This window comes from Serratia sp. 14-2641 (assembly GCF_001692375.1).
GTDB lineage: Bacteria > Pseudomonadota > Gammaproteobacteria > Enterobacterales > Enterobacteriaceae > Chania > Chania fonticola_C.
In genome coordinates this window covers 114,851-172,521 of the sequence record NZ_LXKR01000101.1, presented here as the reverse complement: position 1 = coordinate 172,521, position 57,671 = coordinate 114,851, and the positions used below count along the sequence as shown (strand labels likewise).

52 protein-coding genes (1 of these 52 cut by a window edge) are annotated in these 57,671 nt (G+C 53.9%); 40 read left to right on the top strand and 12 right to left on the bottom strand.

Going from position 1 to position 57,671, the window contains the following annotated elements:
* From A6U95_RS29070 to A6U95_RS29045, 6 genes are all read left to right on the top strand, one after another.
* Positions 1-2,326 carry the 3' portion of a fimbria/pilus outer membrane usher protein gene (locus tag A6U95_RS29070; protein WP_083196491.1) on the top strand. The gene continues 239 nt to the left of window position 1, outside the view, so only the last 2,326 of its 2,565 coding nucleotides appear in the window; the start codon falls outside the window, past its left edge; it ends in the stop codon at positions 2,324-2,326.
* Positions 2,327-2,379: 53 nt separating this feature from the next.
* Entirely contained in the window at positions 2,380-3,693 is a 1,314-nt protein-coding gene (locus A6U95_RS29065; RefSeq protein ID WP_024529812.1) for a fimbrial protein, read from the top strand.
* A 4-nt stretch (positions 3,694-3,697) separates the two neighbouring features.
* Positions 3,698-4,441 carry a molecular chaperone gene (locus tag A6U95_RS29060; protein ID WP_065687044.1) on the top strand — a complete coding sequence of 248 codons (744 nt, stop codon included), beginning with the start codon at positions 3,698-3,700 and terminating at the stop codon, positions 4,439-4,441.
* 33 nt (positions 4,442-4,474) lie between these two features.
* Positions 4,475-5,329, top strand: coding sequence for a hypothetical protein (locus tag A6U95_RS29055; RefSeq protein WP_065687043.1), 855 nt, complete (start codon positions 4,475-4,477; stop codon positions 5,327-5,329).
* A 294-nt stretch (positions 5,330-5,623) separates the two neighbouring features.
* A complete protein-coding gene (locus tag A6U95_RS29050) occupies positions 5,624-6,814 on the top strand; it encodes an FAD/NAD(P)-binding oxidoreductase (RefSeq protein WP_065687042.1) in 1,191 nt (396 codons plus the stop codon).
* Positions 6,815-6,825: 11 nt separating this feature from the next.
* Complete coding sequence (locus A6U95_RS29045; protein ID WP_024529816.1) at positions 6,826-7,197, top strand: hypothetical protein; 372 nt, start codon at positions 6,826-6,828, stop codon at positions 7,195-7,197.
* Positions 7,198-7,269: 72 nt separating this feature from the next.
* Here A6U95_RS29045 and A6U95_RS29040 read toward each other — a convergent pair whose 3' ends face one another.
* The 4 genes from A6U95_RS29040 to A6U95_RS29025 form a co-directional block, all read right to left on the bottom strand.
* Entirely contained in the window at positions 7,270-8,664 is a 1,395-nt protein-coding gene (locus A6U95_RS29040; RefSeq protein ID WP_065687041.1) for an amino acid permease, read from the bottom strand.
* Between the two features lie 140 nt (positions 8,665-8,804).
* Positions 8,805-10,340, bottom strand: a complete 1,536-nt coding sequence (gene hutH, locus A6U95_RS29035; protein WP_065687040.1) for a histidine ammonia-lyase — start codon at positions 10,338-10,340, stop codon at positions 8,805-8,807.
* The gene (gene hutU / locus A6U95_RS29030) at positions 10,337-12,028 is read right to left on the bottom strand and encodes a urocanate hydratase (RefSeq protein WP_065687039.1); all 1,692 of its coding nucleotides are present in this window, start codon (positions 12,026-12,028) and stop codon (positions 10,337-10,339) included. Before hutU ends, hutH begins: the two co-directional genes overlap by 4 nt.
* Positions 12,029-12,426: 398 nt before the next feature.
* Positions 12,427-13,764 (bottom strand): aromatic acid/H+ symport family MFS transporter, encoded by a 1,338-nt coding sequence (locus A6U95_RS29025; protein ID WP_065687038.1) that lies wholly within the window; start codon positions 13,762-13,764, stop codon positions 12,427-12,429.
* Between the two features lie 319 nt (positions 13,765-14,083).
* Here A6U95_RS29025 and queE point away from each other — a divergent pair, with 319 nt between their 5' ends.
* A complete protein-coding gene (gene queE / locus A6U95_RS29020) occupies positions 14,084-14,755 on the top strand; it encodes a 7-carboxy-7-deazaguanine synthase QueE (RefSeq protein ID WP_065687037.1) in 672 nt (223 codons plus the stop codon).
* A 232-nt stretch (positions 14,756-14,987) separates the two neighbouring features.
* Here queE and queD read toward each other — a convergent pair whose 3' ends face one another.
* A complete protein-coding gene (gene queD, locus A6U95_RS29015) occupies positions 14,988-15,347 on the bottom strand; it encodes a 6-carboxytetrahydropterin synthase QueD (protein WP_021179400.1) in 360 nt (119 codons plus the stop codon).
* A 420-nt stretch (positions 15,348-15,767) separates the two neighbouring features.
* Between queD and cysJ the strand changes: the two genes are divergently transcribed.
* From cysJ to cysH, 3 genes are all read left to right on the top strand, one after another.
* The gene (gene cysJ, locus A6U95_RS29010; RefSeq protein ID WP_065687036.1) at positions 15,768-17,570 is read left to right on the top strand and encodes an NADPH-dependent assimilatory sulfite reductase flavoprotein subunit; all 1,803 of its coding nucleotides are present in this window, start codon (positions 15,768-15,770) and stop codon (positions 17,568-17,570) included.
* Complete coding sequence (gene cysI / locus A6U95_RS29005) at positions 17,570-19,285, top strand: assimilatory sulfite reductase (NADPH) hemoprotein subunit (protein WP_065687035.1); 1,716 nt, start codon at positions 17,570-17,572, stop codon at positions 19,283-19,285. The genes cysJ and cysI overlap by 1 nt, the downstream gene beginning before the upstream one ends.
* Positions 19,286-19,403: 118 nt before the next feature.
* Positions 19,404-20,138, top strand: coding sequence for a phosphoadenosine phosphosulfate reductase (cysH, locus tag A6U95_RS29000; protein ID WP_065687034.1), 735 nt, complete (start codon positions 19,404-19,406; stop codon positions 20,136-20,138).
* A gap of 179 nt (positions 20,139-20,317) precedes the next feature.
* On the opposite strand, the gene A6U95_RS28995 is transcribed toward cysH, so the two are convergent.
* Positions 20,318-21,400 carry an aminopeptidase gene (locus A6U95_RS28995; RefSeq protein WP_065687033.1) on the bottom strand — a complete coding sequence of 361 codons (1,083 nt, stop codon included), beginning with the start codon at positions 21,398-21,400 and terminating at the stop codon, positions 20,318-20,320.
* 319 nt (positions 21,401-21,719) lie between these two features.
* Between A6U95_RS28995 and A6U95_RS30265 the strand changes: the two genes are divergently transcribed.
* The 8 genes from A6U95_RS30265 to A6U95_RS28960 all read left to right on the top strand — a co-directional run bounded on the left by A6U95_RS30265 (position 21,720) and on the right by A6U95_RS28960 (position 28,199).
* On the top strand, positions 21,720-22,181 hold the full coding sequence (locus A6U95_RS30265) for an Hcp family type VI secretion system effector (protein WP_343227265.1): 462 nt from the start codon (positions 21,720-21,722) through the stop codon (positions 22,179-22,181).
* Between the two features lie 2 nt (positions 22,182-22,183).
* On the top strand, positions 22,184-22,846 hold the full coding sequence (locus tag A6U95_RS28990) for a hypothetical protein (protein WP_065687032.1): 663 nt from the start codon (positions 22,184-22,186) through the stop codon (positions 22,844-22,846).
* Positions 22,847-23,107, top strand: coding sequence for a hypothetical protein (locus A6U95_RS28985; RefSeq protein ID WP_065687031.1), 261 nt, complete (start codon positions 22,847-22,849; stop codon positions 23,105-23,107).
* Positions 23,108-23,381: 274 nt separating this feature from the next.
* Positions 23,382-24,812 carry a siroheme synthase CysG gene (cysG, locus tag A6U95_RS28980; RefSeq protein ID WP_065687030.1) on the top strand — a complete coding sequence of 477 codons (1,431 nt, stop codon included), beginning with the start codon at positions 23,382-23,384 and terminating at the stop codon, positions 24,810-24,812.
* A 10-nt stretch (positions 24,813-24,822) separates the two neighbouring features.
* On the top strand, positions 24,823-25,731 hold the full coding sequence (gene cysD, locus A6U95_RS28975) for a sulfate adenylyltransferase subunit CysD (protein WP_024485711.1): 909 nt from the start codon (positions 24,823-24,825) through the stop codon (positions 25,729-25,731).
* A 12-nt stretch (positions 25,732-25,743) separates the two neighbouring features.
* The gene (gene cysN / locus A6U95_RS28970; RefSeq protein ID WP_065687029.1) at positions 25,744-27,174 is read left to right on the top strand and encodes a sulfate adenylyltransferase subunit CysN; all 1,431 of its coding nucleotides are present in this window, start codon (positions 25,744-25,746) and stop codon (positions 27,172-27,174) included.
* Position 27,175: 1 nt separating this feature from the next.
* Positions 27,176-27,793 carry an adenylyl-sulfate kinase gene (gene cysC / locus A6U95_RS28965; RefSeq protein WP_226906629.1) on the top strand — a complete coding sequence of 206 codons (618 nt, stop codon included), beginning with the start codon at positions 27,176-27,178 and terminating at the stop codon, positions 27,791-27,793.
* 88 nt (positions 27,794-27,881) lie between these two features.
* Complete coding sequence (locus tag A6U95_RS28960) at positions 27,882-28,199, top strand: DUF3561 family protein (protein ID WP_065687027.1); 318 nt, start codon at positions 27,882-27,884, stop codon at positions 28,197-28,199.
* A 198-nt stretch (positions 28,200-28,397) separates the two neighbouring features.
* On the opposite strand, the gene A6U95_RS28955 is transcribed toward A6U95_RS28960, so the two are convergent.
* The 3 genes from A6U95_RS28955 to A6U95_RS28945 form a co-directional block, all read right to left on the bottom strand.
* Complete coding sequence (locus A6U95_RS28955; protein WP_065687026.1) at positions 28,398-29,120, bottom strand: amino acid ABC transporter ATP-binding protein; 723 nt, start codon at positions 29,118-29,120, stop codon at positions 28,398-28,400.
* Entirely contained in the window at positions 29,104-29,871 is a 768-nt protein-coding gene (locus A6U95_RS28950) for an amino acid ABC transporter permease (RefSeq protein WP_024485716.1), read from the bottom strand. Before A6U95_RS28950 ends, A6U95_RS28955 begins: the two co-directional genes overlap by 17 nt.
* A gap of 85 nt (positions 29,872-29,956) precedes the next feature.
* Entirely contained in the window at positions 29,957-30,727 is a 771-nt protein-coding gene (locus A6U95_RS28945; RefSeq protein WP_065687025.1) for a basic amino acid ABC transporter substrate-binding protein, read from the bottom strand.
* Positions 30,728-31,170: 443 nt separating this feature from the next.
* Here A6U95_RS28945 and ftsB point away from each other — a divergent pair, with 443 nt between their 5' ends.
* The 12 genes from ftsB to rpoS all read left to right on the top strand — a co-directional run bounded on the left by ftsB (position 31,171) and on the right by rpoS (position 43,373).
* Entirely contained in the window at positions 31,171-31,491 is a 321-nt protein-coding gene (ftsB, locus tag A6U95_RS28940; protein WP_024531004.1) for a cell division protein FtsB, read from the top strand.
* Positions 31,492-31,494: 3 nt separating this feature from the next.
* A complete protein-coding gene (gene ispD, locus A6U95_RS28935) occupies positions 31,495-32,202 on the top strand; it encodes a 2-C-methyl-D-erythritol 4-phosphate cytidylyltransferase (protein WP_065687024.1) in 708 nt (235 codons plus the stop codon).
* 11 nt (positions 32,203-32,213) lie between these two features.
* The gene (ispF, locus tag A6U95_RS28930; protein ID WP_021179414.1) at positions 32,214-32,687 is read left to right on the top strand and encodes a 2-C-methyl-D-erythritol 2,4-cyclodiphosphate synthase; all 474 of its coding nucleotides are present in this window, start codon (positions 32,214-32,216) and stop codon (positions 32,685-32,687) included.
* 3 nt (positions 32,688-32,690) lie between these two features.
* The gene (gene truD, locus A6U95_RS28925; RefSeq protein WP_065687023.1) at positions 32,691-33,737 is read left to right on the top strand and encodes a tRNA pseudouridine(13) synthase TruD; all 1,047 of its coding nucleotides are present in this window, start codon (positions 32,691-32,693) and stop codon (positions 33,735-33,737) included.
* Between the two features lie 390 nt (positions 33,738-34,127).
* Positions 34,128-34,853, top strand: a complete 726-nt coding sequence (locus A6U95_RS28920) for a fimbrial protein TcfA (RefSeq protein WP_074423421.1) — start codon at positions 34,128-34,130, stop codon at positions 34,851-34,853.
* A gap of 82 nt (positions 34,854-34,935) precedes the next feature.
* The gene (locus A6U95_RS28915) at positions 34,936-35,433 is read left to right on the top strand and encodes a CS1 type fimbrial major subunit (protein WP_065687022.1); all 498 of its coding nucleotides are present in this window, start codon (positions 34,936-34,938) and stop codon (positions 35,431-35,433) included.
* Positions 35,434-35,549: 116 nt separating this feature from the next.
* Positions 35,550-38,213, top strand: a complete 2,664-nt coding sequence (locus tag A6U95_RS28910) for a TcfC E-set like domain-containing protein (RefSeq protein WP_206744304.1) — start codon at positions 35,550-35,552, stop codon at positions 38,211-38,213.
* A 10-nt stretch (positions 38,214-38,223) separates the two neighbouring features.
* On the top strand, positions 38,224-39,381 hold the full coding sequence (locus A6U95_RS28905) for a CfaE/CblD family pilus tip adhesin (RefSeq protein ID WP_065687020.1): 1,158 nt from the start codon (positions 38,224-38,226) through the stop codon (positions 39,379-39,381).
* A gap of 309 nt (positions 39,382-39,690) precedes the next feature.
* Entirely contained in the window at positions 39,691-40,452 is a 762-nt protein-coding gene (gene surE, locus A6U95_RS28900) for a 5'/3'-nucleotidase SurE (protein WP_065687019.1), read from the top strand.
* Positions 40,446-41,072 carry a protein-L-isoaspartate(D-aspartate) O-methyltransferase gene (locus A6U95_RS28895; protein ID WP_065687018.1) on the top strand — a complete coding sequence of 209 codons (627 nt, stop codon included), beginning with the start codon at positions 40,446-40,448 and terminating at the stop codon, positions 41,070-41,072. Before surE ends, A6U95_RS28895 begins: the two co-directional genes overlap by 7 nt.
* A gap of 267 nt (positions 41,073-41,339) precedes the next feature.
* Positions 41,340-42,320 carry a murein hydrolase activator NlpD gene (gene nlpD / locus A6U95_RS28890; RefSeq protein WP_065687017.1) on the top strand — a complete coding sequence of 327 codons (981 nt, stop codon included), beginning with the start codon at positions 41,340-41,342 and terminating at the stop codon, positions 42,318-42,320.
* A 54-nt stretch (positions 42,321-42,374) separates the two neighbouring features.
* The gene (gene rpoS, locus A6U95_RS28885) at positions 42,375-43,373 is read left to right on the top strand and encodes an RNA polymerase sigma factor RpoS (protein ID WP_024484093.1); all 999 of its coding nucleotides are present in this window, start codon (positions 42,375-42,377) and stop codon (positions 43,371-43,373) included.
* Positions 43,374-43,609: 236 nt separating this feature from the next.
* Here rpoS and mutS read toward each other — a convergent pair whose 3' ends face one another.
* Positions 43,610-46,165, bottom strand: a complete 2,556-nt coding sequence (gene mutS, locus A6U95_RS28880) for a DNA mismatch repair protein MutS (protein WP_065687101.1) — start codon at positions 46,163-46,165, stop codon at positions 43,610-43,612.
* A gap of 1,312 nt (positions 46,166-47,477) precedes the next feature.
* Between mutS and A6U95_RS28875 the strand changes: the two genes are divergently transcribed.
* Positions 47,478-48,044 (top strand): LuxR C-terminal-related transcriptional regulator, encoded by a 567-nt coding sequence (locus A6U95_RS28875; RefSeq protein ID WP_065687016.1) that lies wholly within the window; start codon positions 47,478-47,480, stop codon positions 48,042-48,044.
* Between the two features lie 406 nt (positions 48,045-48,450).
* Positions 48,451-49,023 (top strand): LuxR C-terminal-related transcriptional regulator, encoded by a 573-nt coding sequence (locus A6U95_RS28870; protein WP_065687015.1) that lies wholly within the window; start codon positions 48,451-48,453, stop codon positions 49,021-49,023.
* Positions 49,024-49,126: 103 nt separating this feature from the next.
* On the opposite strand, the gene A6U95_RS28865 is transcribed toward A6U95_RS28870, so the two are convergent.
* Both A6U95_RS28865 and A6U95_RS28860 read right to left on the bottom strand, forming a co-directional pair.
* Positions 49,127-49,621: a hypothetical protein gene (locus A6U95_RS28865; RefSeq protein ID WP_065687014.1), complete on the bottom strand. Its 495-nt coding sequence runs from the start codon at positions 49,619-49,621 to the stop codon at positions 49,127-49,129.
* Positions 49,605-50,387 (bottom strand): helix-turn-helix domain-containing protein, encoded by a 783-nt coding sequence (locus A6U95_RS28860; RefSeq protein WP_065687013.1) that lies wholly within the window; start codon positions 50,385-50,387, stop codon positions 49,605-49,607. Before A6U95_RS28860 ends, A6U95_RS28865 begins: the two co-directional genes overlap by 17 nt.
* A gap of 534 nt (positions 50,388-50,921) precedes the next feature.
* On the opposite strand from A6U95_RS28860, the gene A6U95_RS28855 reads away from it, so the two are divergent.
* From A6U95_RS28855 to A6U95_RS28820, 8 genes are all read left to right on the top strand, one after another.
* A complete protein-coding gene (locus tag A6U95_RS28855; protein WP_065687012.1) occupies positions 50,922-51,464 on the top strand; it encodes a hypothetical protein in 543 nt (180 codons plus the stop codon).
* Positions 51,465-51,537: 73 nt separating this feature from the next.
* Entirely contained in the window at positions 51,538-52,092 is a 555-nt protein-coding gene (locus A6U95_RS28850) for a fimbrial protein (protein WP_065687011.1), read from the top strand.
* A 13-nt stretch (positions 52,093-52,105) separates the two neighbouring features.
* On the top strand, positions 52,106-54,616 hold the full coding sequence (locus A6U95_RS28845) for an outer membrane usher protein (RefSeq protein WP_065687010.1): 2,511 nt from the start codon (positions 52,106-52,108) through the stop codon (positions 54,614-54,616).
* A gap of 101 nt (positions 54,617-54,717) precedes the next feature.
* The gene (locus tag A6U95_RS28840) at positions 54,718-55,479 is read left to right on the top strand and encodes a fimbria/pilus periplasmic chaperone (RefSeq protein ID WP_065687100.1); all 762 of its coding nucleotides are present in this window, start codon (positions 54,718-54,720) and stop codon (positions 55,477-55,479) included.
* 75 nt (positions 55,480-55,554) lie between these two features.
* Positions 55,555-56,157, top strand: a complete 603-nt coding sequence (locus A6U95_RS28835; RefSeq protein WP_083196489.1) for a fimbrial protein — start codon at positions 55,555-55,557, stop codon at positions 56,155-56,157.
* Positions 56,158-56,200: 43 nt separating this feature from the next.
* Positions 56,201-56,686, top strand: coding sequence for a fimbrial protein (locus A6U95_RS28830; protein WP_065687008.1), 486 nt, complete (start codon positions 56,201-56,203; stop codon positions 56,684-56,686).
* Positions 56,683-57,171 (top strand): fimbrial protein, encoded by a 489-nt coding sequence (locus A6U95_RS28825; protein WP_065687007.1) that lies wholly within the window; start codon positions 56,683-56,685, stop codon positions 57,169-57,171. Before A6U95_RS28830 ends, A6U95_RS28825 begins: the two co-directional genes overlap by 4 nt.
* 10 nt (positions 57,172-57,181) lie before the next feature.
* Positions 57,182-57,661, top strand: coding sequence for a fimbrial protein (locus tag A6U95_RS28820; RefSeq protein WP_065687006.1), 480 nt, complete (start codon positions 57,182-57,184; stop codon positions 57,659-57,661).
* Positions 57,662-57,671: the final 10 nt, after the last annotated feature.

The following is a 57,671-nucleotide window of genomic DNA, read 5'->3' as shown; positions in this document are numbered from 1 at the left end:
TGTTGAACGCAGCCAAATCCGCTTTGTTCTGGGCGACGATCGCCGCGTATTGCCGTGTTTTGAGCAGCAACAGCTGGAGCGCCTTGGCCTAAAGGAAGTGCCGGCGGTGCCTGCAGAAGGCTGCCTGCAACCTGGACGCGATCTTAAAGACATTCAGGTTCAGGCCGATATGTCACAACTAAGATTGGATCTCAGCATTCCACAGAGTTTGCTGAACCATAAACCCCGTGGCAGCGTCAGCCCTGGCAGCCTGAGCAGCGGTGAATCGATGGCGTTTTTCAACTACAACGTTAACCAATATCACGTCAACTACCGCCAGGGGCAGACCAAGGACCTCAACTCCACCTTCGCCAACCTGAATGGGGGTTTTAACCTGGGGCTATGGCGTTACCGTCAGCAATCCAGCTTCCGCTTTGATAATGAGTTTGGCAGCCATTGGGACACCAGCCGCCGCTATGTCCAGAGGGCGGTACTGCCGTTACGCAGTGAGGTTTTGCTGGGGGAAGGTTTTACCGACGGCCATTTCTTCGCTGGGCTGGGGTTTCGCGGCGTCCGGATGACGTCGGACGATCGTATGCTGCCGGACTCGCTGCGAGGTTATGCTCCCGTGGTGCGCGGTATTGCCAACAGTAACGCCAGAGTGACCGTATTTCAGGGTAAAAGCCAACTGTATGAAACCACGGTGGCCCCTGGTCCCTTTGCGATTGACGATCTGTTTGCCACTAACTTCTCCGGTGACCTGACGGTGGTGGTGACAGAGGCCGATGGTAGCGTCAGCACCTTCACCGTGCCATTCTCTGCCGTTCCCCAATCCATGCGCCCCGGATCCTCACGCTATTCGGCGACTCTGGGGAGATCGCGCTTTATCGGCGACAACGACCTGTTCAGTGAGCTGACCTGGCAGTATGGATTGAGTAACTCGGTGACGTTTAACGCGGGTAACCAGTTGGCTGATGGCTATCAGGCCTTGATGCTGGGTGGGGTCTACAGTAACTCACTGGGGGCTTTTGGCCTGGATAGCACTTTTTCCCATGCCAGCCTGCCGGAAGGCACAACCTCGGGTTGGATGCTGCACCTCTCCTATAGCAAAAGCTTTACCCCAACGGATACTACGCTTTCCATCGCCGGGTATCGTTACTCCACCGAAGGATTTCGTGATTTGAGCGATGTGCTCGGCGTACGTCAGGCAGACAGCAGTGGACAAAGCTGGCAATCCGATTCCTATCGCCAGCAGTCGCGCTTTGAAGTTGCCGTCAATCAGGGGATCGGCTCATTGGGTAACCTGACGCTGTCAGGCTCTACCCAGGATTACCGCGATGGGCGCGGCCGGGATAATCAGCTACAGTTGGGGTGGGGCAAGGTGTTTGGCAACGGCGTCGCGTTGAACCTTTCGGTGACGCGTACCCGTAGCCTGAACGGCAACAACAGCGCCTATTACGACGGCAGCCAACCCTATGTGAATACCAATGATTTCGCGAGTACCAATACCTCGCAAACCGTTAGTTCGCTCTCGGTTTCCTTTCCTCTTGGTCGCTCTTCTTCTGCACCAACGGCATCGTTGTTCTCTAACCATAGTCAGGGGCAGGGAGGGAGCTATCAAGCGGCGATCTCGGGCAACGTGGGGGAGACACAGCAGGTCGGTTATGGGCTTAATTTCACTACCGACGATAATAACCATAACAGCATCTGGGGGGGGAACCTGCAAACCCGTCTGCCTTATGCCAGTGCTACCGGCTCGGTTTCAGCATCCAGCCAATATTGGCAGGGATCGGCTGCGCTGCAGGGGGCTGTGGTTGCCCATCGCGGTGGGGTCACGCTCGGGCCTTATGTTGGGGATACCTTTGCCCTGATTGATGCCCCTGGTGCTCGTGGTGCGCAAGTGATGGATGGGCAGGGCGCCCGTGTCGATCGTTTCGGCTATGCGCTGGTTCCTTCGCTGGTGCCCTATCATTTCAATACTGTGGCTCTGAATCCGCAGGGGATGAGCAGCAAGGCAGAATTGGAAGATGGGCAACAGCGCGTGGCACCTTTCGCAGGAGCCACGGTGCGAGTGCACTTCAAGACGATACGGGGTCAGGCTGTGCTGATCAAAGTTCAGCGGCCGGATGGCAGTATAATCCCGATGGGTACCTCGGTCTTTGATGAGAACAATAACGATGTCGGCATGGTTGGCCAGGCTAATCAGATCTATCTGCGCAGTGATAAACCGCAAGGGAAATTGACCTTACGCTGGGGAGAGGGGGCGAATGAACGATGCAGTCTGCCCTATAAATTACCCCCGGAAAGCGATGAGCCGCTCCTGCTGCTGAAGGCGACATGCCGCTGATTCACCGATTATTCACCGGAGGTTATTCCATGAAGTTATTTTCACTGCTACGGTTGGCGCTGTTGGGGAGCCTACTTGCTGGGATCAGCTTACCAGCGGCGGCCAGATGTACCCGTGTTTCGCCAGCCATCGATTCCGGTTGCGACGCCTGTGGCGTCGGTGTCGGCCTGGGGCGTATCAACCTGACCAGCACTTACCTGCAGCCCGTAGGCACGCCGCTGGGCAGTAGCGTGTTTGATTTCACCTCCGGCGTCCGTTACCCGGATCCGAACAAAGTCTTGTATCAGTGCGATACCAGTGACGTCGGGCAGATTTTTGAAGTGTTTGCCACCAACGGTGATGACCGGGTAGGGGGCTATTATGATTTAGGGGCGGTGGACGGCAACCCCAATTATTATGCCACCTACTTTCCCTATGTCGGCATTCGGCTAACCCATCTGGATTCGGGCAAGGTATTTACCCGTTACTGGCAGGCAACGCCGATCACCCGCTACGCCACGGTGGGTGACAAGATCCAGATCCGGGTCAAGGATTTCAGCCCCATCCGGGCAGATCTGATCCGCATCAGTTCGCTCCCTGGCCGTGGTGCCAGTAACTACTGTGGTTACAGTGCGTCTAATCCGCTGAGTGGCATGGCTTCAACCACCGGTAATTCGAACTATACTTGCATCCAGCCTAATGGCTATGTGACCTTCCAAGGGCCCGGTATTGCGTCTGATCCTATCGGTAGCGATTCTGCCACCAACTATTCGACCTGGGGAACTGGGCGTTGGAACGCGATGGGGATGGGAACGTCGCCGATTTCTTCCCTTTCTTATACCGCCACCTGTGTGGCACGCAACGTCACGCCGCTGGTGATCTTGCCAACGCTTTCCGTCGGCCAATTAACCGCAGGGCGAACTTCTCAGGCCCAGTTCACCATCAATATTGAATGTGATAATGCAGCCGTTTCGGGGATTAGCACCAATCGTACCGCCCTGGGCCTGCAAGTCCCTTATGCCAGCTTTGCTCTGGCGCAACAGCTTGGCCTGGTCAACGCCAGCGGTGGTGTAAGCTATCTGCTCTCAGACGGTTATGGCACGGACAGCAGTGTAGCGACCGGCGTGGGAATTGCGCTTTCCAACAGTAGCAACGGTACGCCAATGAACTTTGTCGGCTGGGCTCGCTGTAGTGCTGGCCAGTGCCCGCAGGGTAACAATGCGGGTTGGTACCCTGTTCTCGATGGTGCAAGCAACGGGGGCAGCACCGCGACGGGGTATACCCATTACACCACCCAGTTGACAGCCACATTATCACGCTTGCCGGGCCAGACCGTTACGGCGGGTAAGGTTGATGCCAAGGCTTACGTTTGGGTTAAGGTACAATAAGACCATGAAGAAAATCGTCTGTACGTTACTGCTGCTCGGTGGTTTGTTACCCGCAATGCTGGCTCAGGCCGGTATTATTGCCTCCGCGACGCGAGTGATTTTTCGCGAGGGCGATAATGAAAAAAGCTTGATGCTCCTCAATACCAACGAATACCCGATCGTGGTGCAAACCTGGGTAGACGATGGGGATGTCAATGCGGCACCCGAACAATCAACAGCGCCTTTTGTCAGCCTGCCTGCGGTATTTAGCATGCAGCCCAAGACCATGAAAGGGCTGAGGCTGATTTATAACCAGCAGTCTCTGCCAACGGATAGGGAATCGGTCTTCTGGATTAATCTGTACGAAATCCCACCGACGCGCCCGGTGATCCCCCCGCTACAGCCTAGCGTGACCATGGCGATGAACACCCAGATGAAGATATTCTATCGGCCCAAGGCGGTGGTCGCGGCCGAGAAGGATGCGCCTAAGCCGGTGTTCACCCTGAAAAAGGAAGATAATCATTACGTCTTGCAGTGCGATAACCCGTCGCCGGTTTATCTCTCTTTTTCCCGTCTTGCGCTGCGCATTGGCCAGCAGGATTATCCGGTGCAACAAGAGAGCGATATGATGACACCGCCTTACGGCAGTAAGAAGTATCGGATTAATGATATTGTTCAATCAGGGGCTATCTCTTCAGCGATGGTCAACGCCGCCATTATCGACGATCAGGGTAATGCAGTCGATCAGCAATATGCCGTACGGAAATAACAGACCGCACTTTGCGTCCAAATAGAGAATAAGATGATACCCAATAAATATCAGGTCGAACTTGAATTGGAAGAACGAGCCACCAAGATAAGAAGCTCTGGGCAGTTCCATCAGGCGATAATTAAACATGGCGTGATGATAGATGAAACCTATCGGAATCATCCCATGTTCTACAAAATCATCTTTCGTAACAGCCGCTTTATTATCTGTTCGACTCTGCTAGCCATTTATTACAACCAAAGCGAGGCAGCCCTGAAGGATGTTAAAGCCTTTTTTAAAGGCAAAGATATTATCAGCGAGAACGCGTTGGATTCGTTTCTGTTCTTCCTGCGCGTTGGGCGCTGGCTAGAGGTCAAGAAGGACGATCAAGACCGGCGCACGCTGTTGTTTAGGCCTACCCCGAATGCCCTGCGCCAAACCCATGAGCTGGTTTCCTCGATGGCATTGCCCTATCAAACGTTAGCCCCCGAGATCCCGGTTGCCGACCTGCTGGATCAGAGCTGGTTTTTACCTGCATTCTTCAAGGTTTACGGCCAACTGATGATACAGGAGATCTATCTGAACGATCTGGTACCACAGGCCGCATTATTTATTACTAAAGATGCGGGCCATATGGTGTTGCTGATGCTATTTATGGAAAGTATCCGCCACAATTCCCACATGCTGTTTTTGTCCTCGGCGGAGATCGCCAAGTTTAGCTCGGTGTCCCGTACGCATATCAATCGGATCCTGCTGGCGGCGGAAAAATCGGGCCTGCTCACCACCAAAAATAACGTGCTGATTGAGTTAAATAGTTCGTTTATTGAGATGGCAGAGCGCTACTTTAGCCTATATATGGCGATGGTGGGTTATAGCCTTGATGGAGCATGTCAGCAGCATAATATCTAGGTCTGCCAGGAAAGCCACCGTAGTGATATAGCTGCAATATGAAATTTATAGCATTTAACTAATTAGCATGGTATTTGTTTTGTTTTCAACTTTTATAACGCCATGATTTTATTGGTGTAATAAAAATCCTATTTTTATATTCCTTTTTGCTATGTCTTATAGCTGTTAGCTACTAGACTCTTAATTCTATCAGGGAATTATCTGTTTTCCCCCTCGATTAAATACCTTAAATAGAGCCTATGGAATAATGCCATTGGCTATCGTACTTTATTGCATACAGACTGAGAGGTTGGAATGCGAAGTAGGATAATTATCGTAGGTGGTGGTACGGGAGGTACCATACTGGCCAATCTTTTGGCCGCCAAGTTACATCGGGAGGTTATCAATAATCAGGTTGAAATCATGATGATTTCTGACTCACCGGTGCATTATTACAAGCCCGCGTTTATGTATGTCGCCTTTAATGCTTTTTTCAAACAAGAACTGACCAGGCCACAGCAAAGCCTATTACGGCCAGAGATACAGTTTATTGTTGATAAGGTTGAACAATTCGATTTATCCCAGCGTTGTATTTATACCCGCAGTGGCAATAAATATCACTACGACTTTTTAGTCTTTGCCACCGGCTGCGTACCCTGGCCTGAACAAATTGAAGGATTGGCCCAGGCAGGCGATCACTTTTACCAATATCAGGCGGCTCGCCAGTTGGCGCAAAAGTTGGCCACTATTGAGAAAGGGCGCATTTTTATCACGGTGTCGTTCCCGCAAACGCCCAACGTACCGCACCAATGTGGTATAGCCCCGATAGAAACCACCCTGATGCTGGATGACTACCTGCGGCGGCGCGGGGTGCGTAACAACGTTGAAATTGTTTATACCTACCCGACCATTTCACAGCTCCTGCGTAACTGCCTGTTCCTGCAACGCCCCACCGGCGAGGCTCTGCCCAGCATATTTGCGGCCCGCGATATCAAACATCAGCGCGGTTTTACCCTAAGCAAAGTGGATAGCGAACGGCGCATTGCCTATTCCACCGAGGGCGACGAACAACCCTTCGACATCCTGATGGCTACCCCGCCGATCCGTGCGGTGGAAGCGGTGCGCAACACCGGGTTGAGCGATATCGATAACGGCGAAGGCTGGCTGCCCACCGATCACCAGACGCTGCAGGTTTATGGGCAGCCGGGCGTTTATGTGATTGGCGATACCGTCGATCTGCCGGTCAGCAAGGCGGGCGGTTCCTGCCATAACCAGGCCCCGGTGATTGCTGACAATATCGTCGCGGAACTGCGCTTAGGCCAGCCCCATACCCATTACGACGGAAAGGTACAGGCCATCGCCCAAATGGGACTACAGGCCGGTATGCCGTTGGTTTACGACTATCGCCATGACGTGATCCCCACACCTGCCACTAAGCTGGGCGGCATGCTGCGCAACGGGTTTAACCGTGGCCTGTACTGGGCCACCGTACGCGGACTGATTTGAACGGAGGAAATATGGACTCATCGCAAGCACAGCCGTTAGATGCCCTGTTGGCCAAGCTCGATCCGCTTCTGGCGACCGGCAGGCTGGATAACGTGGTCGATCTGCTGTCGTTGCTGTCTGACATAACGGATATTGCGGACAACGCGCTGGTGGAAAAACTGGCCGGGGTTTTCGAAGGCGTGGTCGCTGCGGGTTGGGAGGGGGGCATGGCGCTGAAGATGGCGCATAGCGAGCTGCAATTGAACACCTCGCCCGCCAACTACCGTTCGGTTTATGCGCTGCTGCGCCAGCCGGACACGCTATTGGGATTGATGCTGGTGTTGCGCACGTTGCAAATCATCGGCCAGCGTTTGCGAACCTCCGCGTTGCCAGCAGAAAGCTGACGGCAACTCTTGGGCGAGTAAACCTGCCACAGCAGCCACCAGCCTCATGAATCGAGGCTGGTGGGCTGGGTTTTAGTGGCTTTCTGTTGAGACTACGGCAGGGGTTTCCCCACCTTTTTTGCGTACCCACAGCGTATAAGCCAGCGTCAGGAAGGCTACCCAGACTAGCCCGACATACAGCGCGATACGGCTTTCCTCGAAGTAACCGAGCAGGCCGATCACGAACACCATAAACGCCGTTGCCAATGCAGGAGCTACTGGCCACCAAGGTACTGGGAAGCTCAGCTTGGCCACTTCATCTTTAGTGAGCGTGCGGCGCATGGCGATCTGCGACAGCAGGATCATCAGCCACACCCACACCGTGGCAAAGGTGGCGATGGAGGCAATGATGATAAAGATCTGTTTGGGGATCAGATAGTTGAGCACTACGGCCAGCAGCAGGGCAATGGACATCACCAACACCGTCATCCAAGGTACGCCGTTACCGGTCAGCTTGGTGAAGGCCTTAGGTGCTTGCCCATCTTGCGCCATGCCGTACATCATGCGGCCAGCGCCGAAGATGTCGCTGTTGATAGCGGAGATGGCGGCGGTGATCACCACTACGTTCAACACGTTAGCTGCCGAGCTGATGCCCATATGGCTGAAAATCTCGACAAACGGGCTACCGTTCTGGCCGATGCTGTTCCACGGATAGATAGACATCAATACCAGCAGGGTCAGCACGTAGAACAACAGGATACGGACCGGCACGGCGTTGATCGCTTTAGGCAGCACCTTGGCGGGATCTTTGGCTTCGCTGGCGGTGATACCGATAATTTCAATCCCGCCGAAGGCAAACATCACCACCGCCAGGGAGGCAATAACGCCACCGATGCCGTTAGGCATAAAGCCACCGTTTTGCCACAGATTACTGAAGCCGGTAGCTTCCTGCGTGACACCGAAGCCGAACAACATCACGGCAGCCCCACCAACGATCATCGCCACGATGGCGGCAACCTTGACCAGTGACAGCCAGAACTCCATCTCGCCAAACACTTTGACGCTGCACAGGTTAAGCGCGCCGATAAACAGAATGATGCTCAGCACCCAGACCCATTGCGCGACATCCGGGAACCATAGCCCCATATAGATGCCGAAGGCCGTTACGTCGGCCAGGGCCACGATCACCATTTCAAAGGTATAAGTCCAACCGGTGAGGAAGCCCGCCAACGGGCCTAGGTAATGGCTGGCATAGTGGCCGAACGAGCCGGAGACGGGCTGATGCACGGCCATCTCCCCCAAGGCTCGCATTACCATAAATACCGCCGCGCCACCCACCAGATAGGCAAGCAGCACGGCCGGGCCAGCCAGTTGAATAGCGCCAGCGGAACCATAGAACAGACCGGTACCGATGGCCGAACCCAGGGCCATAAAGCGGATATGTCGCGCGTTCAGGCCACGCCGGAGCTGGGGTTTCTCATTACGCATGTTGCTTCTCCGTTTTAATCATATTGTTGTCGGACAGGCAGCGCTATCCGCACAGGGGGAACGAACCCCGGCGGGATAGAGGACGAATTGTGCAGGGTAATAGGCCGTGCCCCAGACTGACGGAGCACGGCCTAAAGGCGTTACGCCTGGCTAGGTAACAAGGTGGCTGGGATCAGCGCGGTCAAATGGCCTGCTGCCAACAGTTGGCTGGCAGCTTCGATATCGGGGGCGAAGAACCGATCCTTATCGTAGTAGGCGACATGCTCGCGCAGCAGATGCCGAGCCTGCTCCAGTCCTGCGGTGGTTTGCAGACCTTTACGCAGATCCAGCCCCTGACAGGCCGCTAGCCATTCTACAGCCAGAATACCGCGGACGTTATCCGCCATTTCCCACAGGCGGCGGCCCGCTGCCGGTGCCATCGAGACATGGTCTTCCTGGTTGGCCGAGGTTGGGATACTGTCAACGCTGGCCGGGTGTGCCAGTGCCTTGTTCTCGCTGGTCAGCGCGGCGGCGGTGACCTGGGCAATCATAAAGCCGGAGTTCACCCCGCCGTTATCCACCAGGAACGGTGGCAGCTGCGACATGTGTTTATCCATCATCAGTGAAATACGGCGCTCGGAGAGTGAACCGATTTCGGCAAACGCCAGCGCCAGGTTATCGGCCGCCATGGCTACCGGTTCGGCGTGGAAGTTGCCACCGGACAGCACATCGCCCTGTTCGGCAAACACCAGCGGGTTATCGGAAACGGCATTGGCCTCAATCTCCAGCACTTCTGCGGCCTGGCGGATCTGCGTCAGGCAGGCCCCCATCACCTGCGGTTGGCAGCGCAGGGAGTAAGGATCCTGCACTTTTTCGCAGTTGGCGTGTGAGTCTGACACGGCGCTACGTGCGCCAAGCAGGTGGCGATAAGCGGCGGCGGCGTCGATCTGCCCACGCTGGCCACGTACTTCGTGAATGCGTGGATCGAACGGGCTACGAGATCCCAGTGCGGCTTCCACGGTCAGGCTGCCGGTTACGGTGGCGGCAGCAAACAGATCTTCAGCATCAAACAGGCCACGCAGCGCAAAGGCGGCGGAAACCTGGGTGCCGTTCAGCAGTGCCAAGCCTTCTTTGGCTGCCAGCGTTAACGGTTTCAGACCCGCTTTGGCCAGCGCCTCGGTAGCCGGTAACCACTCGCCCTGATAGCGGGCTTTACCTTCACCCAACAACACCAGACTCATGTGCGCCAGTGGGGCCAGATCGCCTGAAGCACCAACGGAGCCTTTCAGCGGGATATGCGGATACACTTCGGCATTCACCAGCGCCATCAGCGCCTGGATCACCTCCAGACGGATGCCGGAGAAACCACGCGACAGGCTGTTGATTTTGAGCACCATAATCAGGCGTACCAGGCTGTCATCCGTAGGCGCACCTACACCGGCCGCATGTGACAGCACGATGGAACGTTGCAGGTTCTCCAAATCTTCGCGGGCGATACGGGTGGAGGCCAGCAGGCCAAACCCGGTATTGATGCCGTAAGTGGTACGGTTCTCTTCCACAATACGTTCCACGCAGGCCACGCTTTGCTGGATCGCGCCGTAGGCGTTGTCGTCCAGCGTCAGGGTGACCGGGTGCTGATAAACCTGGCGCAGTTCGGCAAGCGTCAGCTTACCTGGGCGGATAGTCAGAGCGTTCATGCTTTTTCTCCCTGAGTAGCGGCAACCATTGGCAGGTTCAGACCTTGCTCGCGGGCGCAGTCGATGGCGATCTCGTAACCCGCATCGGCATGACGCATGACGCCGGTGGCCGGATCGTTATGCAGCACGCGGGCGATACGCTCGGCGGCTTCATCGGTGCCGTCACAGACGATCACCATGCCAGAGTGTTGGGAGAAGCCCATGCCGACGCCGCCGCCGTGGTGCAGAGACACCCAGGTGGCACCGCTGGCAGTGTTGAGCAGGGCGTTCAGCAGCGGCCAGTCGGATACGGCATCAGAGCCGTCTTTCATTGATTCGGTTTCACGGTTCGGGCTGGCGACTGAGCCGGAATCCAGGTGGTCACGGCCAATGACGATTGGAGCAGAAAGTTCGCCGCGGCGTACCATCTCGTTAAACGCCAGGCCCAACTTGGCACGCTGGCCCAGGCCAACCCAGCAGATACGGGCTGGCAGACCCTGGAAGCTGATGCGCTCACGCGCCATATCCAACCAGCGGTGCAGGTGCTCATCGTCTGGGATCAGCTCTTTGACCATGGCGTCGGTTTTGTAGATATCCTGCGGATCGCCAGACAGCGCAGCCCAACGGAACGGACCGACGCCACGGCAGAACAGCGGGCGAATATAGGCAGGCACAAAGCCCGGGAAGTCAAAGGCGTTAACAACGCCCATCTCTTTGGCCATCTGGCGGATGTTGTTGCCGTAGTCGAAGGTAGGTACGCCCATTTTCTGGAACGCCAGCATGGCTTCTACGTGTTCGGCCATCGACTGTTTGGCAGCCTTCACCACCACGGCAGGTTCTGTTTGTGCACGGCGGCGATACTCTTCCCAGCTCCAGCCTTTTGGCAGGTAACCGTTGAGTGGATCGTGGGCGCTGGTCTGGTCGGTGACCATGTCTGGGCGCACGCCGCGCTTGACCAACTCCGGCAGGATTTCTGCCGCGTTGCCACACAGGGCAATCGAGATGGCTTTGCCTTCGGCGCAGTATTTTTTCAGGCGCGCCAGTGCGTCATCCAGATCGGTGGCCTGCTCATCGACATAACGGGTTTTCAGGCGGAAATCGATGCGGCTCTGCTGACATTCGATATTAAGTGAACTGGCTCCAGCCAAAGTGGCGGCCAGTGGTTGTGCGCCACCCATACCACCCAGACCGGCGGTCAGCACCCAGCGGCCTTTCAGGCTGCCGTCGTAATGCTGGCGGCCAGCTTCGACGAAGGTCTCGTAAGTGCCTTGCACGATGCCCTGGCTACCGATGTAGATCCAGCTGCCAGCGGTCATCTGGCCATACATCGCCAGGCCCTTGGCATCCAGTTCGTTAAAGTGTTCCCAGGTTGCCCAGTGAGGCACCAGGTTGGAGTTGGCAATCAGCACGCGCGGGGCGTTACTGTGCGTTTTGAATACGCCGACCGGCTTGCCGGACTGCACCAGCAAGGTTTCGTCGTCTTCCAAAGTCTTGAGGGTGGCAACAATCTTGTCGTAACAGTCCCAATCACGGGCTGCGCGGCCGATACCGCCATAAACGACCAGTTCGTGTGGATTTTCAGCCACTTCAGGATCGAGGTTGTTCATCAGCATGCGCAGCGGCGCTTCGGTCAGCCAGCTTTTGGCGTTTAATTGTGTGCCGCGGGGCGCGCGAATATCAACATGGCGAACTTTGTTATTTGCAGTCACAGCTAGTTCCTCAAACAGTATCGGTACAAATCTCATCTTATGACGGCAACTCACAGGCCATAACAATGAGCGGGGTTTATTAACATATACTTGTATGTACAAGCATATGCAACAGCGGCGAAAATTTGAGGAAAATGGCATAAGCAAAGGTTATTTGTTATTTAAATCATGTTGTTATGCTTTGTTTTTGGATTGTGGCTATGAGCTGGATATGGCAAAACAGTGAGCTGCTCTACAAAAATGAATTAAAATAGTGTCATTTTTGAGCGACAAATCACAATAATTTTACATATGGATTACAACTAAGCGGGAGCGATAAAAAAAACGTATTACAGGGGGGTTGGGAGACAAGGATACATAGGGCGCCGCATACAGCGCCCATTAATATAATCAATAGGTTAGATGGCCGGTTGCAATGCGCTTGAACGCGTCATCTTGAATACCGTGGCCAGGCTGGCTAGCAGCGCCGGGATCGCCAGGAACAGTAAAATACTCTGCACTTGCCACTCCATCGCCAGAAGCTGAGCCGCCATCATGGTACCAGCCACGCCGCCAAAGCGGCCAATGCCCTGCATCCAGGCAATACCGGTAGCGCGGCTGTGCGTTGGGTAGTAGGTGGCAGCCAGGGTTTGCAGGCCGGATTGCGCGCCGTTCATGGTGATGCCCATCAGGAAGATAAAGGCGCCGAGCAGCACGATCTGGCTATCCTCGGTGGCCATCGCCACAATCAGCAGGGCGCTGATGGCAAAGCCGGTGGAAACCACCTTGTGGGCATTCCAGCGGTCCATCAACCAGCCAGCCATCAGGATCCCCAGCGTTCCGCCGAAGGTGAACAGCGACGTCAGGATCGCAGACTGCTCAAGCTGATACCCCAGCCCTTGCATCAACAGCGGCATCCAGCTCAACAATACGTAGTAGATCACCAACCCCATAAAGTAGGTGAGCCACAGCATCAGTGTCCCCACCAGGTAGGGGCGGCTGAACAGCAGGCCGACACTGGTCTTCGACAGGGCCAGCTTGTCTTCATACAGGTAGAAACGGGTGATATGGCTGATGTTGTGGTTGATAAAGCGTTGGGCAATCTGTTTGATTTTAGCGGCATCCTGACCACGGTTAACCATGTATTTCACCGATTCCGGCAGCAGCAGGATCAACAGCACGGTGAGCAATAGCGGGGCAATGGCCCCCAGCAGCAACACGCTGTGCCAGCCGTAAGCAGGGATCAGCCAGGAAGAGATGGCGCCACCGCCTGCCGCTCCCAGCGGAAAGCCGCAGTACATGGTGTTAATGGCCAGCGATCGGCAGCGCTGCGGAGCATATTCGGAGATCAGCGTAATGGCGTTTGGCATGGCGGCACCCAGCCCAAGCCCGGTGAGGAAGCGCCACAGCGTCAGGCTATTGAGTGAACCCGCGTAGGCGGTGGCCAGGCTGGAAAGGCCAAAGAACAGGCAGGAGAACACCAGCACCCGTTTGCGGCCAACGCGGTCAGAAATCGGCCCGGCAACCAGGGCTCCCAACGAAAGGCCAAGCAGCGCCGCGCTTAATACCGGCCCCAGATCCTGTTTCACGATCCCCCAGTCTTTGGCCACCGAAGGGGCGATATAGCCCATCGCCGCCGTATCGTAACCGTCAATTGCCAGGATCAGGAAACCCAGGATGATCAGGGTCCAGTGAAACAGCGAAAATTTGCTGTCGTCGATAGCCTGCTGAATATTCAACTCGGTGGAATGGGCCATAGTTTCCTTAAACGCAGATAGGATGTTGATGGATCGTCGGAACTGCGCCCGACTTGTGCCTGCCTGTCTATACATCTGCGTCACAGGCGCTTTTATGTCAAATATTTTCGTTTTAAATGTTAATTTTATGTTTGTTTTGAGCGGTGGATAACATCGGTGGTTGGTGTTAAGTCTGCAATAAACGTCACCCATTAGAGGGTTAACCGGAGAAAGCTGCTGGGCACCGCCGAACGGACAAAATTTAATACACTTTTCCAGGTTTGGTCGCCCGGTCGGGATCTGCGATAATGCGTCTTTACCTAGACAGATTGAGAAAGCGATGCAGTACCCGATTAATGAGATGTTCCAGACTTTGCAGGGCGAAGGCTATTTCACCGGCGTTCCGGCCATTTTTATTCGCCTACAGGGTTGCCCGGTGGGATGCAGCTGGTGCGATACCAAACACACCTGGGAAAAGGACGCCGATCGGGAAGTGGATATGCAACGCATCCTGGTGAAAACTGCCGAGAGTGATGCTTGGGGGAGCGCCAGTGCAGAACAGTTGCTGGAGGTAGTCGAACAGCAGGGCTATACCGCACGCCATATCGTGATCACCGGCGGTGAGCCGTGCATCTACGATCTGATCCCGTTGACCAAGCTGTTCGAGAACGCAGGCTTCGGCTGCCAGATCGAAACCAGCGGCACCCATGAAGTCCTCTGTTCCCCCAATACCTGGGTGACCGTTTCACCCAAAGTGAATATGCGCGGTGGTTTGAAGGTGGTAGAGCAGGCGCTGATGCGGGCCGATGAGATCAAGCATCCGGTGGGGCGTGAACGTGATATTGAGGCATTGGATGAGCTGCTGGCAACGTTGCACGACGAAAAACATCGCATTATCGCTTTGCAGCCGATCAGCCAGAAAGAAGAGGCGACGCGGTTGTGTATTGAAACCTGTATTGCCCGCAATTGGCGGCTTTCAATGCAGACGCATAAGTATTTGAATATCGCTTAAGACCGGCCCCTCACCCCAACCCTCTCCCACAGGGAGAGGGAGCTGATAGCCCCTGCTCTGTTGTGAGAAGAGAGATAATCTCAGCAACCTGGATCATTCCTTCAACCGCTGGTGCTTATGATGCATCACTGTACTTTCAGCTTAACTCGATCGGTTCCCTCTCCTTGGGGAGAGGGTTAGGGTGAGGGAGATCGCACCGGAACCAATCGCCTCACCCCCGAGCCTTGCTCTGTTAACCTTTATATACGCAGCCTGCAGTACAGGTCTCTTTGACCATCACCGCCGACAACTCTGGCAACTGCGGTTTCAACTGCTGCCAGATCCAGGCGGCGAGCACTTCGCTGGTCGGGTTCTCCAAGCCAGGAATATCGTTCAGATTATAGTGATCCAGGCGCTGCCAAATCGGCTTGAAAGCGGCCTTCAGCTCGGCAAAGTCCATCACCCAACCGGTGTGGGCGTCCACTTCCCCGGTCACTTCAATGCGCACCATAAACGAATGCCCGTGCAGGCGGCCGCATTTATGGCCCTCCGGTACGTTTGGCAGATGGTGTGCGGCTTCAAACTGAAAATCTTTAAATAGCGTGGTTGCCATTATTACGGCCTCATTGACTCAAAAACCGCCGAATACTAACGGAAAGCGGCCCTGGTTACTATCTTTTGGGCTGCTTCAGGGGAGATCCAGGGGGGCAGCATGTAGCGCTGCTGGCATTTTTTTATTTGGGCGGGATTGAGCCCATCGGAGGCGGTTATCAACCTCAAATGCGATTCATTCAAACTTTAAAAAAATAAATCATTAGATATCAATTTATTAAAAATAAATATCTAACGATTTAGCCACTATCCCTTACCAGGAAAACTGCTTAGTCGTTTTGGTTATTAATTATTGCTATCCCTTATTTAATCGTTGCAATTACGCTCGGTAACCTTACAAACTCTCCTGGTCTTTTCAGGACATTACACAACAAACATTACAGCGACTGACACTGGCTAAGCATAGGATATCCGTACCGCGATGACGACTCAGGTTCCTCCAACATCTTTGCTCCCGCTGACCCCCGAACAGCTCTCGAGTTTGCAGGCCGTCATTGGCGGGTACTCCCCAACGCAGCTGGCGTGGCTCTCTGGTTACTTCTGGGGCAGGGTTAATCAGCAGCCGGAAATCGTGGCTTCAGCACCGGTTGCCGCGGCCCCTGCGGCCAGCATCACCCTGATTTCTGCTTCCCAGACCGGTAACGCACGCCGTCTGGCCGAACAGCTACGCGACGATCTGCTGGCGGCTAAGCTGAGCGTCACCCTGGTGAATGCCGGTGACTATAAGTTCAAGCAAATCGCCCAGGAGCGCCTGTTGGTGGTGATCGCCTCCACCCAAGGGGAAGGGGAGCCAGCGGAAGAAGCGGTGGCGCTGCACAAATTCCTCCATTCGAAAAAAGCCCCCAAACTCAATGAAACTGCCTTTGCGGTGTTTGGCCTGGGGGATAGCTCTTATGAGAATTTCTGCCAGTCCGGCAAAGACTTTGATGGCAAGCTGGCCGAGCTGGGGGCCGAGCGCCTGGTGGAGCGCATTGATGCGGACGTGGATTATCAGGAACTGGCTATCGCCTGGCGTAAGCAGGTGGTGGAAGTCCTGAAGGCTCGAGCGCCAGCGGAAAACAGCTCTCCGGCGGCATTGGCCAGCGGTGCGGTCGATCAACTGGACAGCAGCCCCTACAGTAAAGAACAGCCGCTGACCGCGCAATTGGCGGCCAAGCAAAAGATCACTGGCCGTGCTTCCGATAAAGACGTGCGCCATATCGAAATCGATTTAGGCGATTCCGGCCTGCGTTATCAACCGGGCGATGCGCTGGGCGTATGGTTTGATAACGATCCGGCGCTGGTGGATGAGCTGGTACAACTGCTGTGGCTGAAAGGTGACGAACCGGTCGAGGTTGAGGGGCAATCCCTGCCACTGCGTGAAGCTTTGCGTAGCCACTTTGAACTGACGCAGAACACCACGCCGATCGTGGAAAAATATGCCGGGCTGTCGCGGGACGAAAAGCTGATTGGCCTGCTGGCTGACAAGCCTAAACTGCAACACTACGCCCATAACACCCCAATTGTGGACATGGTACGCCAGGCTCCGGCCGACCTGAACGCAGAGCAGTTACTCAGCCTGCTGCGCCCGCTGACGCCGCGCCTGTACTCCATCGCCTCCTCTCAGGCAGAGAATGAAAACGAAGTGCACATCACCGTTGGCGTGGTGCGCTACGACATTGATGGCCGCAACCGTGCCGGTGGGGCTTCCAGCTTCCTGGCCGATCGTCTGGAAGAAGAAGGCGAACTGCGGGTGTTTATCGAACATAACGACAACTTCCGTTTGCCTGCCAACCCGGAAACGCCGGTGATCATGATCGGTCCTGGTACCGGTATTGCCCCGTTCCGCGCCTTTATGCAGCAACGTGAAGCTGAAGGTGCCGGGGGCAAGAACTGGCTGTTCTTTGGCAACCCGCACTTTACCGAAGACTTCCTGTACCAGGTTGAATGGCAGCGCTATGTGAAAGAGGGCCTGTTGACCCGTATCGATCTGGCCTGGTCACGGGATCAACAACATAAAGTTTATGTGCAGGACAAGCTGCGTGAGCAAGGTGCGGAAATCTGGAACTGGATCCAGCAGGGCGCGCACATCTATGTCTGTGGCGATGCCAACCGCATGGCGAAAGACGTTGAAAACACATTGTTAGCACTGGTGGCCGAGCACGGTGGTATGGATACCGAGCTGGCAGACGAATTCTTAAGCGAGCTGCGCCTTGAGCGCCGTTATCAGCGAGACGTTTACTAATGAGTGATAAACACCCTGGGCCTCTGGTGGTTGAAGGCAAATTGGCCGATGCCGAGCGTCTGAAGAAAGAGAGTAACTTCCTGCGCGGAACCATTGCCGAAGATTTACAAGACGGTCTGACCGGCGGCTTTTCCGGCGATAACTTCTTGCTGATCCGTTTCCACGGCATGTACCAGCAGGACGATCGCGATATTCGCGCCGAACGTGCCGAACAAAAACTCGAGCCGCGCCACGCCATGATGCTGCGCTGCCGCCTGCCGGGCGGGATTATTTCACCACAACAGTGGTTGGGGATCGACAAATTTGCCGCGGAAAGCACGCTCTACGGCAGCATCCGTATCACCAACCGGCAGACGTTCCAGTTCCATGGCATCGTCAAAGGTAACGTGAAACCGGTGCACCAGTTGCTGAACCGCTTGGGGCTGGATGCGTTGGCGACGGCTAACGACGTGAACCGTAACGTACTTTGCACCTCGAATCCGGTGGAGTCGGAGCTGCATCAGGAAGCGTACGAATGGGCGAAGAAAATCTCCGAACACCTGCTGCCGCGTACCCGTGCCTATGCTGAAGTGTGGCTGGATAAAGAAAAAGTCGCGACTACGGACGAAGAGCCGATCCTGGGCGCTACTTACCTGCCGCGCAAGTTTAAAACCACGGTGGTGATCCCGCCGCAGAACGATGTGGATCTGCATGCCAACGACATGAACTTTGTGGCGATTGCCGAACACGGCAAGCTGGTGGGCTTTAACCTGCTGGTGGGCGGCGGGCTGTCTATCGAGCATGGTAACAAGAAAACCTATGCGCGTACGGCGAGTGAGTTTGGCTATATTCCGCTGGAACACACGCTGGCCGTCGCCGAAGCGGTGGTGACCACCCAGCGCGACTGGGGCAACCGCACCGACCGTAAGAACGCCAAAACCAAATATACGCTGGAGCGGGTGGGGGTTGATACCTTCCGCGCCGAAGTAGAAAAGCGGGCTGGCATCACCTTTGCGCCGGTGCGTCCGTACGAGTTTACCGGCCGTGGCGATCGCATCGGTTGGGTCAAAGGGGTTGATAATCACTGGCACCTGACGCTGTTTATTGAAAACGGTCGCCTGCTGGATTATCCAGGCCGTCCGCTGAAAACCGGCGTGGCCGAGATCGCCAAGATCCATCGGGGCGATTTCCGACTGACAGCCAACCAGAACCTGATCGTGGCCGGCGTACCGGAAAGCGAAAAGGCGAAGATCGAAGCCCTGGCGCGCCAGCATGGCCTGATCGACGACGGCATCAGCGAGCAGCGCAAGAACTCGATGGCCTGTGTGTCCTATCCAACCTGCCCACTGGCGATGGCGGAGGCCGAGCGCTTCCTGCCGGAGTTTGTGACCAAGGTAGAAGGCATCATGCATCGGCATGGTGTGGGCGATGAGCACGTGGTACTGCGTATCACCGGCTGCCCGAACGGCTGTGGCCGAGCGCTGCTGGCGGAGATTGGGCTGGTCGGTAAAGCGATTGGCCGTTACAACCTGCATCTGGGCGGTAACCGTGAAGGGACGCGTATTCCGCGCATGTATCGGGAAAATATTAACGAAGAAGAGATTTTGCAGACCATCGACCAACTGGTAGGGCGTTGGGCAACAGAGCGCACCGCTGGCGAAGGCTTTGGCGATTTCACCGTGCGTACCGGGATTATCCGGCCGGTGGTGGATCCCGCGCAGGATTTCTGGGAATAACCTTGCTGGCTTTCCTCACTCTTTGTGCAGCAGCTAAGTTTGTGCACCTTACTGTCCCCTTTCCCTGTGGGAGGGGGTAGGGTGAGGGGCCACATCAACACTTTCAGGAGATCGCATCATGGCTGAATTGGATCTGGCGGCACTGAACGCGCTACCGAAGTCCGGTCAAGCGCTGGCACTGGCGGTCGTTAACGGCCAGTTGGAACAGCTTTCGGCACAGGAGAGGGTTGCCTGGGCGCTGGAACATCTGCCGGGGGAGTTTGTGCTTTCCTCCAGCTTTGGTATTCAGGCGGCGGTGTGCCTGCATCTGGTCACGCGCATCAAGCCGGATATCCCGGTGATCCTGACCGATACCGGCTACCTGTTCCCAGAAACTTACCAGTTTATCGACCAACTGGCCGACAAGCTGAACCTGAACCTGCAAGTGTTCCGCGCCGAGCATTCACCAGCCTGGCAAGAGGCGCGCTACGGCAAGCTGTGGGAGCAGGGCGTTGAGGGCATTGAGCGGTACAACCAAATCAACAAAGTTGAGCCGATGAACCGCGCGCTGGAAACGCTAGGTGCGCAAACCTGGTTTGCCGGCCTGCGCCGTGAGCAATCGGGCAGCCGAGCCAATCTGCCGGTGCTGGCGGTGCAACGAGGGGTGTTCAAGATCCTGCCGATCATCGACTGGGATAACCGCCAGATTTACCACTATCTCACCGAGCATGGCCTGAGCTACCACCCGCTGTGGGATCAGGGCTACCTGTCGGTGGGTGATACCCACACCACCCGTAAATGGGAGGAAGGCATGAGCGAGGAAGAGACCCGCTTCTTCGGCCTGAAGCGCGAGTGTGGTCTGCACGAAGGTTGATGTCCCTAACCCTCTCCCACAGGGAGAGGGAGCTGAAAGTCACTGTTCTGTTGGGAGAAAGAAGTTCACTCTTAGCCGAGGCGAGTTACTCGGTGTTGATGATGAATCACTCACTTTCAGCCTGACTCGATCGGTCACTCTCCTTGTGGGAGAGGATTAGGGTGAGGGGCTGTAAGGTACTACTTCTTCTTTTTCTTCTTCTGCTCTGGAGCAGGATGCGCCTGCACCCATTCTTTTACCAACGGTAACAGGATCCGCACGCTGTCGCGGCTGCGTTTGTCGATCCGCCCTGGCAGGTGAGTTTCCAGATATTGCAGATTGTCGTATTGCGGGCGATGCCAGGTAATGCCCTGCGGGAAGCTGGGGCTGACAGCACGCTGCTGGTAACCGTTCTCATCCCCCAGCGACCAGTTGGTGGCTTCTACCGCCATCACCGGAATTTTGGCGTTATCAAAGACAATCTGATCGGAACAGCAACCGGTGCCGGTTGGAAAACCTTTGCTGCCTGGGTTGATGGCCGCTTCAATGCCGTAACGGTGGGCGATGCTCAGCGCACGATCGCGGGATCTGGCCACCACTTCCGGCTCGGTGTTACGCCCGGAATGGAAATAGAGGCGATCGCCGGTGATCAGGCTATCGAGGTTAATCACCAGCAGCGTGTTGTTACGCTCTTCCGGCGTCATACGGGCGAGGTAGTTCTTAGCCCCTATCGACTTGAGCTCTTCACCGCTCGTGGCCACAAAGCGCAGGCTATAGGTGGTGGGGATGTTTTTCAGCCTGTTGGCCAACTCCAGCATCACGCCCACGCCGGAGGCATTGTCATCGACCCCCTGTAGCGTCAGGCCACCAAGATTATTGTCCACCTCATCGTCGCTAAGCGGGGTGTAGGTATCGAAGTGCGCCATGATGATGACCTGTTGGGGCCGCTCACCCTTTTTGGTGGCAATCACCGAGGTGACGCTGATCTTGCGCCAGTTTTCACTGGTGTCTTTATTGGTGTAGAGATAACGGGCGTCAAAGGTGCGGGTATCAGCCGGGTAGCCCATCTCGGTAAACTGCTGTTTCAGGTAATCTGCGGCCAGTAATTCTGCCGGGCTGCCCGCCATGCGGCCGGGGAAGTAGGTAGCGATATGGCGGATCTGTTTAGCGGCGAACTGGCCCATCGGGGCTTCTTTTACGGGTTTGGTAGCGGCCGAAACGCTTACAGCACTGCCGAGAGCGACTAGCAACAGCCCTGCTCTCAGACACAAGCGGGAAAACATACCGAAAAATCCTTCTTTGACAGCGGTGATGCCGATTATTTTTGCGATGTTCAGTATGGGACGCTACGGGCGATAAGACAATTTCTTCGCGTCCTATTTTTGCTTCAGACCCGACCCAAATTGATCACACTCTTGTAGCTTAAGTGTTAACCTAATCGCTTTCAATGGAAGATGGTGGCAAAGCCTACTCTATCATCACCTTATTGATCGGGGGACATTGCAATAAAAAACTACTAGACATAAGTAATTCTTCAGGATAGTGTTAAAAATCATACAATTTAGATTATGAAAAGGGATTTTTATATCAAGTATCATCTATATGAGTATTAAAGGGAAAAAGCAAGGATTGATATCTGCTGGGTGTGGGACGTTTGATTCGATAGGAAATCGGTATCAGGTGGGACACGAAGATGATATCTTTGTTCTATCTTATCAGCACTTGGCCACTCGCTCTCAGCATGTCAATCATCAACCTGTTATTATTCTCAAACTTATAGATAAATCGTCCCCGTTAATAGCAGCATGTATGGATAATAATGAAGAAATAGAATGTAATATTCAGTTCCTTAGGACTAGTGTGAACGGTGGCTTGGAACGCTATTACTCAATCCGTCTGGGGGGCGCAACTATTGTAGCAATTAAGTGTGATTACCCCCACTCAATTAATGATAATGGAATGATCCCACAAGAGGCAATATCTATAAAATATAGAGATATAACGCGAAATCACGAATCATGCTCGACAGGTTCGTATAGTTTCTGGGATGACAGGGTGTATTGAGTATGAATTCTTCATTAGTTGCTTCGACTATAGCAGAGGAGATGTCTGAGTCTATTTCAGCACTAGGAGACTCTGATCTGGCAGATGTATCTTACTCTCTATTGAGTGGTACATGGGAGACTCTTGGTGATTATGGTTATCTCGCCTATGATTTTATAGATACAGATTCGAGATATCAAAAAAACAATGACAAGCATAGACTTGCCAAACTGGTGAAAGATGGAATCAACTCAGAAAAAGTCAATAGGACTCTACATATTGTCTATGAGGATTACTATAAAAATTTGACAGAAGAGCAACGACAGTTATTGAGCCGGAGGCAGACAGCGGGTATTGCGGGAGGAGCGATAGCTAATAACTATCTTTTTAAAAATGTGACTGGCACGCTGTTGACTGGTTTTTTCCCGCGTTTCGTTACTGGTTTAACGATAACAACTACATATACGTTAGGTGGAAAAATAGCTCGTTCAACGTATGGATCTCGACAATTGATGAATGATGCTCCTGATTTATATTGGAAGTTAAGATCGGAAGGGGATTTGGATTTACTTTATTTTTTAATTGAAAAATACGCGGAGCCTTTTGTTAGAGCATCTAAAATAAAAAACACCAACCCGGAACTATTTGAAGATATAAATAATAAATTTTTATCGATGGAGTTATAAATGAAAGGTAAAATAATCAAATTTATTATTTTTATCACTGATTTTATACTTGGTTATTTTGTTGTGTTAGGTGCTGTATCTATAATTTTATCAATTTTTTTGTTTAAGCATGATATACGTAATCTGATCTGTTTTAATGTAATGATGATTACGGTTGGTCTATTAAGTTGGTATCTTCAACGTAAATTAAAGGCGTATCGAGAACGCTTGATAAAGGAAGGAATTATTCCTCCCAAGAAAGAAAATCACAGACCTTATTGAATTTGGGGTATATGACGGAGAGGGTGACCTTTAATAACCCGCCTATGTGTACCCGGCCTACGTTACCAAGGCAGACATATGTTACCTGAAACTTCAGGGTTGTGGAGCCATCTGGATCAGTACCTCACCTTCGTTTCTTGCCCTTCCTTCCGTTTTGGCCTTGGTACAGCCTGCCTTATTCCTTTTAAGAACATCTCATGCCTTTTCGTCATTTCAGGGGGCAAATCGCACGCCGTATAGTCACCCTATCAATCTGTTATATGAAAAGGCCGTTGTGGACTATCTACCAATATTTGCCGACCTGAAACAACGCCCAGTGTTGGTGGTTGGCGGCGGCGAAGTGGCTGCACGCAAAGTTGACCTCCTGCTACGCGCAGGGGCCGAAGTGAGGATCGTGGCGCAGGCGCTCTTAGCGGAGCTGGAGCACCAACACCTGCAAGGGCGCGTTGAGTGGCTGGGGCAGAACTTTGTGCCGCAGCAGTTAGACGACGTCTTTCTGGTAATTGCCGCTACCGACGATAGCGCGCTGAACGCCGAGGTGTATGCCGAAGCGGATAAGCGCCGCGTGTTGGCCAACGTGGTGGATGACCAACCGCGCTGCTCCTTTATCTTCCCGTCGATTATCGATCGTTCACCGTTGGTGGTGGCCGTGTCATCTAGCGGCCAGGCACCGGTATTGGCGCGGATGTTACGTGAGAAGCTGGAGGCGTTGTTGCCCGCCAGCCTGGGGCAGATGGCGGAAATGGCCGGAGGGTTACGTGGCAAAGTGAAGCAACGGCTGGCTTCCATCGGGGCCAGGCGCCGTTTCTGGGAGAAAACCTTCAACGGCCGTTTCGCGACTTTGGTGGCGAATGGCCAGACGGAGCAGGCGCAGCAGCAGTTGGAACAGGATTTAACGGCTTTTGCGCAGGGTAATGAGGGGGCACAAGGTGAGATCGCACTGGTCGGGGCAGGCCCGGGCGATGTCGGTTTGTTAACCCTACGCGGGCTGCAGGTGATGCAGCAGGCCGACGTGGTGCTTTACGATCATCTGGTGAGCGAAGAGACGCTGGATTTGGTGCGTCGCGACGCCGAACGTATCTGCGTGGGCAAACGCGCCGGTGCGCATTCGGTGATCCAAGAAGAGACCAATCGGCTGCTGGTGGAACTGGCGCAGCAAGGGAAGCGGGTAGTGCGGTTAAAAGGCGGCGATCCCTTTATCTTTGGCCGGGGTGGCGAAGAGTTACAGGTGGCCGCTGCTGCCGGGATCCCCTTCCAGGTGGTGCCGGGCGTAACCGCTGCCGCAGGGGCTACGGCCTATGCTGGTATTCCGCTAACGCATCGCGATCACGCCCAAAGCGTGACCTTTATTACCGGCCATTGCCGTGACGATGACGACGGCTTGGATTGGCCCGCTTTGGCGCGGGCGCGGCAGACGTTGGCGATCTACATGGGCACCATGAAGGCGGCGGATATCAGCCGCAACCTGATCGCCCATGGCCGTGATGCGGATACGCCAGTCGCCGTGATCAGCCGGGGTACACGGGCCGATCAACAGGTGCAGACTGGCACCTTGCAACAGCTGGAACAATTAACTCGGCAGGCCCCGTTACCGGCGCTGCTGGTGATCGGTGAAGTGGTGGAGCTACACCATCAAATCGCCTGGTTTGGGCATCAATCGCAGACGGCAGTGGCAGCGCGCCCGGCCGTCGTGAATTTGGCTTAAAGGATCTGTTATGGACCAAAAACGACTCACTCATTTGCGGCAATTGGAGGCGGAGAGCATCCATATCATCCGTGAAGTGGCCGCCGAATTCGGCAATCCGGTGATGCTCTATTCCATCGGTAAAGACTCCTCGGTGATGCTGCATCTGGCACGCAAGGCGTTCTACCCGGGCACGCTGCCGTTCCCACTGCTGCATGTGGATACCGGCTGGAAATTCAACGAAATGTACCAATTCCGCGATCGTACTGCCAAAGAGTACGGTTTCGAGCTGCTGATCCATAAAAACCCGGAAGGGGTGGCGATGGGGATTAACCCGTTTGTCCACGGCAGCGCCAAGCACACTGATATCATGAAAACTGAAGGCCTCAAGCAGGCGCTTAACAAGTACGGCTTTGATGCTGCTTTCGGTGGCGCACGCCGTGATGAAGAGAAATCCCGCGCCAAAGAGCGAATCTACTCTTTCCGCGATCGCTTCCACCGTTGGGATCCGAAAAACCAGCGTCCAGAGCTGTGGCACAACTATAACGGCCAGATCAACAAGGGCGAGAGTATCCGCGTGTTCCCGCTGTCGAACTGGACCGAGCTGGATATCTGGCAATACATCTTCCTGGAGAAGATCGACATCGTTCCGCTCTACCTGGCCAAACCACGTCCGGTGGTGGAACGCGACGGCATGCTGATGATGGTGGATGACGATCGTATCGATCTGCAACCGGGTGAAGTGATCAGCCAGCGTATGGTGCGGTTCCGTACCCTCGGCTGCTGGCCGTTGACCGGCGCGGTGGATTCTTCAGCGCAGACGCTGCCGGAGATCATCGAGGAAATGCTGGTTTCCACCACCAGCGAACGTCAGGGCCGCATGATCGACCGCGATCAGTCCGGTTCGATGGAGCTGAAAAAGCGCCAAGGGTATTTCTAAGGAGCCGCCGGAATGAACAACGTTATTGCACAACAAATCGCCGAACAGGGCGGGGTAGAAGCCTACCTGCACGCGCAGCAGCACAAGAGCCTGCTACGCTTCCTGACCTGCGGCAGCGTGGACGACGGCAAAAGCACCCTGATTGGCCGCTTGCTGCACGATACCCGCCAGATCTACGAAGATCAGCTCTCAACCTTGCATACCGACAGCAAACGCATCGGCACCCAAGGGGAGAAGCTCGATCTGGCCTTGCTGGTGGATGGCCTGCAGGCAGAACGTGAGCAGGGCATTACCATCGACGTGGCCTACCGCTATTTCTCGACCGAAAAGCGCAAATTTATTATCGCCGATACGCCAGGGCACGAGCAGTACACCCGCAATATGGCTACCGGTGCTTCGACCTGTGACTTGGCGATCCTGCTGATCGATGCGCGCAAGGGCGTGCTGGATCAGACCCGTCGCCACAGCTTTATTGCCACGTTGCTTGGCATTCGCCATTTGGTGGTGGCGGTGAACAAAATGGACCTGGTGGATTACAGCCAGGCGGTGTTTGAACAGTTCAAACAGGACTACCTGACCTTCGCCGAGCAGTTGCCCAACGACCTGGAGATTAAATTCGTCCCGTTGTCGGCACTGGACGGGGACAACGTCGCTACCCAGAGCACACAGATGCCTTGGTACAGCGGCCCGACGCTGCTGGAAGTGCTGGAAAGCGTGGATGTCATCAGCGAGCGTGAACATCAGCCGCTGCGTTTCCCGGTACAATACGTCAACCGCCCTAACCTCGATTTCCGCGGTTATGCCGGTACGTTGTCTGCCGGTGTGGTCCGCGTGGGCCAGCGCATCAAGGTGCTGCCGTCTGGCGTTGAATCCACCGTGGCACGTATCGTGACCTTTGATGGCGATCTGCAGGAGGCGGGGCCGGGTGAAGCGATCACGCTGGTGCTGAAAGACGAAGTCGATATCAGCCGGGGCGACCTGCTGGTGGATGCCAGCGAAACCCTACAGGCCACGCAAAGTGCCTTGGCAGACGTAGTATGGATGGCAGAACAGCCGCTGTTGCCGGGCCAAAGCTACGACATCAAGGTAGCCGGGAAGAAAACCCGCGCCCGCGTTGAGAGCATTCGCCATCAGGTGGAGATTAACTCGCTGTCACAGCATAAGGCCGATGTGTTGCCTTTGAACGGCATTGGGCTGGTGGAGCTTACCTTCGACGAACCGCTGGTGCTGGACAGCTATCAACAGAATCATGATACCGGCGGCCTGATCTTTATCGATCGTTTGACTAACGTCACGGTTGGCGCGGGGTTGATCCGCGAAGCCTTGCAGCAGGATAATCCGGCAGCGGCGGGGAACTTCAGCGCCTTTGAACTGGAGCTGAACGCCTTGGTACGCAAGCATTTCCCACACTGGGGTGCGCGTGACCTGCTGAAGGGGAATTAACGTGGCCGAGGCTGAGTTAGCGAAAGACGAAAACGTCGTGTGGCACCCGCATGCGGTAACGCGTGCGGAGCGTGAAGCCGCGAACGATCATCAGGGTGTGGTGCTGTGGTTTACCGGCCTGTCTGGTTCAGGGAAATCGACCGTGGCCGGGGCATTGGAACAGGCGTTGCACCAGTTGGGGGTCAGCACCTATCTGCTGGATGGCGACAATGTGCGCCACGGCCTGTGCCGCGACTTGGGGTTCTCTGACGACGATCGGCGTGAGAATATCCGCCGGGTGGGTGAAGTGGCCAAACTGATGGTGGATGCCGGGCTGGTGGTGTTGACGGCGTTTATCTCACCGCACCGTGCCGAACGGCAGATGGTGCGGGAAATGTTGGCAGAGGGGCAGTTTATCGAAGTGTTTGTCGACACTCCGCTGGCAATTTGTGAGGCTCGCGATCCGAAAGGATTGTACAAAAAGGCCCGCGCTGGTGAACTGCGTAATTTCACCGGTATCGACTCGGTGTATGAAGCGCCGGAACGACCGGATATCCGGCTTAATGGTGAACAATTGGTAACAAATTTGACCGCGCAATTGTTAGACCTGCTGCGTGGTCAGGCTATTATCAAACCCTGAATTCGCAAAAGGCGCATGGCGTGATCCAGCCACGCGCTTTTTACTCTAGTAAGTCGCCGCAGAGCGAGCCAATAGACCAGGGAACGCTATGCAAAATGCCACGCCACTATTGATTGATAGCCAACTCGAGCCAGAGGAACCCTCATACTCCTTTTTGGGCGGTACTAGCGGCTTTGTCTTCTATTGGTTGGCGTTTACCGTGCCTTTTCTGGTTTACGGCTCTAACACCTTGTTTTTCCTTCTCTATACCTGGCCGTTTTTCCTGGCTTTGATGCCGGCCTCCGTGCTGCTGGGTATCGTCTTCAGCGTGGTGCTGCGCGGGCGTTTGTTCCTCACGCTGCTGCTGACCGGTATCACCGTCATTTGTCTGTTCTGGCTGGTGTTCAGCTTTCTGAGCGGTTGGTAATCCAGACGCCCTCACCCCCAGGAGAGGGGACAGCATGTGCCACAGATTGAGTTTGTGCCTATCTAGACCCCGAATCAGCTCAAAGCGAAAGATTGGCTTCGGTTCCTGCCGCTAGCACTGGGCCGACTCCCTCTCCCTGTGGGAGAGGGTTGGGGTGAGGGGACATGCGTCCAAGAGATGTCAAAGCGGTGCCGAAGGTTACAAAACTTTGCTTAAAAATGCCTGGGTGCGTGGATTGGTCGGGTTACCGAAGATGTGCTCCGGTGTGCCTTCTTCCTGAATAATCCCCTGATCGATAAACAGCACCCGATCAGCCACTTCACGGGCGAAGCCCATTTCGTGGGTTACCACCACCATTGTCATGCCTTCAAGGGCCAGCGCTTTCATCACCGCCAGCACTTCACCGACCAACTCCGGATCCAGCGCTGAGGTAGGCTCATCAAACAGCATGATTTGCGGTTCCATCGCCAATGCGCGGGCGATGGCGACACGCTGTTGCTGCCCGCCGGACAGGCTGCTGGGATAGGCATCGATCTTGTCCAGCAGGCCTACTTTATTCAGTAGCACTTCGGCACGTTCAATGGCCTCGCTGCGGGACAGTTTTTTCACCTCCATCGGCGCCATGATGATGTTTTCCAACACCGTCATGTGTGGGAACAGGTTAAAGCGTTGGAATACCATGCCCACGCTTTCACGCATCTTGTTCAGATCGGTCTTCTGGTCGTGAATGGCAAAGCCGTTAACGTCAATCTCACCGCCAGAAAGCGTTTCCAGCGCGTTGATACAGCGCAGAAAGGTACTTTTACCGGAGCCGGATGGGCCGATAATACACACCACTTCTTTCGGCGCGATCTGGCAGGAGATCCCGCGCAGCACGTGGGCTTCGCCAAATTGTTTTTGCAGGTTATGTACGCGAATCACTTTTACCGAACCTTTTTTCCATGTGTTGCACCATCAGCGAGAGCAGGAAGGTGATGATCCAATAGATCACTGAAATAGTCAGATAGGGCTCCCAGTAGGTGGCGTACGCGCCGGAAACGGTACGCGCGGCATAAGCCAGATCCGCCAGACCAATCGCGGAGGCCAGGGACGAATCCTTGACGATGGCGATGGCGTTGTTGCCGAGCGGTGGCAGCATGCGGCGGAAGGCCTGCGGCAGGATCACCTTACGCATGGTTTTGCCGTAGCCCATTCCCAACGAGCGCGATGCCTCCATCTGGCCGCGATCGATCGACTGGATCCCGGCACGGAAGATCTCCGAGACGTAGGCACCGGCGTTCAACGTGATGGCGACTACGCAAGACAGGAAGGCACCGTAATCGGAACGTAATGCGCGCGCGAAGTCGACGCTCATCAAACCGTTGCTGACCAGCAGGCCGTCACGCGGATTGATAAACAGCGGCACCAACGCGAAGTGGACCACCATGATTTGCACAAACAGCGGCGTGCCCCGGAAGGCGCTAATGTAGATGCGCACCGGCCATTGCACGCAATAGTGCAGGATCGGTTTCCAGATGCCGTGCGGAGCCTGCGCCAGGCGGCCTAAGCCGAGGAGTAGCCCCCAAGTGGTGCCCAGGATCACGCAGATGATGGTACATTTGATGGTCATCCAGGCACCCTCCATAAACAGCGGAGCGTATTCCTCAATGATCTCCCAACGGAATGCTGACAAAATAGAATCCTTACGGTGGTAGTGCGAACTTGCAGGTCATTGATACGTAGGGGCACAGTCAATTGCGCCCCTATTTACAGCTGGTTTATTCTGCTGGCAGCGTAGGGACGTTGCTGTCGAACCAGGTCTGGTAGATTTTGGCGTAGGTGCCATCGGCGATGATTTTCTTCAGGCCGCTGTTAATCTTGTTGCGCAGCTCATCGTTGCCCTTGGCCACCGCAATGCCGAAATACTGGCGCTCAAACTTGGCGTCTGACACCAGCTTGAACTCTTTCTCCGGGTGGGTCTTGATATAGAACTTGGCCACGCCAACGTCACCCACGGCCGCGCCAATACCATCTTCATACAGCTCTTGCAGCAGCAGCGGGGTATTATCAAAACGCTTAATGGAGGTGCTGTTCTTACCCAAGACGTCGGAAACCACGATGTCGCCGGTGCTGGAGTTAACCACGCCCACCTTCAGGGTTTTCAGCGCGTCGATGGAGTCTACCGTAGACTCTTTAGGGACTACGATAGCCTGCTCTGCCGGGAAGTACGGCGTAGAGAAGTCGACCATCTGCTTGCGCTTGTCGGTAATGGTGATGCCGGAAATGATGATGTCGCGGTCACCAGAGTTCAGGGTGGCAAAGATGCCTTCCCACGGCGTATTTACCAGCTTCACCTGGAAACCTTCCGCTTTGGCGACGGCCTTGATCACATCGATATCAAAACCTTCCAGCTCTTTTTTGCTGTTTTCGTATTCGAACGGACGATAGGTACCGCCGGAGCCGACAACATACGTCGGTTCTGCGGCAAAGGAAGCGGCGGAAAAAGTGGCCGCCAGGCAGGCACTAATCAGCACTAAACGTTTTAACATGAGCAATCCCCGAATAAGTTGAGTCGTTAAGTAAAGGTTATACATTGGATTTATTTATGCACTTTAGATGCATAAAAATAAACTTACATGAATAAAAACACAACCCCTACCTGATGATGAAAATGCTAACAGTGTTAAATATGAATAATTATTTAAAAACTGGCTTAAATGTCGGTAAAAATACCCTCAGCCCAGTTATTCTTACTGCATACTGATGTGGGGTGACGATGTGTGCATGATGTCGATGTATGCAGCAGCATGCGGTGCCCGTCGATCCATGCTGCCTGCGGCCACCTGGATTTAATGCCGCTTTCAGGCGACAATCAGGCGCTAAACTCAGGAAATTCTGATTACGCTTGATGGCTACAGGTGAAAAGCCGCTGCTGCTGTGGAGTCAAACGGCAAGTTGTGGGATGATTAAGCGCTTTTTTTAGGGGGCGGAGATGGGAAAACTGACGCTGCTATTGCTGGCGCTGCTTGGCTGGTTACAGTATTCGCTGTGGCTGGGGAAGAATGGTATTCACGATTATGTACGGGTCAATGATGACGTTGTGGCTCAGCAGAGCAACAATGCCAAATTGAAAGCGCGTAACGATCAGCTGTTTGCCGAGATCGACGACCTGAACGGCGGTCAGGAAGCGATAGAAGAACGCGCACGTAATGAACTGGGCATGATCAAGCCCGGCGAGACTTTCTATCGTCTGGTTCCTGAACCTTCCGGGCGCAACGCGGCGTCTGCCACACAGAACAACCCACCGAAGTAACGCATGAATCCATTCGTAGGCTCCTCCCCTCAGGTGATCGCCGTCCTGCCCGCTGCCGGTATTGGCAGCCGTATGCAGGCCGAGTGCCCGAAGCAATATTTAACCATCGGCCATCAAACCATTCTTGAGCACGCGATCCACGCTTTGCTGCGCCATCCGCGTATTACCCAGGTGATCGTGGCCATCAGCCCCGAAGACCAACAATTCAAGACATTATCGATCGCCAGCGATCCGCGGGTCCTGGTCACTGAGGGTGGGCAGCAGCGCGCCGATTCGGTACTGGCCGGGCTGCAATTGGCAGGCAACGCACACTGGGTTTTGGTACACGATGCTGCTCGCCCTTGCCTGCACCCCGACGATCTGGAGCGATTGCTCGCGATCACGGCACACAGTAAGGTCGGCGGCATTCTTGCCGCACCGGTGCGTGATACCATGAAGCGTGCGCAGGTGGGCCAAAGCATCATCTCGCACACCGTTGAGCGTCAGGATTTGTGGCATGCACTGACGCCGCAGCTATTCCCGCTGGAATTGCTTAAACTCTGCCTGCAACGCGCCCTGGATGAAGGGGCGACGGTAACCGATGAAGCCTCGGCGCTGGAGCATTGCGGCTATCATCCGCTGCTGGTGGCGGGGCGTGCGGACAATATTAAAGTGACGCGGCCAGAGGATTTGGCGCTGGCGGCGTTCTATTTGACTCAGTTGAACAACTAAAGGAGCGCATCATGCGTATCGGTCACGGTTTTGATGTCCATAAATTTGGCGGCGAAGGGCCGTTGGTGATCGGCGGTGTTCGCATTCCTTATGAAAAAGGACTGCTGGCTCACTCCGATGGTGACGTGGCGCTGCATGCGGCCACCGACGCCCTGCTGGGGGCGGCGGCGTTGGGGGATATCGGCAAGCTGTTCCCGGATACCGATCCGGCTTTCAAAGGGGCAGACAGCCGCGAGCTGCTGCGCGAAGCTTGGAAACGCATTCGTGCCAAGGGCTATCGTCTGGGTAATCTGGATGTCACCATCATTGCGCAGGCACCGAAGATGGCACCACACATTCCTCAGATGCGCATCTTCCTGGCGGAAGATCTGCAATGCCATATGGACGACGTTAACGTCAAAGCGACCACCACCGAGCAACTGGGCTTTACTGGCCGTGGCGAAGGCATTGCCTGCGAAGCGGTTGCCTTGTTGATCAAGGAATAACGCATGGACATGGCTAATCTGACCTGGTTGCACGGCAAGCCAGCGGCTACCGGCGTGCTGAAAGCCAACCCGGAAGACTTTGTGGTGGTTGAGGATCTGGGCTTTACGCCGGACGGCGAAGGTGAGCACCTGCTGGTGAATATCCGCAAGAACGGCTGCAACACCCAGTTTGTGGCGGACTATCTGGCGAAGTTTGCCGGCATTCATGCCCGTTCGGTCAGCTATGCCGGTTTGAAAGATCGCCATGCGGTCACCGAGCAGTGGTTCTGTCTGCATCTGCCGGGGAAAGAATCTCCCGATCTCCGCCAGTTTGCGTTGGAAGGCTGCGAAGTGCTACAGGCCGCTCGCCACCTACGTAAGCTGCGCATCGGTACGTTGAAGGGTAACGAATTTACCTTGGTGCTGCGCCAGATCAGCGATCGCCAAGAAGTAGAGCAGCGTTTGCAGGCCATCGCGGCGGGCGGCGTGCCGAACTACTTTGGCAGCCAGCGCTTTGGCCGTGGTGGCAACAACCTGACGATGGCACGTCGCTGGGCCAACGATGAGATCCGGGTCAAGGAACGCAGCAAACGTAGCTTCTACCTGTCTGCCAGCCGCAGTGCGTTGTTCAACCTCATTACCAGCCAGCGTTTGGCTAACCAACAGCAGCAAACGGTGCTGGAAGGGGATGCGTTACAGCTGACTGGCCGCGGGAGCTGGTTCGTGGCCAAAGCGGAAGAGCTAGCCACCCTGCAACAACGGTTAGACGCAGGTGAACTGATGATCACCGCTCCGTTGCCGGGGGATGGTGAGCCGGGAACTGCCGCAGAGGTACTGGAGTTTGAACAAAGTTGCCTGGCGCAACAGCCGGAATTGCTGAGTCTGTTAAAGCGTGAGCGCGTAGAGCCTGCACGACGGGCCTTGCTGCTACAGCCGCAGAAAATGCAGTGGAACTGGTGGGATGATTTCACCGTGGAATTACGTTTCTGGTTACCGGCAGGCAGTTTCGCTACTAGCGTAGTGCGCGAAATAATGCAATTGGCTAGCGGTGACGCGGATATTGCCGAGTAGCCGTTAACTTAATCCTCAGCTATCAATTCTTGCTTTCTCGTTCAGGCGGAGAGGAACTCTGCCTGAACTGAATAAGACAGCGAAAATGCTGTCACCGGCCTGGCTTGCCAGGCTAATTTTCCCCGTATTGCGCCATTGATTAAAACCTCATCTTGTAATTCATCTTAAATATTATAATTTGTTTATTTCTGTTTGTTATAATTAAAAATTATCTTGTTTTTTATCATGAGCTTACTGAAGGTGTTGTTCTTGTTTTTTTTATTATAATTATTATGTTGATCTGCGTGCTCATTGGTTTTTATACTTGCTGCGAATTTTACGAGACTAAGCGTGGCTGGAGTTGGCTGTGTTTTAAAGTTTGATATAAAAGACTCTCATTACGGATTAATCATGAAGCTCAATATTATTAAACGCCTGAGTGGTGTTGCTATTTTTTGTTTTTTACCAGGTTATGTATTGGCTAATATGAGCGTTTATCCTATGGAAGTCGGGATCGGCGAAACTGGAGCCGCTCAAATAAGGGTTATATCCCAAAGCGACGCGGTGCAATTCGTCAAGGTAACAGAAAAACAAATACTAAATCCCGGCACTAAACAAGAACAAGAAGCGGACGTTGAACAATTTGGACAAAGCTCGCTGGTGATAACGCCGCAAAAATTGGCTATCTCGGCAGGTAGCCAACGCCTTGTACGGTTGGTCGCGCTGGAGTTACCGGAAAAAGAAACCACCTGGCGAGTTTATTTTGAAGGCGTGCCGGAATTAGAAGATAACGTCGCTGCTGCCAGCCCACAGATGACCACGACCAAGGTAGGTATCAACCTGGTATGGGGAGCATTGGTCCACGTTGCGCCTAAAAAGGCCGTTGCCAGCCTGACGCTGGATGCACAGCGCGGCCAGGTTATCAATGATGGTACGTTGCGTATTCCGCTACGAGAGGTGGGGGTTTGTGACCAGGGCGGTGTTTGCAACTGGAAAAAAGAAACCACCACGATATATCCCGGTACCGAGCTTAAAATTGCCTCGCTAATGGTAATGCCAGGGAAGAAATATAAAGCGCGTTATTTTAACTGGCTTAAGAAGCGCGTTGAAGAAATTGATTTGTCTGTAAAGCTTTAAGTGTGGAGTCAAATCATGTATAGCCCCGATCTTATGGGGTGAGTAAAGTTGGATGTTATTTATAAAATAAAATGGAGATTTTATGAAAAAGTTTATTAAACCACTGCTGATCGTTTCAACCATGGCTGCCGTATTTTCAGTTCAGGCAGTGCAGAAAGATATTACTGTGAATGCCAACGTGGATGCGACGATTGATATGACGCAACCTGATAATACCGGTTTGCCAAGCAGCATCGATATGCAGTATTTGCCAGGCAAAGGCCTGACGCCTTTTAACCTGAACACCAAGGTCTGGTCTAACAACGCTACCGCTGGCGTTAACGTTCGCCTGGTCAGAGCCGCGAGCCTGGCGGATGTCAATGGGGTTAACAAGATCCCATTGACCGTAAGCCTGGGTGAAACGGTACTGACCACCACCAACCAACTGCTGGAAGCGGCGACCCTGTTCCCTGCGGGAATCGAAAATGGTTCAGACGTTCTGCCGCTGCGTTTTGCCCAGACCACGCAAGGCACTATCGCCACTGGCACCTACAGCGGCATTGTTAGCCTGGTGGTGACTCAGGCGACCAAGGCTCCTTAAGGCGACCCAATTCAAAAGTTTGTTTTCATATCTTATGGGGCTCTTAGCCCCATTTTTATCAGGGATGAATAATGGCTTTTCGCGCTAGCCTATCTGCAGGGTTGTTGGTAGGCCTTATGATTATGCAACACGATTCGTCGGCTACCCCTAAAATTCCACCAGGCTTCGAGGCCTTGGCACAAGGGCAGCTTGTTTGGGTTGATGTTTCCCTTTATGGCAAGTCTCTCGGGCTTTATGAAGCCAATATTAATCTGGAACAGGTTGTCTTCATAAAGCCAGCGGAACTGGCTGATGCCGTGAAGCAACAGTTCAACGACGATCCTGAGCTTGGTGCACAATTGATGACAGCGCTGGGGCAACCGCTCGCGCGTAATGGCAACCTTGCCTGCAGCGGTAATGGTAACGCGCCAAGTTGCGACTATCTGGAAACCCAGACGGTTGGCATCATCTATGACGAGAATAATTCCCGGGTTAACCTGTTCCTTGACCGTCAGTACCTCCCGAAAAAAGCTGTCGGTAGCGGTTTCTATCAGGCGACAGCAGAAAGTGAAAATGCGCTGATCCATCAGCAAAACCTCAATTTTGTTGCTGATGAAAGCTATCAGTCATTGTCGCTGCAGGGGACTGGCTCACTGGGCGTCACTGAAAATGGCTATCTTAATGCCGACTGGTTCTATACGGGACAGCGCTATCGCCATAGCAACCATCAGCAGATAGAGATGAATAATGCCTATTTTCGGCAGGACTTGTGGAAAAGCCTCTATCTGCAAGGCGGTATGATGGACTCCCGTGACATCTTCAGCAACGCGGGGGGCAACATCAACCTGAGCCAATTGCCGATTGGCAAGATCCGTGGGGTACGGGCTGGTTCGACCATGGCCTGGGTCAACCAGAGCCAGGTTTCCCGTGGGACCCCGGTCTCGGTCTTCCTTTCGCGCAACGCTCGCATCGACGCCTATCGTGACGAACAGTTACTGTCTTCCTTTTACCTGAATGCCGGGGCACAGGAACTGGATACGCGTACCTTCCCCAGCGGCAGCTATACCGTCACATTGCGGATCTATGAGGATAACCAGTTAGTCAGGACAGAAACCGTTCCTTATACCAACACCGGTGTGTCTCAGCTCAATGGCCCTCAGTGGTTCCTGCAAGCCGGGGTTGAAGTAGACCACGATACGCATCCTATGGCGGACGATCGGCGGGTGGTGCAAGGCGGGTTGCGTATTCCGTTGACCGATTCGCTGTCGCTGACGGCGGGTAGTACGATATTGAGCGACGAACACTACTGGGAAGGGGCGGCGGACTGGAGCCATGGTTTTAACAGTGGCCCGTTGGATGGCGTCATGACGGCTCGCGCCAGTTATCTGGCCGGTAGCGAGGGGACGCGGGGAAATATTCAGCAAATAAACTATAACGACGGTTTTTCATTGAGTTTCTACCGCTCGGCCCTCTCGGTGCCTGACTGCGGCTCTCAACAGAGAAACTATGGTTTTAGCGGTTGTTACCAGAGTTCCAACCTGATGCTTTCAGTCCCGCTCGCGCAGTGGTTTGCCAATATTGGCTACTCGCTTAACAGCAGTGGAGGGCGTTACCGCTATCGCAGTGAACTGTCTGGCAATGATGACAACCATCAGGATGTCGCCCCTTGGGAGCAGATCTACACGACGCGTTCGCGTAGTCAAACCTGGCAGATTGGGGTCAGCCGTTCCTTTGCGTTCAACGACATTAACATCAATAGCGCAGTCAGCGCTTTCAGGCGCCATGATAGCGGCCAGCAGGGAACCGACAAAGGCGGCTACTTCACCGTCAGCCTATCGTTCTCCGGGCGCCGTGGCGGTGCCACTAACAGCACTACCTCTCTGGGCGCCAACTATCGCAATAGCCAGCGTGGGGAAGGGCAACTCAGTTATAACGCCAACTACAGCCGCTATATGGATGAGAGCGGGCAAAATGAGATGGGGGCTTCGATTTATGGCGTCAATAGCCAGACCCTGACCGCTGCAACCTACGCCCGTGCCGGTGGACAGTACGGTAACGGCAGCTTCGCCGTCAGTGACGCCTATGACAAGGTAGCGAACCGGCACACGCTCAGCAGCAGCGGCAGCTATAGCTCTTCTTTGTTGGTCGATCGCAGCGGACTTTATTGGGGACGCTGGGGAGATGGCCGCCCGGCCTCCGCGATCACGGTTGGGGTGGATGCAGGGGAAGAAAGCCGTGCCGCATTGATCAGCGTAGCGGTAGACGGCAGCGGCCAGACGGACGTACGCAGCAACAGCCGGGCACTGTTTACCGTACCGGGCTATCAGCCAACCACCTTTGATATCAACGAATCACTTAGCGCTCCTGCCGGTATCAGCAGCGAGATCCGCCGAGGGGCGGGAACGCGTATGGCGTTTATGGTGCCGGGGAAAGTGCTGCGCCGGAATATTGAGGTGACTTCGCGTTACACCTGGTTGGGCAGAATGCTGGATGAGCAGGATAGGCCTTTGGTTAACGGCATTCCTCTTAACGTGCTGTCCTGGACCCCGCTGGGTGAAGGTGGCTTTAGCCTGGAAACCACCCGGCCAATGAAGCAACTGTATCTGATGCGTGGCTCGCAGTTCTATCAGTGTGCCATGAAGGTGCAGGCCATGCGTGACGTGGTGCGCTATGTCGGTACCACCCGCTGTGCAGGGGTGACCATGGCTAACATACCGCCAGCCGAGCAGAAGCAGGCGCAATTGATGGCCGTGCGGCAGGGCCATGGCTCTGGAGTGCCGGTGGCGATGAACATGAATTAAGGATCTGAAAATGAAAATAAGCGTCAATGCTTTAATGCTCCTGCCAGCGTTGTTGGTTTTCCCCACCGCGACGTTGGCTGCGACACCACCCGTAGCACAAAATACGGTGTTAACCATGGGGCTAGCTCTGGACTCTATGCCTGCAAAAGTTGTTATCTGGGATAATTTATCTGCCGGGTTTGATGAAAATGATCAACCAAAGTGGGGGCGTAACACTCTGGTCTGCCAAAGTCGGACTGACAAAAAATATGGTGCATGCCTGAATAGACCGGTCTGGAATAATTCATCGGTAAGGCCCACAAAAATAACGCTGAATTTTACTTTGGCAGAAACGACAACCGTGGTCTCTTTGGTCATTGAAGGCAGCAGAAAAACGATACCGAAGACGGACGGGAAGAAGTGCACTCTGGGTACGATTGGTAGCGCTGAGGCTGACGGGCCCTGTGAGGCCTTTTTTACGTTTTCGATTCCTCAGGCAGAACTGAAGAAGTTAAGTGCTGGACGTTGGACGGCCACGCTTAAACAAGACCTGATGCAATGGCCTATTACTTCTTGTTCGGGAGACTGGAGCAGTACGGCAGAGGGGTGTACGAACGTCACGAAATTACATACCTGGTCTGCGGACATCGTGTTCAATGTGACTGATAATAGTAATCAGCAGATTTATCTACCCGCCTTCCCAACTTCGGCACCAGTTGTTAACCTGAACCTGAAAACTCGGCCAGGCGTTGGTAGCGGCAAGAGCGTTAGCGGTAGTACCAGCCTGGATGTGTGCCTCTACGACGGCAACAACTCGGCCAGTAAACGCATCAGCCTGCTATTTCAGGATGAGGGCATCACCGCACCGGAGCGAGCCGACGGGCAATTCTCCCTGTATCGTAATGGGGGGGATAAATCCAAGCCACGTGACCGGCTGGACTACCAGGTCAGCGTGATCAATCCCACCACCGGGGCAGTGCAAAACGTCGCCAATGGCAAAGAAATCGTCTGGAGCGATACCAACCGCCGCAATATTCAGCGGCTGGTGGTTCTACCTGGCGGTGGAGCCGCGGTACTTTGCGTACCGGCCCCGCTGACCCTGACGACGCCTGCCTTCTCAATGGCGGATAAAACGGCGGGGGATTACACCGGCAAGCTGCGCGTTGTTTATATGCCCACGACCCAATAGTCTGGAGGGGCGAACTCGTCGGCCCTCACCTTACCTCAGGTATTCAACCTTGCCCCTTTGCCGAGGGGGCTATCCTGCCCTGTTTGCCACTGATGACCGTTGAATTGTATAGTAGATCGCATAGCTGGCCGTTTTGGCTAATACTATCAGCAACAGCGAGGCAAGCCTTGCTGTACCACGCAAGTCACAATGGGTAACACGGCAGGTTGGGCTTACTATTGAAAATATCATTAAAAACAGATGGATGTAGCAAGGTAAGTCAAACTCTTCGTTTTATCGCTTTCATCAAGAAAGTCGTTTAAATTCATTATGAGAATACTACTGAGCAACGACGACGGCGTTAGCGCCCCGGGTATCCAGATACTGGCGGCGGCGTTGCGTGAATTCGCCGAAGTGCAGGTGGTGGCCCCCGATCGTAACCGTAGTGGCTCTTCCAACGCGCTGACGCTGGAGTCGCCGCTGCGTACGCTGACGTTGCCCAACGGCGATATTGCCGTGCAGCAGGGCACCCCGACGGACTGTGTCTACCTTGGCGTTAATGAACTGATGCTGCCAGCACCGGAGATTGTGGTGTCTGGTATCAACGCCGGGCCAAATCTGGGTGATGACGTTATCTATTCCGGCACCGTGGCTGCTGCGATGGAAGGCCGCCATCTGGGGCTACCCGCTTTGGCGGTGTCGCTCAATGGTCATCAGCATTATGAGACGGCGGCGGTAGTCACCTGCCGAATATTGCGCGCGCTGCAACAAGAACCGCTGCGTACCGGTAAAATCCTAAATATCAATGTCCCTGATTTACCGTTGGCTGAAATTAAAGGGATACGAGTGACCCGCTGTGGCAGCCGGCATCCCGCCGATAAGGTGTTTAGCCAACCGGATCCGCGTGGCCAGATGCTGTATTGGATCGGGCCACCGGGTGATAAATTCGATGCGGGCCCAGACACGGATTTTGCCGCCGTGGAGCAGGGTTACGTGTCGGTCACGCCTTTGCAGGTGGATTTGACCGCCTACGGGGCGCAAGATGTGCTATCAAAATGGTTAACCAAAGCAGAGGTTAGCGGGGAATGGTGAACAAACGCATACAAACGCTGCTGGCACAGCTGCGCCAGCAGGGGATCAGGGACGAACGGCTGCTCAAGGCAATCGAGAACGTTCCGCGTGAGCGTTTTGTTGATGAAGCATTAGCCCATAAAGCCTATGAGAACACGGCCCTGCCTATTGGTTCTGGGCAGACGATTTCTCAGCCTTATATGGTCGCGCGCATGACCGAGCTGCTGAACCTGCAGCCGAGCTCACGCGTGCTGGAGATTGGCACCGGTTCGGGTTATCAGACCGCGATCCTGGCGCATATGGTGCAGCATGTCTGCTCCGTTGAACGCATCAAAGGGCTACAGTGGCAGGCCAAGCGTCGTCTCAAGCAGCTTGATCTGCACAATGTCTCAACCCGCCATGGCGACGGTTGGCAAGGCTGGGGGTCGCGTGGACCATTTGATGCGATCATCGTAACGGCCGCGCCGCCGGAGATCCCGCAGGCGTTGATGCAGCAGTTGGACGACGGTGGAATTTTGGTGTTGCCGGTGGGCGAACAGGCTCAGGTACTGCAATGCATTCAGCGGCGGGGCGGTGAATTTTCCATCGATACCGTTGAAGCGGTGCGATTCGTTCCCTTGGTCAAGGGCGAACTGGCTTAGCCTACGCAGAGCAACATGACGGATAAATAAGTTGAATAATATTAATTTTCATTAGAATTGTTCCAGTATGTAGTTGTCTTATGGCGTGATCGTGCCAATGTGGCTAGCATTGGCGCCACGGTTTTTTAGCTCCCTGGTGGGTGATCTTCTGGTTTTCAGGGATCGGCCGGGGAAACCTTGTGCTGTAGAACGATAAAGCTCGGCTACGATGTATAAGGTATTTTTTGATATTGCTGTCATGGGGGAAGCATGAGCACGGGAAGCCCAATGAGTTCTTTACGCCGAGTTGCGGTGTGTACGATGTTAAGTGTTTGGTTAGTGGGTTGTTCGGATAAAAATTCTACTTCGGCACCTATCAGCAGCGTCGGTGGTGGTGGAGCTGCCGCATCGGCCAACGCCGGTGGCGGCAATGCATCACAGGGGCGTATTGTTTACAACCGTAGCTATAACTCGATCCCCAAAGGGAGCTACAACGGTGGTAGTACCTATACCGTTAAACGTGGCGACACGTTGTTCTATATTGCCTGGATCACCGGCAACGATTTCCGCGATCTGGCCCAACGCAACAATATTCCACAGCCATACAGCCTGGAAGTCGGCCAAACCCTGCAACTGGGGAGTGGTTCTGCCAATGGCGGCGGTGGGATGTTAGCGGGTGGTAATGGCACGGTGTCAAAACCACCTTCTACCACTCAGATACAAACTGCAACGGTTGATTCTCAATCAACGAACGCGTATTCTGATAACTCGAGTAAACAGAATGTAGGTAAAATGTTACCTACATCAGGAGCCGTTGTGGCAGGCTCAGCCGCAGCTCCTGTTACCGCACCAGCCGCTACGCCTCCGGCGAGCAGCACCGCCAGCAACAGCGCCCCAGTTAGCACCTGGAAATGGCCAACTGACGGTAAGATCATCGATAACTTCTCCTCATCGGAAGGTGGGAACAAAGGCATCGATATCTCTGGTTCCCGTGGGCAGCCGATTGTTGCTACCGCCGATGGCCGTGTAGTGTACGCAGGCAACGCTTTGCGGGGTTACGGTAATCTAATCATCATCAAACACAACGATGATTACTTGAGTGCCTACGCCCATAACGACACCATGCTGGTCCGGGAACAACAAGAAGTTAAGGCGGGGCAGAAAATAGCAACGATGGGAAGCACCGGAACCAGTTCAGTACGTTTGCATTTCGAGATTCGTTACAAGGGGAAATCCGTAAACCCGCTGCGTTATCTTCCGCAGCGATAGATTGGGCAGAATGCGTTGTATTCTGCTCGCGGTATCACGGGTAGGAGCCGCTTTATGAGCCAAAATACGCTGAAAGTTAACGAGTTACATGACGATGCAGATTTCGATGAGAACGCCATGGAGGCTGAGTCATTCGATGAAAAAGCGCAGGTAGAAGAAGAGACCAGCGAGAATGACTTGGCGGAAGACGAGCTGTTGTCTCAAGGTGTTACCCAACGCGTATTGGATGCCACGCAGCTCTATCTGGGCGAAATCGGTTACTCCCCTCTGCTAACCGCAGAGGAAGAAGTTTATTTTGCGCGGCGTGCACTGCGCGGAGACGTGCCGTCCCGCCGCCGCATGATAGAAAGTAACCTGAGGCTGGTAGTGAAAATTGCCCGTCGTTATAGCAATCGCGGCCTGGCGCTGCTGGATCTGATCGAAGAGGGTAACCTTGGTCTGATCCGTGCGGTGGAAAAGTTTGATCCAGAGCGCGGTTTCCGTTTTTCCACCTATGCGACCTGGTGGATCCGCCAGACGATTGAACGGGCGATCATGAATCAAACCCGGACTATCCGTTTGCCGATCCATATCGTCAAAGAACTGAATGTTTACTTGCGCACCGCGCGCGAGCTTTCTCACAAACTGGATCATGAACCCAGCGCTGAAGAGATTGCGGAGCAACTCGACAAACCGGTTGATGACGTCAGCCGTATGCTGCGCCTGAACGAACGTATCACTTCTGTCGATACGCCGTTAGGTGGGGATTCAGAGAAAGCCCTGTTGGACATTCTGACCGACGAGAAAGACAACGGGCCTGAAGACACCACGCAAGACGATGATATGAAACAGAGCATCGTCAAATGGCTGTTCGAATTGAACGCCAAACAGCGTGAGGTGTTGGCTCGCCGTTTCGGCCTGTTAGGGTATGAAGCGGCTACGCTGGAAGATGTTGGCCGTGAGATTGGCCTGACACGTGAGCGTGTTCGTCAGATCCAGGTTGAAGGCTTACGCCGCCTGCGTGAAATTCTGCAAATGCAGGGCCTGAGTATTGAGGCACTGTTCCGCGAATAAACGCGTTATAGTCATAAAATAAGAACGGTGAGCGTTGATGACGCTCACCGTTTTTTTATGCCTGCGATTTGCTGCGATTGACGGTGTTGTCATCAGGTACGGTGATCGTTCTGTTTTTCCGTAAAAGAGAGATGACGAGTAACGTGGTTAGGCCAGTGTCTGCAATTGATAACGAACTCGGACAATCCCCTCTCCCTGTGGGAGAGGGGTCATATGCCCAAGTCAATGGAACAGCCTTACACCAAGCTTTTTAGCCGGTAGATCCACTCCAACGCCTGGCGTGGCGAAAGAGAATCCGGATCCAACGTCTCCAACGCTTCTACCGCCGGTGACACCTCTTCGTTCAACAACGTCATCTGGGTGGCATCTACCGTACCCGCCGCCGTCTGGCTGGAGAGGCTCTCCAACTCACGCAACTTCTGGCGCGCACGTTTGATCACATCACGCGGTACGCCAGCCAACGCCGCTACCGCCAAGCCGTAGCTCTTACTGGCAGCGCCATCTTGTACGCTATGCATAAAGGCAATGGTATCACCGTGCTCCAGCGCATCCAGATGCACGTTAACCACGCCCTCCATTTTCTCCGGCAAGGTGGTCAGCTCAAAGTAATGGGTGGCAAACAGCGTCATAGCCTTGATGCGGCTGGCCAGGTTTTCGGCACAGGCCCAGGCTAAGGAAAGCCCGTCGTAGGTGGAGGTGCCACGGCCAATCTCATCCATCAGCACCAGGCTGTTTTCCGTGGCGTTATGCAGGATATTGGCAGTTTCGGTCATTTCCACCATAAAGGTTGAGCGGCCAGAAGCCAGATCGTCTGCCGCGCCCACGCGGGTAAAGATACGATCCACCGGTCCGATGGTGGCTTTTGCCGCCGGTACATAGCTACCGATATGTGCCAGTAACACAATCAGGGCCGTTTGCCGCATATAGGTACTTTTACCGCCCATATTCGGGCCGGTAATGATTAGCATACGGCGCTGCGGCGAAAGGGAAACCGGGTTGGCAATAAAGGGTTCGCTTAGCACCTGTTCCACCACCGGGTGGCGGCCATCGACTATGCGAATGCCGGGCTGCTCAGTGATGGTCGGGCAGGCGTAGTTCAGCGTTTCGGCACGTTCCGCCAGGTTGGCTAACACATCCAGCTCGGCCAAGGCTCCGGCGCTCTGTTGCAGTTGCTCCAGATGCGGCAGCAGCAGATCGAACAGCTCGTCATACAGCCCTTTTTCGATCGCCAAGGCTTTCCCTTTTGAGGTCAGCACCTTGTCTTCATACTCTTTCAGCTCGGGAATGATGTAGCGTTCCGCATTCTTCAGCGTTTGGCGGCGCACATAGTGGATCGGCACCAGGTGGCTTTGGCCACGGCTGACCTGAATGTAGTAACCATGTACGCCGTTGAAACCAACCTTCAGCGTATCCAAGCCCAGCTTCTCGCGCTCGCGGATCTCCAGGCGATCCAGATAGTCGGTAGCACCGTCGGCCAGCGCTCGCCATTCATCCAACTCTTCGTTATAACCCGGAGCAATCACACCACCATCACGGACCAAAACCGGTGGGGATTCCACAATAGCGCGCTCCAGCAGCGCCTGTAGCTCGTCAAATTGACCGACCTGTGACAACAGCTTTTGCATCTGTGGTGCATCAGCGTTTTCCAGCAGGGCGCGGATATCCGGCAACTGCTGGAAGGCGTGGCGCATACGTGCCAGATCCCGTGGTCGAGCCGTGCGCAGTGCCAAACGGGCAAGAATACGCTCCAGATCGCCAACCTGACGCAGAGGTTGCTGCAACTCGCTACTCAATGGCTGCAATGCAGCGATGGCCTGCTGGCGGTTGTTCAGCACCTGGACGTCACGGGTGGGCATATGCAACCAGCGCTTGAGCATACGGCTACCCATTGGGGTAACGGTACGATCGAGGATAGCGGCCAGGGTATTTTCACCGCCGCCGGACAGGTTCTGGGTGATTTCCAGATTACGGCGGGTGGCCGCATCCATAATGATGCCGTCTTGCTGGCGCTCCATGGTGAGGCCACGGATATGTGGCAGCGAAGTACGCTGGGTATCTTTGACATATTGCAGCAGGCAGCCCGCCGCGCGCAGCGCCTGATGGGCCTGCTCGACGCCAAAGCCGGTCAGATCGCGGGTGCCGAACTGCAGGTTCAACTGCTGGCGTGCGGTATCCAGCTCGAATTCCCACAGCGGGCGGCGGCGCAGGCCGTGGCGCTGTTCGATCAGCGCCATTTGCTCGAAGTTTTCCGGGTACAGCAGCTCAGCCGGATTGGTACGCTGCAGCTCGGCTGCCATGGTTTCAAGATCTTCTGGCTGGGCAACGCGGAAGCGGCCGGAGCTGAGATCCAATGTGGCATAGCCAAAGCCGCGGCCATCTTGCCAGATGGCGGCCAGCAGGTTGTCCTGGCGCTCTTGCAGCAGGGCTTCGTCGGTGATAGTGCCAGGGGTAACGATGCGCACCACTTTACGCTCTACCGGGCCTTTGCTGGTGGCAGGGTCGCCAATCTGCTCACAGATTGCGGCCGATTCCCCAAGCTGTACCAGCTTAGCGAGATAATTCTCCACCGCATGGTGAGGTACGCCCGCCATTGGGATGGGTTCACCCGCAGAGGCACCGCGTTTGGTCAGCGAGATATCCAGCAACTGAGAGGCTCGTTTGGCATCGTCATAGAACAGCTCGTAGAAATCCCCCATCCGATAGAACAGCAAGATCTCCGGATGCTGCGCCTTAAGGCGTAGGTATTGCTGCATCATAGGGGTGTGCGAATCGAGTTTTTCGGTGCTTGTCATAACGTTACCGTTCCAATCCATTGAATTCAAAGTTGATTGTGATATTCATTGTCGTCATTGGGTATCACGTCGCCTCATTAAAAAACCGCCAAAACGTTCAGGATGAGCAACAGCAAGCGCTGCTCAAATAAATCAATCGGTTGGTCAAGGGATTGAGCATATATGACCGGCAAACAGGCTGGCAAACCTTTGTCACTCAAAGCCTGCACAATGGCGAGATTGGCGGATAAAATCCACCCCAAACTCGGCAAGATCCTAGGTTTACAGGCGCAGCATCAGGATCTTTTTTCAGCCGCTATACTAGCCCAATAGGCAATAGGCTGTCACAGCCAAAAATTGGAAGCATTCCGCAAACTGCTCTTGTAATAGACTGAATAGGTTACATCGACGAGGTTAAACGCTAAGGAAAGGGGGGGGGCTGAAAGGAGCAACTGCTGCATTAGAGAAGAGAACATGGAGCCCAATGGTTAGCTATTTTCGCAATACAGTGGTTTATAGCCCACTAACCCAGTCGTTGGAATGGCATTAACCAGTGTAGGGATATCTCTTGCCAGTAGCAGAATGCATTTAGTCCGACGCAAAACTCATGAGCAAAATAGCGGTCGTGCTCGGCGATAAAAATGGAAAAAGTGAGCTTTATCATAGCGCTTCCTTGCAGGTATGAAAGGCCCTTCAGCCCCGCCCTATATCCTGTATGGCGGTGGTATCTTTTTGGTCAGCGCTTCTTTTTTTGAAGATTGGTGGGTATTGATATCTACCTGTCCCGATGAACGGTCATTTACGCGCGAAAGAGTTCTACTTATCAATATGAAAATCAAAGCATAGCAATAAGCTCTGATAGGGTTAGACATCCTGATTGAAAATCAATTTGCTGGGTTGTGTTGAATGTCATGGCGTTATTGTATTGACGTTTATAACGGATTTAAATGGGAGTTTTCTCTTTGTTTTTTCTTATTGTCTTATAATTTAGTGTTTTGTTGAATAAATCCACCTATAAGCGATTATAAAATATGGTGAATGTTTTTCATGGTGTGTAATGATTATTTTAAGCAATAAAATTGATTGACGATAATAATTTTATAAGAATATACTGATAAGGCTGGGTGTAAAAGGATATCATGACTCTATCCAGGTGATGAGAGAGTTTTTTACATAAATAAAAGAGCCATAAGTTAATTTTGGTTTGCTCTATCTATGGTATTAGAACCTGGGTGTATATTAAAAACGATATTGGATCGCCAGTTATTGGCGCTCCTGAATGCTGCGCGTTCCAATATGGATGGATTATTTTTACCAGGAGGTAAGTATTCCAATGATTCTAATAGACTCGGATTATTCCTGTTCGTTGAGCAAAATAACCTTTAAATCGCTGATCGACACCTTAAGTTGTGAGCCAATTCCTGCCTTGTCTTATGGCGAGGGTTCTATCGCTTTTGTTGATGGGGACTCGGCTAATATCTACAGCGTCGTCAAGTCGGTTTACGAGCTACGCAAGAACAGCGAAGTCGTTTATATGGTCACGTTGCTGTCAAAGGATAAAGATTGTTCCTCGGTGATCAGGCATCTATCCGATTACGTGGTGGATAAAAAAATCACCTATGACGATCTGCAACGGCTGATCAGAACCATGGTTACGGCAAAACCCAAGGCGTTAGCGGATAATGTTTTTGGCGATATCTGGGGGGATATTCTGAAGTCTTCTCAGAAAGAGTATCTGGTATTGAAGCTGTTGTTGGATGGCCACAGCCAATACCAAATAGCCAAAATGTTAAACTTATCGATAAAAACCATCAGCGGCTATAAGGTTAAGGCGATAAAAAGGCATGGGGCAAGAAACTTCAACGAGCTCTACATGTTAAAGCTAAGCAATCATGCTTGAAATCACCTATTAGATAGCATCCTTGGCGTGTAGGTTAAGCAATAGGGTGACTTGTTACTGAACTCAACCGCGGTCACTAGGTGTTAAACTCCATAAGTGTCATTAATAAACTTAAAATTTAGAATTTAAACCTATAAATAACGTAATTACAGTTATAAGTAACTGCGTGGTAACTTTTCCTGTAACTTGAGTCTCAGATTGAAGTGGGGCACAGTTTGCCGGGTTTAGGTCTGGGAGGCGCAACGTCAATCCTGAGCAGTACGATAAGTTCAGTACCAGGGAGACATCGGCAAAACCCTTATGGGGTTAGGCTTCTGACGTCGGTTAACAATGAACAAGGTTATTTGGGATAGCCTTAGGCCTGGTACTTCACCAAATCCAAGTATCATTTTTCAGGAAGTTACCCATGTTATTATTTGACACGAATTACCCTTGCCCTTTAAATAAGCTCGCCTTCGATTCAATTATCGAGTCCTTAAACGCTGAGCCAAACTCAAGCTTGCATCATGATGAAAGTTACATTGCTTTTGTTGACGGAGACTCAACCGATTTATACAGCACCATAAAACAGATTTATGGCCTGAAAAAGGAAAACATAACGATTTATGTGATCACACTGCTTTCCAAAGGTAAAGAGTGTTCTGCAATGGTTAAGCATTTATCCGACTTTATAGTCGATAAAAAAATCACCTATGCCGATCTGAAAAACCTGGTTCGAGTTATGGACTCAGCGCAACCCAAGACGGTAGCGGACAACATCTTTGGCGATATTTGGGGGGAGCTCTTGAAGTCGTCGCAGAAAGAGAACCGAGTATTAAAGTTACTAGTGGAGGGGTACTCGCAATCACAGATAGCCAAGATGCTGCATCTGTCGATAAAAACGGTCAGTGGCTATAAGGCCAAGGCGGTAAAACGGCATGGGGCAAGAAACTTCAATGAACTCTATATGCTTAAGTTCGGTAATAATCATGTGCAATAAACCGCGAAATACCCGTGCGATGGTGTCGGATGCTATCCTTGAGCCATCGCATTCACCGAGTGGGAAGAGAGAGCGCTTTACTGTTCAGTCATAAACTGGCCTGTTATTGATTATGGATGCACATCATCACTGGTGAAAAGTCATTCCACAATAAATAGCCATCGCCCACTTCGGTGATCCTCAGTTTCCGGGTTTTCACCGAAAAATCAAAAATGGACTGGTTAAACAACTCATTCGGCATAGTATCGCTGGCATTTTTATTGACATCCACCAGTTGCAAGGCGAGGTAACCATCACCTTCATAACGATAGTCAAAATTGACGTTACGCAGCAGATTATACTTTACTGCGCCAACGCTATCCCTGACCGTAGCGGAGATATGCATTCTTCCTTGGCTTACACCATCAATATGCAAACTCATGACGCCCTGGGTTTGCAAGTCGCTTTGTACCAGGAAAAAGGCGGCACAGCTCACTTTTGGGCCTTTCTCGGTAACGAAAAATTTATGCATCAGCAGGTTGAATAACAGGGCTGCCGCGACCAAGGCGAGAGCAACCAACCCGATGAACTTGCCTGAGCGATTATTTAGCGAAAGCATAGACGGCCTTACAGTCAGAGAATTGAGACAGGGTATGATCACTATTGGTGCAACGGGTTATGAATGCTCTGCCAGATTGTTGGTAGGCATAGTGTCCGCCTGAGTGAAAAATAAATACCTCATTGTTGACGCACGGGGCATGCGCAGCAGCCAACTCTTCGGCCAGTTTTTCCTTGCGTGCAGCGACGTCAGGCGAGCTAGCGCTAAGCGCATAGACAGGGCAGGTCGCTATATTGCCAATTTTATATAACGTAGACTGCGGGAAACGGTAATCCAGGTGGCCAGTAGCGGAGCGGAAAGGTTGCAGAACCAATAAGATTGCGATAATCAAGCTGATGGCTAGCAATGCGGGTTTATACCCTCTGCGTAGCCTTGATTGCTCTATTGCAGGCTGAACTTTGGTGCTTGTGGTTTCGACGTTCTGCAGTGTCTCCGAGCTGGCAGACACCATTTCCCGGGCGATATAAAACCCGACGCGAGGAATGGTTTTAATGATTTCTTCGTCACAACCTAACTCACTCAATGACTTACGGATCAGCGAAATATACTGATTGACCGAGTTATTCGAAGGTTCCAGACCATATTTATTCCAGATATTATTGAGTAATTCTTCCCGGCTTACCATTTTATCGGCGTTTTCCAACAGGTAGGTGAACAACCGGGTAGGAATGGTAGTGAAGGAGAGCCTTCTGTCGGGCTGTGCAATGTTCCACATCGCCCCGTCTTCGCTTCTGAACGCAATCATGTTAAAAATCGTAAAAACCATGTCCACCTCTGTAGGTTAAGACCTGACTCTGCCTCATTAAACCAGCCTACTCTGCTGCCGGGCTACAGTACAGCGCCGCAATCTCACAATATTATATTATAGCCGATATTGTTCCCCGCTTGTGGCATGACGGGATGCGGGGGTGGGGAGAACGCTCAACCCGCAACGGGAAGTTGCACAAATGTAAAATGTAGAACTTCAATATATTTCTTGCTGATCATAGTGATGAAAAAATTCTGAAATGGACATTTTTTTGCTTTTTTTACTAGCAATAAATGCTTATTTAAAATGCGTTATTAAGATGTTTCCTAGTGTATACATATACTTGCTGAGTTGTTCGCTAAGTTGTCTTTTTTTATAAGACAGCAAGAGAAAACAAAGAGGAATGTCCTATATAAGTATTTTCCTGCGACGGTATTATAGCGCCAATCCTAAGCAACGGAAATATTGTTGGGTAGTGATAAAAGGCGTGGCAGTGTATTTCACAGTCCGCCTAACATTTTAGTTAATATATAAATCATAGGAACGGATTTCATGAAAGTTAAAGCAATTGCAATGATCATTGGCGCTTCCCTGGTGGCTAGCACGGCTTACGCAGCTAACCAAGGCGAAGGCAAGATCACCTTTACCGGTTCTATCACTGATGCACCTTGCTCTATCGCTGCAGGTTCACTGGATCAGGTTATCCCATTGGGTGCCGTGTCCAACGTTGTTCTGGCAGCTAACGATAATACCGGTGTTTCTACGCCAGAAGCTTTCAGCATTGAGCTGAAAGACTGTGTCATTGCCACCAAAGGTACTAAAGACAAAGTCTCCGTGACTTTCACCGGTGCGGCTTCTTCATATGACGCTAGCAGCCTGGGCCTGATCGGTACTGCTGAAGGTGCTTACATTCTGATGTCTCAGGCTGACGGTGCCAAAGTGGCTCTGAACACCCCTACCGCAGCTCAGACTGTGACTAATGGTACCAACAACACCCTGAGCTTCACTGCTGCTCTGAAAGGTGGTGGCGAAGATGCTGTGATCAAACCAGGTAGCTTCCAGGTTCCAACCAACTTCGTACTGTCCTACCAGTAAGTTTGTTGCGTAGTGCTGAACAACCTGCGGCGGCTCTGCCGCAGGTTTTTTTTGCGACCCATGGAGTTGGTTAATGAAATGGACTTATGACGTTTCACCTTGTGAGGTGCCTTCCCTGCTGATGTGTTGTGCCCTGGCATTTTCCGGGAGTGCATTTTCCGCTGATGTGCTTGGGCAGGGGCGCGTCAGCATGGAAGGCGCCATTGTTGAGACGCCGTGTGCAATTGAAGTCGGGGACCGTGACCAGAGTCTGGTGATGGACACCCTCCCGGTCAGCCAACTGATCCGGGACGGTCGCGGGCCAGAAAAAGATTTTGCCATCCGCCTGGTGGATTGCGTGCTGGTCCGTGTTGACGCGACAGCCCCCGACTGGCAGCGCTTTCAGGTGACCTTTGACGGTGATGACGATCGTGGTCACTTCGGAGTGAGCGGAGAGGCTCGCGGCGTGGCGTTGATGATACGTGATGCCAGAGGCGAAGTGGCAGCACCGGGTGATGCCATGCTGGCCAGTGCCATGACCCCAGGAGAGATGCAACTGCATTACACCCTGAGTCTGGTGGGTAACCAACAGACGTTGCGGGCAGGGGATTACCGTTCGGCTATACGGTTCAGAATGGATTATTACTAAAGGGACTCTCTTCATGGTGCGTTATTTTTCCCGCCCCCTGCTTGCCATCTTGTGTCAGGCCAGCCTGGGCAGCAGCGTCTTGCTCGGTGCGGTGAGCGTGGCCCAGGCAAAAGAAATCCAGTTCAACACGGATGTCCTGGATCTCAAAGATCGTGACAACATTGATTTAGGCCAGTTTTCGCACCAGGGTTTTATCCTGCCGGGCACTTATGAACTTGCTTTGAGCCTGAATAACCAGGTGCAACCGGCACGCCCGATAACGTTCTTGGCACCGGACGACGATCCGAAAGGCAGCCAGGTCTGTCTGAGCAAAGAGATGGTAGACCAGTTGGGTCTGACCAAAGCCGCACTGGTCGGGTTGACCTGGTGGCATCAGGGCGAGTGTCTGGATCTGGCTAGCCTGGATGGGCTTCAGGCCCGTACCGATCTCGGTACCAACACGCTGTACCTCAGTATCCCGCAGGCTTATCTGGAATACAGCAGTGCGAACTGGGATCCGCCGGCGCGCTGGGAAGAGGGGATCCCTGGCATTCTGCTGGACTACAACCTTAATACCCAGGTTCAGCGGCAGAACCTGGATGGTACTCAAGGGTATAACTTCAGCGGCAACGGTGTGACCGGGGCCAATCTGGGAGCCTGGCGGCTGCGGGCCAGTTGGCAGACCAGGATCGACCATCAGAGCGATTCGGTGAAAGAGAATACCCGTAGTTTTGACTGGACACAGTACACCGCCTACCGGGCGATTGCATCGCTGCGTGCCAAGCTGACGCTGGGGGAAGATTTCCTTAATTCCGACATCTTCGACAGCTTCCGTTTCACCGGGGGCAGCCTGGTCTCGGATGACAACATGTTGCCGCCGAATTTGCGTGGTTATGCGCCAGAAGTCACCGGTGTGGCACGCGGCAACGCCAAGGTAGTGATTAGCCAGCAGGGGCGGGTGATTAAGGAAGTCCTGGTCGCATCCGGGCCATTCCGTATTCAGGATCTGGATAGCGCGGTCTCTGGCGCACTGGATGTGCGGGTTGAGGAGGCGGATGGCAGCGTGCAGCGCTTCCAGGTGGATACCGCCACCATTCCATACCTGACGCGACCCGGGCAGGTGCGTTTCAAGCTGGCGGCAGGCCGCCCATCTGACTGGCAACATAAGATCAATGGGCCGACGTTTGCCACGGGAGAGTTCTCCTGGGGCGTGAGTAACGGCTGGTCGCTGTACGGCGGCGGGCTGGGTGGGGATGAATACTCGGCCCTGTCACTGGGAATTGGGCGTGATTTGATGATTTTTGGGGCTTTGTCTGCGGACGTGACGCAGTCCCGGGCTCGGCTACCGGATCAAGGCACTCAGCAGGGGGGCTCCTATCGCCTGAGCTACTCGAAGCGCTTTGATGATACCGGCAGCCAGGTCACCTTTGCTGGCTACCGCTTCTCCGACAGTGGTTTTATGTCGATGGCGGATTACCTGAGTGCCAAGGATAGCGCCAATGGGATAAGCCCTGGGCGTAGCAAGGAGATGTACACCCTGTCCTTCAGCCAGCAGTTCGAGTCGCTGGCGATGAGTGGGTACCTTAACTACAACCACCAGACCTATTGGAACCAGGCCACCAGTGACCGCTATGACATGACGCTGGCGCGCTATTTTGATATTGGCCGCTTTCGTAACGTCAATCTGTCGCTGACGGCTTATCGCAACAATTTCAGCAACACCAAGGATGACGGCATGTATCTGTCGCTGTCCATGCCATGGGGAAGCAGCGGCATGCTGGGCTATAACGGGTCTTATGCTGCGGGAGACAATACCAACTCGGTCAACTATTCGGATCGGGTCGGTGATACCGACAACTATACGGTCCGGGCTGGGATGGCGAATAGCGATGCTGATATCAGCGGCTATTACTCACACCGTGGAACCCTGGCACAGGTGAATGGCATGGCCAGTTACCGCTCCGGGCAGTATAGCTCGGCAGGGATGTCGATGTCGGGCGGAGCTACCCTGACGGGCGAAGGTGGTGCCTTGCATCGTACATCGCTAATGGGCGGGACGCGGATGCTGATTGATACCGATGGCGTTGCAGGGGTGCCAGTGGGCGGTTATGGCAACACGGTCAACTCCAATATCTTCGGTAAAGCGGTAGTGGCGGATGTGAACAGTTATTACCGCAGCAGCGTACGTATCGACGTAGACAAACTGGCGGACAACGCCCAAGCCACCGGCTCAGTGCTGCAAGGCACGCTGACCGAAGGGGCTATTGGCTATCGTCATTTTGAAGTCGTGGCGGGTGAGAAGGCGATGGCGGTAATACGTCTGGCCGATGGTTCGGTACCGCCTTTCGGTGCCACGGTGCTAAACGCCAAGCAACAGGAAACCGGCATGGTGAACGATGCGGGCAACGTCTACCTCAGCGGTATCAAGCCGGGTGAGACCATGACGGTGCACTGGAACAGTGCCGAACAGTGCCGCATTACGCTGCCGAAGGAAATACCGGCGGGGATGACCGCCAACCTGCTGCTGCCTTGTGTAAACGGATAATGGCAGCTAATTAAACCCAATGAACAGTCAAGGGCGTCATCGTGCGCAGGCTTTTGAGCCTGCCGAGATGGCGTCCGTTAGGAAGAGTATAGGTAATGATGATGAAAAGATTTTTTGTGATGAGCCTGTTGGCAGGAGTCGCGTTAGCCACATTGGTTCCGTCTGTGCAGGCGGCCATTTCGCTGGATCGGACCCGCGTAGTGTTCCCGGGGAATGAGAAGTCAGTGAGCCTGACCGTACGCAACCAGAACCCGGAACTGCCATACCTGGCTCAGGGTTGGCTGGAGGATGCCCACGGTACCAAGCTTGAAGGGAACAGCGCGTTTACCGTGCTGCCACCGGTACAGCGTGTTGAACCAAAAGGGCAGACGCAGGTGAAAATCCAGGCAACGCCGGGAGCCAACATGTTGCCACAGGATCGTGAATCGTTGTTCTTCTTCAACCTGCGGGAAATCCCGCCGAAAAGCGACAAGTCGAACGTATTGCAGATAGCGCTGCAAACGCGCATCAAGATGTTCTATCGCCCGGCTGCACTAGCCGAAGCGGCGGCCATGCAGCAGGCGACGCCGTATCAGGAGCAACTGACGCTGAGCAAAAATGGTGACCAATACACCGTCAACAACCCAACGCCGTATTTTGTGACGTTGATTGGTGCCAGCGCCAAGAAAGAAGGTGAAGTGGTGAAAGGTTTTGAACCGGTGATGGTGCCACCAAAGGGCAGCGTCAAACTGGGCGGCAGTGCGGCGGCGTTAGGGGCGACCCCGGTGCTGGTGTATGTCAATGACTACGGCGGTCAACCGGCGCTGACCTTCCGCTGCGGGGGTAACAGCTGCCAAGTGGATGAAAGCAAGCGCGACAAATAATCACCCGGCGTCAGTGGTGGTTATGGGGGGTGCCCGGCGGGCATGAACCGTGAAGGAAGAACAAGGAAAGCAATCATGGAAAAGAGAAGACTGCCCGGCCTGGTGGCAAAGTACTGCGTCCAGAGCGGAATGGTACTGGCTGCCCTGTTTTCCCCGGTGGCGCAGACTGCTACGGGGTTGATCGACGGTGAGCACGGTGTTCTGCGCGTGTCGGGAGCGCTGGCCGAAAGCGCCTGCCGCCTGGAGATGAGCAGTGCCGACCAGTCGGTCGAGTTGGGGGATGTGGGAACGGGTCGCCTGCAACACGTTGGCGATCGGGGAACGGCGGTGGCGGTACAACTGCGTTTGCAAGACTGCCTGCGTAGCGCGGCCAACAATCGTGACCAGCAGGGCAACCTGACCTGGAGCACCAATCAGCCCGCAGTGTCGTTGACCTTTACCGGCGTGCAGGATAGCCACGAGCCCAATCTGTTCCTGGCGCGCGGTGTGGGCGGTATGGGGCTGCGCCTGACGGACGCCTCCCGCCGTGACGTCGTGCCCGGGTTGGCTGGGCAACCGCAATTACTGACACCGGGCAGCAACGTGCTGACCTACTATATCGCGCCGGAGCGCACCGGGGCGCCGCTACAAGCGGGCGCGTATCTGGCCCATGTCAACTTCAGGCTGAGCTATGAATAGGTTGGTTTATCGGCTTAAGGGGCGCTCCGTTCTCAGGAGCCTAATGTGTACTGCCCTCGGTACGGCGGGGAGTCTGGCATTGTGCCTGGCTACGGCACAGGCCAGCAACCAGCTTGCGCTCACCATCAAGGGGATCGTGATGACGGGACCTGCTTGCATAGTGAATGGCAACACCACGATTGACGTGAACTTTGGCAGTGCCTTGCAAACCACCAGCATTGATGGCAACAACTATGCCACACCAGTGCCGTTTTCCCTGAGCTGTACCGGCAGCACTTCCAGCTTGCGTCTGCGGTTCCAGGGATCGGTCAGCGGCTTTGATTCTGACGTGTTGGCAACCAACTTTACGGATCTGGGGATCAAGCTGTTGAAACCGGACAACAGTGCGTTAGCGCTGGGTGAATGGTTTACCTTCAGCTATTCGGCCACGCCGCCTGCCATCAGTGCCGTGCCGGTGAAACGGCCGGGGGCCATTTTACCAGGCGGGGTATTCAACAGTACGGCAACGCTGCTGGTGGAGGTGTTATGAAACAGCTCACAGCGTTATGGCCTGTTTTGGCCCTGACGACCGCTTTGGGTAGCGCGTTACCGGCACAGGCCGTGGACGTCAAGTTCACCGGTACCTTGGTGGTGCCACCGCCCTGTGTGATTAACAGCAATAGCGATATTTCAGTGGATTTTGACACCAATATGCTGGCCGGGCGGATAAATGGGGTTAATTACGAAAAGCCCATCACTTATACGCTGGACTGTAGTGGCGCGACCTCCGCAACGCTGAAACTGCAATTTCAGGGCGGTGGGGCAGGTTTTGATGCCAGCGTGCTCGGTACCAGCAAAGCCAATCTGGGACTGGAACTGCGCAGTGACGGCGCCAAGCTGCCGATGAATACCTGGCTCAATTTTACCAACCCGGCTCGCCCTGCACTGACGGCAGTCCCGGTTAAGGCTAAGTCCAGCACCCTGAGCGGGGGAACCTTTACCGCGGCTACCACGCTGTTGGTGGACTATCAGTGAGGGATGAACAATGACGGGTAAAACAGTTTCTCTAGCTATGTTGCTGGGCATGCTGGTGCAGCCAGCACAGGCGGTGCAGGTGAACTTTCAGGGCGGCCTGGTGGAGGCACTGCCCTGCACTATCAATAACGGTGAAACGATCGAAGTGGATTTTGGCGATAATCTGGTGATCCGCAATCTCGACGGGGTGCGCTACAGCAAGCCGATTCCTTACCAGATTGATTGCAGTGCGGCAGGGGTGGTTAAGTTGAGTTTCAAGGGGACCCCGAGCAGTTTTGACGCCACTGCCATTCAAACCAATCTGACGGGGTTGGGTATCCGTATTCTGCTTGAGGGTGGCTTACCGTTCCCTTGGCAGAACTCGTATTTTAATAATGTTAACGTGCAATCACTCCCGGGGCTGAGCGCAGTGCCGGTAGCAGATCCGGCGCAGCCACCGGTCCCCGGGGCATTTACTGCCCGTGCCACGTTGCTGGCGGAATATCAATAGGAGCCGCTTG

What these genes read in the sequence shown, in the direction of transcription:
- ispD (WP_065687024.1), top strand. Translation starts at nt 31,495, where the DNA reads ATGAATCCATTCGTAGGCTCCTCCCCTCAGGTGATCGCCGTCCTGCCC.
- queE (WP_065687037.1), top strand. Translation starts at nt 14,084, where the DNA reads ATGCAGTACCCGATTAATGAGATGTTCCAGACTTTGCAGGGCGAAGGC.
- A6U95_RS28830 (WP_065687008.1), top strand. Translation starts at nt 56,201, where the DNA reads ATGTGTACTGCCCTCGGTACGGCGGGGAGTCTGGCATTGTGCCTGGCT.
- A6U95_RS28915 (WP_065687022.1), top strand. Translation starts at nt 34,936, where the DNA reads ATGAAAAAGTTTATTAAACCACTGCTGATCGTTTCAACCATGGCTGCC.
- A6U95_RS28945 (WP_065687025.1), bottom strand. Translation starts at nt 30,727, where the DNA reads ATGTTAAAACGTTTAGTGCTGATTAGTGCCTGCCTGGCGGCCACTTTT.
- A6U95_RS28995 (WP_065687033.1), bottom strand. Translation starts at nt 21,400, where the DNA reads ATGTTTTCCCGCTTGTGTCTGAGAGCAGGGCTGTTGCTAGTCGCTCTC.
- A6U95_RS28840 (WP_065687100.1), top strand. Translation starts at nt 54,718, where the DNA reads ATGAAAAGATTTTTTGTGATGAGCCTGTTGGCAGGAGTCGCGTTAGCC.
- A6U95_RS29045 (WP_024529816.1), top strand. Translation starts at nt 6,826, where the DNA reads ATGGACTCATCGCAAGCACAGCCGTTAGATGCCCTGTTGGCCAAGCTC.
- A6U95_RS28820 (WP_065687006.1), top strand. Translation starts at nt 57,182, where the DNA reads ATGACGGGTAAAACAGTTTCTCTAGCTATGTTGCTGGGCATGCTGGTG.
- A6U95_RS29025 (WP_065687038.1), bottom strand. Translation starts at nt 13,764, where the DNA reads ATGGCCCATTCCACCGAGTTGAATATTCAGCAGGCTATCGACGACAGC.
- A6U95_RS28985 (WP_065687031.1), top strand. Translation starts at nt 22,847, where the DNA reads ATGAAAGGTAAAATAATCAAATTTATTATTTTTATCACTGATTTTATA.
- A6U95_RS30265 (WP_343227265.1), top strand. Translation starts at nt 21,720, where the DNA reads ATGAGTATTAAAGGGAAAAAGCAAGGATTGATATCTGCTGGGTGTGGG.
- A6U95_RS29055 (WP_065687043.1), top strand. Translation starts at nt 4,475, where the DNA reads ATGATACCCAATAAATATCAGGTCGAACTTGAATTGGAAGAACGAGCC.
- A6U95_RS28860 (WP_065687013.1), bottom strand. Translation starts at nt 50,387, where the DNA reads ATGGTTTTTACGATTTTTAACATGATTGCGTTCAGAAGCGAAGACGGG.
- ispF (WP_021179414.1), top strand. Translation starts at nt 32,214, where the DNA reads ATGCGTATCGGTCACGGTTTTGATGTCCATAAATTTGGCGGCGAAGGG.
- cysI (WP_065687035.1), top strand. Translation starts at nt 17,570, where the DNA reads ATGAGTGATAAACACCCTGGGCCTCTGGTGGTTGAAGGCAAATTGGCC.
- nlpD (WP_065687017.1), top strand. Translation starts at nt 41,340, where the DNA reads ATGAGTTCTTTACGCCGAGTTGCGGTGTGTACGATGTTAAGTGTTTGG.
- surE (WP_065687019.1), top strand. Translation starts at nt 39,691, where the DNA reads ATGAGAATACTACTGAGCAACGACGACGGCGTTAGCGCCCCGGGTATC.
- A6U95_RS29060 (WP_065687044.1), top strand. Translation starts at nt 3,698, where the DNA reads ATGAAGAAAATCGTCTGTACGTTACTGCTGCTCGGTGGTTTGTTACCC.
- rpoS (WP_024484093.1), top strand. Translation starts at nt 42,375, where the DNA reads ATGAGCCAAAATACGCTGAAAGTTAACGAGTTACATGACGATGCAGAT.
- A6U95_RS29040 (WP_065687041.1), bottom strand. Translation starts at nt 8,664, where the DNA reads ATGCGTAATGAGAAACCCCAGCTCCGGCGTGGCCTGAACGCGCGACAT.
- A6U95_RS28920 (WP_074423421.1), top strand. Translation starts at nt 34,128, where the DNA reads ATGAAGCTCAATATTATTAAACGCCTGAGTGGTGTTGCTATTTTTTGT.
- truD (WP_065687023.1), top strand. Translation starts at nt 32,691, where the DNA reads ATGGACATGGCTAATCTGACCTGGTTGCACGGCAAGCCAGCGGCTACC.
- cysH (WP_065687034.1), top strand. Translation starts at nt 19,404, where the DNA reads ATGGCTGAATTGGATCTGGCGGCACTGAACGCGCTACCGAAGTCCGGT.
- A6U95_RS28895 (WP_065687018.1), top strand. Translation starts at nt 40,446, where the DNA reads ATGGTGAACAAACGCATACAAACGCTGCTGGCACAGCTGCGCCAGCAG.
- cysJ (WP_065687036.1), top strand. Translation starts at nt 15,768, where the DNA reads ATGACGACTCAGGTTCCTCCAACATCTTTGCTCCCGCTGACCCCCGAA.
- queD (WP_021179400.1), bottom strand. Translation starts at nt 15,347, where the DNA reads ATGGCAACCACGCTATTTAAAGATTTTCAGTTTGAAGCCGCACACCAT.
- cysD (WP_024485711.1), top strand. Translation starts at nt 24,823, where the DNA reads ATGGACCAAAAACGACTCACTCATTTGCGGCAATTGGAGGCGGAGAGC.
- A6U95_RS28825 (WP_065687007.1), top strand. Translation starts at nt 56,683, where the DNA reads ATGAAACAGCTCACAGCGTTATGGCCTGTTTTGGCCCTGACGACCGCT.
- A6U95_RS28875 (WP_065687016.1), top strand. Translation starts at nt 47,478, where the DNA reads ATGATTCTAATAGACTCGGATTATTCCTGTTCGTTGAGCAAAATAACC.
- A6U95_RS29050 (WP_065687042.1), top strand. Translation starts at nt 5,624, where the DNA reads ATGCGAAGTAGGATAATTATCGTAGGTGGTGGTACGGGAGGTACCATA.
- A6U95_RS28990 (WP_065687032.1), top strand. Translation starts at nt 22,184, where the DNA reads ATGAATTCTTCATTAGTTGCTTCGACTATAGCAGAGGAGATGTCTGAG.
- A6U95_RS28910 (WP_206744304.1), top strand. Translation starts at nt 35,550, where the DNA reads ATGATTATGCAACACGATTCGTCGGCTACCCCTAAAATTCCACCAGGC.
- A6U95_RS28905 (WP_065687020.1), top strand. Translation starts at nt 38,224, where the DNA reads ATGAAAATAAGCGTCAATGCTTTAATGCTCCTGCCAGCGTTGTTGGTT.
- A6U95_RS28865 (WP_065687014.1), bottom strand. Translation starts at nt 49,621, where the DNA reads ATGCTTTCGCTAAATAATCGCTCAGGCAAGTTCATCGGGTTGGTTGCT.
- A6U95_RS28850 (WP_065687011.1), top strand. Translation starts at nt 51,538, where the DNA reads ATGAAATGGACTTATGACGTTTCACCTTGTGAGGTGCCTTCCCTGCTG.
- ftsB (WP_024531004.1), top strand. Translation starts at nt 31,171, where the DNA reads ATGGGAAAACTGACGCTGCTATTGCTGGCGCTGCTTGGCTGGTTACAG.
- A6U95_RS28855 (WP_065687012.1), top strand. Translation starts at nt 50,922, where the DNA reads ATGAAAGTTAAAGCAATTGCAATGATCATTGGCGCTTCCCTGGTGGCT.
- A6U95_RS28835 (WP_083196489.1), top strand. Translation starts at nt 55,555, where the DNA reads ATGGAAAAGAGAAGACTGCCCGGCCTGGTGGCAAAGTACTGCGTCCAG.
- mutS (WP_065687101.1), bottom strand. Translation starts at nt 46,165, where the DNA reads ATGACAAGCACCGAAAAACTCGATTCGCACACCCCTATGATGCAGCAA.
- A6U95_RS28845 (WP_065687010.1), top strand. Translation starts at nt 52,106, where the DNA reads ATGGTGCGTTATTTTTCCCGCCCCCTGCTTGCCATCTTGTGTCAGGCC.
- cysN (WP_065687029.1), top strand. Translation starts at nt 25,744, where the DNA reads ATGAACAACGTTATTGCACAACAAATCGCCGAACAGGGCGGGGTAGAA.
- A6U95_RS28960 (WP_065687027.1), top strand. Translation starts at nt 27,882, where the DNA reads ATGCAAAATGCCACGCCACTATTGATTGATAGCCAACTCGAGCCAGAG.
- A6U95_RS28870 (WP_065687015.1), top strand. Translation starts at nt 48,451, where the DNA reads ATGTTATTATTTGACACGAATTACCCTTGCCCTTTAAATAAGCTCGCC.
- hutH (WP_065687040.1), bottom strand. Translation starts at nt 10,340, where the DNA reads ATGAACGCTCTGACTATCCGCCCAGGTAAGCTGACGCTTGCCGAACTG.